This window comes from Bacillus cereus group sp. BfR-BA-01523 (assembly GCF_022662615.1).
Lineage (GTDB): Bacteria > Bacillota > Bacilli > Bacillales > Bacillaceae_G > Bacillus_A > Bacillus_A mycoides.
Window position 1 is genome coordinate 1 of the sequence record NZ_JAKUDX010000010.1, and the last position, 57,671, is coordinate 57,671.

Sequence of the window (57,671 nt, forward strand, 5' to 3'; positions counted from 1 at the left end):
TAGTAAGATCCCTGAAAGATGATCAGGTTGATAGGTTCGAGGTGGAAGCATGGTGACATGTGGAGCTGACGAATACTAATAGATCGAGGACTTAACCATATAATATGAAGCAAATGTTATCTAGTTTTGAAGGAATATACCTTCATCAGTTTGGTGATGATGGCAGAGAGGTCACACCCGTTCCCATACCGAACACGGAAGTTAAGCTCTCTAGCGCCGATGGTAGTTGGGACCTTGTCCCTGTGAGAGTAGGACGTCGCCAAGCAAAAACCTAAGTCGTTTCGACTTAGGTTTTTTTGTGTTTATTTTTATTTACCGAAGGGTAAAATCCATAAATTTAATAACCCTAAAGACGAAAAAAGAATGAAATAGAGGCAGTTTAAAATAATGGTAATGATTTTTTGTGCTCCGGATTTTTCGAATGCTCCTAAAATAATCCCTAAGAATAGAAAAGATTATTTCTATCATAATAATGAGAGTAGAAAAAATGGGATGATAGAAATAAGCATTCAATAATTACAGCAATTACTGCGATAGAGAAAAATAAATAGGATAATAGCACAGTTATTTTTTTTCACGGTTATTCCTCCTTTGAAATTAAATCGTTATAATATAGGTTCTATCGATGTATAGAACACAAGAGAGTATGTATATTGAGTAAAACATACTGAAGTATTATATAAATAGTTATACGTAAAATAGATCTCTAGAAATATATATTCTAATTCCCTTTCCTTCTTGCATATAGTTGCAATTCTTCTTTTGAATATAACTAAAACACGAACGTTATCGATGGCTAATAAAAAAACATTCGATTATTTATTGACATTGTTTATGAAATATTGTTAATATAGCCATAGAAACAATAATATATAAGACCTCATATAATCGCGGGGATATGGCCTGCAAGTCTCTACCTAACGACCGTTATTCGTTAGACTATGAGGGAAAGTCACTCGGTATTTTTCTATTCACAAGGGATACGTATGCCTGAGTAGAGCACTTTCTCTCATAGTAAAAGAGAAACTGTTCTATTTCAGGCTTTTTTTATTTGAATCGGGGGGATTCTAATATGAAATCACTAGTTGGAGTCATAATGGGAAGCACGTCAGACTGGGAAACAATGAAATATGCTTGTGACATTTTAGATGAATTAAATATACCGTATGAGAAAAAAGTTGTATCCGCTCATCGGACTCCGGATTATATGTTTGAATATGCAGAAACAGCTCGTGAACGTGGATTAAAAGTTATTATTGCTGGAGCCGGTGGAGCAGCGCATTTACCAGGAATGGTTGCAGCGAAGACAAATCTTCCTGTAATCGGTGTCCCAGTTCAATCAAAAGCGTTAAACGGCCTAGATTCATTATTATCCATTGTCCAAATGCCAGGAGGGGTTCCAGTTGCAACTGTTGCAATTGGTAAGGCTGGTTCAACGAATGCTGGATTGCTTGCTGCACAAATACTTGGATCATTTCATGATGACATACATGATGCATTAGAGTTGAGACGAGAAGCTATTGAGAAAACTGTGCGTGAAGGTAGTGAGCTAGTATGACGAGAATCATTTTACCTGGAAAAACAATCGGCATTATTGGAGGCGGCCAGCTTGGAAGAATGATGGCGTTGGCAGCTAAGGAAATGGGTTATAAAATTGCTGTTTTAGATCCTACAAAGCATTCACCATGTGCACAAGTTGCTGATGTTGAAGTCGTTGCACCATATGACGATTTAAAAGCAATTCAGCATTTAGCAGAGATAAGCGACGTTGTCACATATGAATTTGAGAATATTGATTATAGATGTTTACAATGGCTTGAAAAACATGCTTACTTACCACAAGGTAGTCAGTTGTTAAATAAAACGCAAAATCGTTTTACAGAAAAGAATGCAATTGAAAAAGCTGGGTTACCAGTAGCATCGTATAGATTGGTTCAAAATCAAGATCAACTTACAGAAGCAATTAAAGAGTTATCTTTCCCTTCTGTCTTAAAAACAACGACAGGTGGATACGATGGTAAAGGGCAAGTGGTTTTAAAGAGTGAAGCTGATGTTGTGAGAGCAAAAGAACTTACTAATAAAGCAGAGTGCATTCTAGAAAAATGGGTGCCTTTTGAAAAAGAAGTATCAGTTATTGTAATTCGTAGTGTAAGTGGTGAAACGAAAGTATTTCCGGTAGCGGAAAATATTCATGTAAATAACATTTTGCATGAATCTATCGTTCCAGCCCGCATTACAGAAGAACTTTCTCAAAAAGCAATTGCTTACGCAAAGGTACTTGCGGATGAACTAGAACTTGTGGGAACACTAGCGGTAGAGATGTTTGCTACAGCTGACGGTGAGATTTACATTAATGAATTAGCACCAAGACCTCACAATTCAGGACACTATACACAGGATGCATGTGAAACGAGTCAATTTGGTCAACATATTCGAGCAATCTGTAATTTACCTCTTGGAGAAACAAATTTGTTAAAACCAGTTGTCATGGTAAACATTTTAGGCGAACATATAGAAGGGGTCCTAGGACAAGTGAATAGACTAACCGGGTGCTATTTACACTTGTATGGAAAAGAAGAAGCAAAAGCGCAGCGAAAAATGGGGCATGTTAATATTTTAAATGATAATATTGAAGTCGCTCTAGAAAAAGCGAAGAGTTTGCATATTTGGGACCATCAAGAACAACTGTTGGAGGGAAAAAGATGATTAATCGTTATACACGCCCTGAAATGGGTGCAATTTGGACGGAAGAAAACAAATTTAAGGCATGGTTAGAAGTTGAGATTTTAGCGTGTGAAGCATGGGCTGAGCTTGGCGACATTCCAAAAGAAGATGTTAAAAAAATTCGTGAACATGCATCATTTGATATTGATCGTATTTATGAAATTGAAAAAGAAACACGTCATGACGTAGTTGCTTTCACTCGTGCTGTATCAGAAACACCAACATTAGGCGAGGAACGTAAATGGGTTCATTACGGTTTAACATCTACAGACGTAGTAGATACAGCGTTATCTTATATCTTAAAACAAGCAAATGAAATCTTGTTAAAAGACTTAGAAAACTTTGTTAGTATTTTAGCTAATAAAGCGAAAGAGCATAAATACACGATCATGATGGGAAGAACACACGGTGTACATGCAGAGCCAACAACATTTGGTTTAAAACTTGGTCTTTGGTATGAAGAAATGAAACGTAACGTAGAGCGTTTCAAACAAGCTGCTGATACAGTTCGCGTTGGTAAGTTATCTGGTGCGGTTGGTACATATGCAAATATTAATCCATTCGTAGAAAAGTATGTTTGTGAAAACTTAGGATTAGAAGCAGCACCAATTTCAACACAAACATTGCAACGTGATCGTCATGCACATTACATGTCAACACTTGCACTAATCGCAACATCTGTTGAAAAGATGGCAGTTGAGATTCGTGGTTTACAAAAGAGTGAAACACGTGAAGTTGAAGAGGCTTTCGCAAAAGGTCAAAAAGGTTCTTCTGCAATGCCGCATAAACGTAATCCAATTGGATCTGAAAATATGACTGGTTTAGCTCGTGTTATCCGCGGTTATATGATGACAGCTTACGAGAATGTTCCGTTATGGCATGAGCGTGATATCTCTCACTCTTCTGCAGAACGCGTAATTTTACCAGATGCTACAATCGCGTTAAATTACATGTTAAATCGCTTTGGTAATATCGTTAAAAACTTAACTGTATTCCCAGAGAATATGAAACGCAATATGACAAGAACATACGGCTTAATTTACTCTCAGCGCGTAATGCTTACACTAATTGACAAAGGTCTGGTACGTGAAGAAGCTTATGATATCGTACAGCCTAAAGCAATGGAAGCTTGGGAAACACAAGTACAATTTAAAGAGCTTGTAGAATCTGACGAGCGTATTACAAGTAAATTAACGCAAGAAGAAATTAACGAATGTTTCAATTATGAACATCATATGCAACACGTTGATACAATCTTTGAACGCCTTGGATTAAACGAAGCGTAAAATTTCATATGGCACAGAATAGAGTCATTCTGTGCCATTCTTTATAAAAATATTATTCACATTTTTCAAACTACAGGGGGCTTGCGAAATGCAAAAGCTAGAATTGCTGTATGAAGGTAAGGCAAAAAGAATTTATCGTACAGAAGCAGCAGATATGGTTTGGGTAGAGTACAAAGATAGTGCGACTGCTTTCAATGGGGAGAAAAAAGCGACAATTACAGGAAAAGGTCGTTTGAACAATGAGATTACAACTTTATTGTTCAGAAAGTTACAAGAAGTTGGAATTAAAACACACTTTGTGGAGAAGTTATCTGATACAGAACAACTTGTCAAAAAGGTGAGTATTATTCCATTAGAAGTTGTCACAAGAAACGTAATTGCAGGTAGTCTTTCAAAAAGACTAGGAATGGAAGAAGGAACTGCTCTTACAACACCAATCGTAGAATTTTACTACAAAGATGATGATTTAGGAGATCCACTTGTAACGGAAGATCATATTCGTTTGTTAAATGTTGCAACACCAGAGCAAGTAAGCGTATTACGAGATGCAGCTCTACAAATCAATCAAGTGATGATTGAGCATTTCGCAAGCTGTCGTGTAAGATTAGTAGATTTTAAATTAGAGTTTGGCGTAACAGAAGAAGGGGAAATCATATTAGCAGATGAAATTTCACCAGATACTTGCCGTTTATGGGATGAAACGAGCAATGAAAAATTTGATAAAGATGTATTCCGTCGTGATCTTGGGAATTTAACAGAAGCATATGAAGAAATTTTAAAACGTTTAGGGGGAGCTTCACATGTATAAAGTTAAGGTATATGTAACGTTAAGAGAAAGTGTATTAGATCCACAAGGAACTGCGGTAAAGGGAGCACTTCATAGTCTTTCATTTACAGAAGTACAAGACGTTCGAATCGGAAAATATATGGAATTAACAATTGATAAATCAGTATCTGATCTGGATAGCAAGGTGAAAGAAATGTGTAAAAAATTATTAGCAAACGTTGTAATGGAAGACTTCCGTTATGAAGTTGAGGAGGTTGTCGCACAGTGAAATTTGCAGTCATAGTATTCCCAGGTTCGAACTGTGATGTCGATATGTTCCATGCAATTAAAGATGAGCTTGGTGAAGAAGTAGATTACGTTTGGCACGATAGAGAGAATTTAGATGAATATGATGCAATTTTACTACCAGGTGGATTCTCTTACGGTGACTATTTACGTTGTGGTGCTATTTCTCGCTTTGCTAACGCAATGAAAGCAGTGCAAAAAGCTGCTGAGCAAGGAAAGCCAATTTTAGGAGTGTGTAATGGATTCCAGATTCTTGTTGAATCAGGATTACTACCAGGAGCATTAATGAGAAACGAAAACTTAAAGTTTATGTGCCGTACGGTTCAGTTACGTGTTGAAAATAATGAAACTATGTTTACATCACAATATGAAAAAAATGAAGTAATCAATATTCCAATTGCACATGGTGAGGGGAATTACTATTGTGATGAAGCAACTCTTAAACAATTAGAAGAGAATAATCAAATCGCATTCCGTTACGTAGAAAATCCGAATGGAAGCGTTTCAGACATTGCAGGTATTGTAAATGAAAAAGGAAATGTTCTTGGTATGATGCCACACCCAGAGCGTGCTGTAGATGAATTACTTGGCGGTGCTGAAGGGTTAAAAGTCTTTCAATCTATCTTAAAACAGTGGAGGGAAACATATGTCGTTAATGCTTGAGCCAAATCCAACACAAATTAAAGAAGAGCGTATATATGCGGAAATGGGGCTAACAGACGAAGAGTTTGCCATGGTTGAAAAGATTTTAGGCCGTTTGCCGAATTATACAGAAACGGGACTATTCTCTGTTATGTGGTCTGAACATTGTAGTTATAAAAATTCAAAGCCAGTTCTTCGTAAGTTTCCAACGACAGGTGAGCGTGTCTTACAAGGACCTGGAGAAGGCGCTGGAATTGTAGATATCGGTGATAATCAAGCGGTTGTATTTAAAATGGAAAGTCATAACCATCCTTCTGCAATTGAGCCATATCAAGGGGCAGCGACAGGTGTCGGTGGTATTATTCGCGATGTATTCTCTATGGGAGCACGTCCGGTAGCTCTATTAAACTCACTTCGCTTCGGTGAATTACAATCACCACGCGTGAAATATTTATTTGAAGAAGTAGTAGCAGGAATCGCAGGATACGGTAACTGCATTGGTATTCCTACTGTTGGCGGCGAAGTACAGTTTGATCCATGTTATGAAGGAAATCCACTTGTAAATGCAATGTGTGTAGGCCTAATTAATCATGAAGATATTAAAAAAGGGCAAGCACATGGTGCTGGTAATACAGTAATGTACGTAGGAGCATCAACTGGTCGTGATGGTATTCACGGTGCAACATTCGCATCTGAAGAGTTATCTGAAAGCTCAGAAGCGAAGCGTCCGGCAGTTCAAGTAGGGGATCCATTTATGGAGAAACTTCTTATTGAAGCATGTTTAGAACTTATTCAGTCTGATGCACTTGTTGGAATTCAAGATATGGGAGCTGCTGGTTTAACATCATCTTCTGCAGAAATGGCAAGTAAAGCAGGTATGGGTATTGAAATGTACTTAGATGATGTACCGCAGCGTGAAACTGGCATGACTCCATATGAAATGATGTTATCTGAATCACAAGAGCGTATGTTAATCGTTGTGAAAAAAGGTAGAGAGCAAGAAATAGTAGATTTATTTGAGAAGTATGGTCTTGCAGCAGTTACGATGGGGAAAGTAACTGAAGATAAAATGCTTCGCTTATTCCATAAAGATGAAATGGTAGCTGAAGTACCAGCGGATGCTCTTGCAGAAGAAGCACCAATTTATCATAAACCGTCAAAAGAAGCAGCATACTTTGCTGAGTTCCAGCAGATGAAAATGGAAACACCAAAAGTAGAAGATTATAAAGAAACGTTATTAGCTCTATTACAACAACCAACGATTGCAAGTAAAGAGTGGGTATATGATCAATATGATTATCAAGTGCGCACTAGCACAATCGTTACACCAGGTTCAGATGCAGCAGTTATACGCGTACGCGGCACAGAAAAAGGATTAGCAATGACGACAGATTGTAACTCTCGCTACATTTATTTAGATCCAGAAGTGGGCGGTAAAATTGCAGTAGCAGAGGCAGCACGTAATATCGTATGTTCTGGCGGGGAGCCACTTGCAATTACAGATTGCTTAAACTTCGGTAACCCAGAAAAACCAGAGATTTTCTGGCAAATTGAGAAATCAGTAGACGGTATGAGTGAAGCTTGCCGCAAGTTACAAACACCAGTTATCGGCGGGAATGTATCAATGTATAACGAGCGTAGTGGTGAAGCTGTATATCCAACACCAACTGTTGGGATGGTTGGACTTGTACACGATTTAAAACACGTAACAACACAAGAATTTAAACAAGCTGGCGATTTAGTTTATGTAATTGGAGAGACGAAAGCTGAGTTTGGTGGAAGTGAATTACAGAAAATGATTTACGGAAAAATTTTCGGTCAATCACCAAGCATCGATCTAGATGTAGAATTAAAACGCCAAAAGCAAGTACTAGCAGCAATTCAAGCTGGCCTTGTTCAATCTGCACATGATGTTGCAGAAGGTGGTTTAGCAGTTGCAATTACTGAAAGTGCAATTGGTGCTAACGGTTTAGGTGCTACTGTGAAATTAGATGGGGAAGCAACAGCAGTATTATTTGCAGAATCACAATCTCGCTTCGTTATAACTGTAAAACGTGAAAATAAAGAAGCATTTGAGAAAGCGGTTGAAGCAATTCAAGTTGGAGAAGTGACAAATACAAATGAAGTAACAATTCATAATGAAGAAAATGAAGTATTACTTACAGCAAATGTAGATGAAATGAGAAAGGCTTGGAAAGGGGCAATCCCATGCTTGCTGAAATAAAGGGGTTAAATGAAGAATGTGGCGTTTTTGGAATTTGGGGGCATGAAAATGCAGCACAAGTTTCGTACTACGGATTGCACAGTTTGCAGCACCGTGGGCAAGAGGGCGCAGGCATTGTTGTAAATAATGGGGAAAAAATCATCGGTCACAAGGGGTTAGGTTTAATATCAGAAGTGTTTTCAAGAGGTGAGCTAGAGGGATTAAACGGGAAATCAGCAATTGGACACGTACGATATGCAACAGCTGGTGGAAGTGAAGTTGCTAACGTTCAACCATTATTATTCCGTTTTTCCGATCATAGCATGGCGTTAGCTCATAACGGAAATTTAATTAATGCAAAAATGCTTCGTCGTGAATTAGAGGCAGAGGGAAGTATTTTTCAAACAAGTTCAGATACAGAAGTACTTTTACACCTCATTAAGCGTAGTACAAAAGATTCTTTAATTGATAGTGTAAAAGAGGCTCTAAATAAAGTGAAAGGTGCGTTTGCATATCTTTTACTAACTGGAAATGAAATGATCGTTGCGCTAGATCCAAATGGATTCCGTCCTCTTTCAATTGGAAAGATGGGGGATGCTTACGTTGTAGCATCGGAAACATGTGCTTTCGATGTAGTTGGTGCAACATACATTCGTGATGTAGAACCTGGTGAATTGCTTATTATCAATGATGAAGGAATTCACGTAGATCGTTTTACAAATGAAGTAGACCATGCGATTTGCAGTATGGAATACATTTACTTTGCACGTCCAGATTCTAATATCGCTGGTATTAATGTTCATGCAGCACGTAAAAACATGGGGAAACGTTTAGCGGCGGAAGCTCCTATTGAAGCTGATGTTGTTACTGGTGTACCAGACTCTAGTATTTCAGCAGCAATTGGTTATGCGGAGGCGACAGGAATTCCGTATGAGTTAGGGTTAATTAAAAATCGTTACGTTGGACGTACGTTTATTCAACCTTCTCAAGAACTGCGTGAGCAAGGGGTTAAGATGAAGCTTTCAGCAGTAAGAGGCGTAGTTGAAGGAAAACGAGTTGTTATGATTGACGATTCTATCGTAAGAGGAACGACAAGTAAACGAATTGTTCGTATGCTTCGCGAGGCTGGAGCGACAGAAGTCCATGTAAGAATTGCTTCACCACCTCTTAAGTATCCATGCTTCTATGGCATTGATATTCAAACGAGAAAAGAATTAATCGCAGCAAATAATTCAATAGAAGAAATCCGTCAAATCATCGGAGCAGATTCACTAACATTTTTAAGTGAAGATGGATTAGTAGATGCAATTGGACGCCCATATGAAGGGAAATACGGTGGTCTATGTATGGCTTACTTCAATGGAGACTATCCAACAGCTCTTTATGATTATGAGCAAGAGCTTTTAGAAAGTATGAAATAAGAAGAAAAAAGCTTCTACTTCTTTTGATGTAGAAGCTAGCTTCTTTCTTAAAACGGCCGCCCTGGATGGGGAGAAATTAAAAGACGAGGTGTAAATAACGATGGCGAATGCATATAAGCAAGCAGGAGTAGATATTGAAGCTGGATATGAAGCGGTATCTCGCATGAAAAAACACGTACAAACAACAATGAGAAAAGAAGTGCTAGGCGGTTTAGGCGGTTTTGGAGGTATGTTTGATCTATCAAAATTTGCATTAGAAGAACCTGTATTAGTATCTGGAACAGATGGCGTGGGAACGAAATTGATGCTCGCTTTTATGGCAGATAAACATGACACAATTGGTATTGATGCAGTAGCAATGTGTGTAAATGATATTGTTGTCCAAGGAGCAGAGCCGCTTTTCTTCCTTGATTATATTGCTTGTGGTAAAGCTGAACCTAGTAAAATTGAAAACATCGTCAAAGGTATATCAGAGGGCTGTCGCCAAGCTGGTTGTGCATTAATTGGTGGAGAAACAGCTGAAATGCCAGGAATGTATTCTACGGAAGAATACGATTTAGCTGGTTTTACAGTTGGAATTGTTGATAAAAAGAAAATTGTAACAGGTGAAAAAATTGAAGCTGGTCACGTATTAATTGGCTTAGCATCTAGCGGTATTCATAGTAACGGTTATTCTTTAGTAAGAAAAGTGCTACTAGAAGATGGAGAACTATCTTTAAATCGTATTTACGGACGCTTAGAACTACCTCTTGGTGAAGAATTATTAAAACCAACAAAAATTTATGTCAAACCTATTTTAGAACTATTGAAGAAACATGAAGTATACGGTATGGCACATATTACAGGTGGTGGATTCATTGAAAATATTCCACGTATGTTGCCAGAAGGAATCGGTGCGGAAATTGAATTAGGATCTTGGCAAGTTCAACCGATTTTTAGTTTACTTCAAGAGGTTGGAAAACTAGAAGAGAAAGAAATGTTCAATATTTTTAACATGGGTATTGGTATGGTAGTAGCAGTAAAGGAAGAAGAGGCAAAAGATATTGTTCGTCTTCTTGAGGAACAAGGCGAGAAGGCTCATATTATTGGACACACTGTACAAGGGTCTGGTGTTACCTTTATTGAGGGAACAGAAGTATGAGTAGATTAGCAGTTTTTGCTTCTGGGAGCGGCTCTAACTTTCAATCTCTCATTAATGCGGTAGAAGACAAAATATTGGATGCAGATATTAGTTTATTAGTATGTGATAAACCAGAGGCACGCGCTATTGGACGGGCACATTATCATCATATTCCATATTTTTCCTTTTCAGCGAAAGCATATGAGTCAAAAGAAGCATTTGAAAAAGAGATATTAAAAAAGCTAGAAGAGTATGAAATTGATTATGTTATTTTAGCTGGATATATGCGTTTAATTGGAACGACTTTACTAGAAGCGTACGGCGGGAAAATTATTAATATTCATCCATCACTACTACCGAGTTTTCCAGGGAAAGATGCTGTTGGTCAAGCGTTAGAAGCGGGTGTGAAAGTAACCGGAGTAACGATTCACTATGTAGATGCAGGTATGGATACAGGTCCAATTATTGCGCAAGAAGCAGTAGTTGTTTCTGAAGGGGATACGAGAGAAAGCTTACAAAAGAAAATTCAACAAGTTGAACATAAATTATACGTAAATACAGTGAATCAAATTGTTCAGTCTGTGAAAAAACCAACTGTTAACTAACATACAACCAGGGGTGAAGGATAAATGAAAAAGCGTGCATTAGTAAGTGTTTCAGATAAAACAGGAGTAGTAGAATTTGTTAAAGGTTTACTTGAACAAGGGATTGAAGTTATTTCAACAGGTGGTACGAAAAAATTATTAGAAGAAAACGGCTTGCAAGTAATTGGTATTTCTGAAGTAACTGGTTTCCCAGAAATTATGGATGGTCGTGTAAAAACATTACATCCAAATATTCATGGTGGTCTATTAGCAGTTCGTGATAATGAAATGCATGTAGCGCAAATGAATGAATTAGGTATGGAGCCAATTGACTTTGTTGTTGTTAACTTATACCCATTTAAAGAGACAATCGCTAAGCCTGATGTAACATTTGCTGATGCAATTGAAAATATTGATATCGGTGGCCCAACAATGATTCGCTCTGCTGCGAAAAATCATAAATTTGTATCGGTAGTTGTAGATCCAGTAGATTATGATGTTGTATTAGCAGAACTGAAAGAGAACGGTGAAGTAACAGAGGGAACGAAACGTAAATTAGCAGCGAAAGTATTCCGTCATACAGCGGCATATGATGCGTTAATTTCTAACTACTTAACAGAGCAAATGGGCGAAGAAAGCCCAGAAACATTAACAGTGACATTTGAGAAAAAACAAGATTTACGCTATGGCGAAAATCCACATCAAAAAGCAACGTTCTATAAAGCACCATTCGCAGCAACTTCTTCTGTTGCATATGCAGAACAATTACATGGTAAAGAATTATCTTATAACAATATCAACGATGCGGATGCAGCACTTAGCATCGTGAAAGAATTTACAGAACCAGCAGTAGTAGCGGTAAAACATATGAATCCATGTGGTGTTGGAGTAGGAACTGATATTCATGAAGCATATACTCGTGCTTATGAAGCGGATCCAGTATCAATCTTTGGCGGTATTATTGCAGCAAATCGTGAAATTGATAAAGCTACAGCAGAAAAGTTACACGAAATTTTCTTAGAAATTGTTATCGCTCCTTCGTTCTCGCAAGAAGCTTTAGAAGTGTTGCAAAGTAAGAAGAACTTACGCTTACTAACTGTAAATATTGAAAAAGCGACAAGTGCAAGCAAAAAACTAACTTCTGTACAAGGTGGTCTTCTTGTTCAAGAAGAAGATACGTTATCATTAGATGAGGACGCAATTTCAATTCCAACGAAACGTGAACCATCAGAGCAAGAATGGAAAGATTTAAAACTAGCTTGGAAAGTTGTAAAACATGTGAAATCAAATGCAATTGTTTTAGCGAATGATAACATGACAGTTGGTGTAGGCGCGGGACAGATGAACCGTGTAGGTTCTGCAAAAATCGCAATTACACAAGCTGGCGAAAAAGCACAAGGTAGCGCACTTGCATCTGATGCTTTCTTCCCAATGCCAGATACAGTAGAAGAAGCAGCAAAAGCTGGAATTACAGCAATCATCCAACCAGGCGGATCGATTCGTGATGAAGATTCTATTAAAATGGCAGATGCGTATGGGATTACTATGGTGTTCACTGGCGTACGTCATTTCAAACACTAATAGAGGATGTTAAAAAAGTCCGGTCAAGATAACTGTCGCATGTCGTCGTTGCATAGCCAGTGCGGTACTCATGTAGGAAAGCTACACTCCGTGTCCTCCTGGCAAATGCGCCTTGACCTGCTCGGTTCTCTTGATCCTCCTTTTTAAACTTTTATTGATATGAAAACAAACTAGGAGCATAGCTTCTAGTTTGTACTTATTTAATTATTGGGGGATGAAATATGAATGTTTTAGTAATTGGCCGTGGTGGACGTGAGCATGCTTTAGCTTGGAAGTTTGCACAATCTGAAAAGGTAGAAAAAATATATGTAGCGCCAGGTAATGAAGGTATGCGAGACGTTGCAACACCAGTTGATATTGATGAGAATGATTTTGATGCATTAGTCTTATTCGCAAAAGAAAACAATGTAGGCTTAACTTTCGTTGGACCAGAAATTCCACTTATGAATGGAATCGTTGATTGCTTTAAGGAAGAGGGACTTCGTGTATTTGGACCTAATAAAGCGGCTGCTGTTATTGAAGGTAGTAAAGCTTTTACGAAAGAATTGATGAAAAAGTATGATATTCCAACTGCGGCATATGAAACTTTTACAGACTATGAAGAAGCAGTAAAGTATATTCAAAAAGTTGGTGCACCGATCGTAATTAAGGCAGATGGTTTAGCTGCTGGTAAAGGTGTAACAGTAGCAATGACGCTTGAAGATGCATTACAAGCTGTGAAAGAAATGCTGCAAGATGTGAAATTCGGTGAAGCAAGCAAGAAGGTCGTTATTGAGGAGTTTCTAGATGGACAAGAATTTTCATTAATGGCATTCGTAAATGGAACAACCGTACATCCGATGGTAATTGCTCAAGATCATAAACGCGCTTTTGATGCTGATAAAGGTCCGAATACAGGCGGAATGGGTGCATATTCTCCAGTACCACAAATTCCAGAATCAGCAGTTCAAGAAGCGATTCAAACAGTATTACACCCAACTGCCAAGGCGATGATTGCAGAAAACCGTTCGTTTACAGGTATTTTATACGCAGGTCTTATTTTAACAAATGATGGTCCAAAGGTAATTGAGTTCAATGCACGCTTTGGCGATCCTGAAACGGAAGTTGTATTACCACGCTTAGAAAATGATTTAGTTGATGTATGTAACGCTGTATTAGATGAAAGTGAATTAACGTTACAATGGTCAAAGGAAGCAGTTATTGGTGTCGTACTTGCTTCGAAAGGATATCCAGAAGCATATAAAAAAGGTGAAATTATTAACGGATTAGATGCACTGCAAGATGTAATAGTTTTCCATGCGGGTACAGCGATGAAACATGGTGACTTTGTAACAAACGGTGGCCGTGTATTATTTGTTGCTTGTAAGGCGAATAATTTACAAGAAGCGAAAGATAAGGTCTATAAAGAAATCGGTAAAATTGAGAGTGATGGTTTATTTTACCGAAGTGATATAGGATATCGTGCAATTGGGCATGAGATGACGAGAAGCTAATATATAAAAAATCCCGCTGATTTCTCAGCGGGATTTTTTATGCATCTTTATCTTTTTTTAATTTCCCTTTTTGCTTTGCCATTTCTCGAAGTAAATACTCGATGTGTGCATTGACGCTACGAAACTCATCATTCGCCCATTTTTCGATGACTGCGTGTAATTCAGGATCAATACGTAATGGAAAGCTTTTCTTTTTGGCCATAATCACTTACAACCTTTAGTATAGGCTTCCTGTATTAATAACTGGTTGCGCACCTTTATCTGAAACGATGGCAACTAATAAATTGTTCACCATATTTGCTTTACGCTCGTCATCGAGTTCCAGTACGCCTTCTTCATCTAACATATGGATTGAATCTTTCGCCATCTTCACAGCACCTTCAACAATCTCTTTTCTAGCAGCTAATACTGCTTTTGCTTGTTGACGCTGGAGCATTGCATGGGCAATTTCTGTTGCGTAAGCTAAATGTGTTAAACGAGTTTCTAATACTTCTACGCCAGCGATTTCAAGTCGTGCTTCTAACTCACGCTTTAATTCTTCAGAGATCTCTTCAGTATTTCCTCGTAACGTGATGCAAGTTTCATCTTGGAAATTATCATAAGGATATTTTGTAGCAACGTGGCGGATTGCTGTTTCACTTTGAATTTCTACGAATCGATCGTAATGCTCAACACCAAACATTGCTTTTGCGGAATCAACAACTTTATATACGATAACGGCTGCAATTTCAATTGGATTGCCCTCAACATCGTTTACTTTTAATTTCTTACTGTTAAAGTTTTCAACACGTAAAGATACAGTTTGACGAAAAGCGAATGGAATTGTTAAAAATAAACCATTTTGACGAATTGTTCCTAAATAACTACCGAAGAACGTAATAACTTTCGCTTGATTCGGTTGAACGATACCGATACCTGTAGCTAAAACAGATGCTAATATGAGAGCTAAAATAGCTATTACAAACATTTCTTGTACAAGGCAAAATACACCGATAGCGGCTAAAACTAAAATTCCAATAACGCCGAGAAATCCATTAACATAAAATACTTGTTTTTCTTTCATATGATCGCCTCCTTGATATAAAAATGATATCACTTTTATATCATTACATGCAAGAGGGTTACACCTAATTTTCTGAATTTTATTGTTTGATATCTTTTATGTACGTTTTAAGGGTAAAAACAAGAATGTACGTTCTGTTTCGTGGTAAAATAAAGAAGACTTAGCTGCCCACTGCAGCAGCTAAGTCCCTTTGAGAGCATCTTGCATCGTGACAAATGATTCAAAGCGGTTTTGCCAGGATTAATTCTTCAATCGCTGACTCAATCTCTTTGTCAGAAGTGTCATAACTTCCATCTGACTTTGCCTTTGGCTTGTCATGACTGGAAGCTGAATTAACTTCTTCTTTATTATGTCCTTTTTCAGTGAAATTCATGCTAGGCATTTTAAATGCGCTCATATTCATATATTTTCCAAACTTACAGGCTTCAACAATAGGGCAGAAACGAACGATCCCCTCCGCAATTTTCATGGCACCAATCCATAGCAAAACTTTAGACCAAGTGCACCAAGGTTTACGTACGAGTTTAGCTGTACTACAACCGAAGAGGATGAGTCCGAGTGTAATTCGAATTAGAGCACTAATTGTGCCGATGTTTTGCTTCATTAGAAAAACACTCCTTTTTAATTAACTTCGAAATAGAAAATACTATTTCATTTGTTAGTATTCCGTATAAGTTTTTTGATATGTAATCCAACATTTGACGTTGAAAAAGATGTTGGATTGGGCGTGTGTGTAGGTAGTTTTTTTTGTTATAATGAAAGAATGCGTAAAAGGAAGTTCAAAAAGTCCGGTAAAGATAGCTGTCGCATTTCATCGTTGCATACGCCAGTCCGGTACTCATGTAGGGAAAACTACATTCCGTTCCTCCTGGCGAATGCGCCTCGGCCTGCTCGGCTCTCTATATCCTCCTTTTTGAACAAATATAGTAAGGAAGTTCAAAAAGTCCGGTAAAGATATAGCAAGGAATGTAAAAAATCTTGATAAAAATTAACTGTTATTTTGAACAGAAATTATATAACTAGAGAAAAGAAAGGGTGTTTTCATGTACGATATTTCCAAATGGAAACATGTATTTAAGCTTGATCCAAATAAGGAGTTAAGTGACGAACATTTAGAAATGATTTGTGAATCTGGAACGGATGCTGTTATTGTAGGCGGAAGTGACGGTATAACAATTGATAACGTATTACACATGCTAGTTAGCATTCGTAGATATGCAGTGCCTTGTGTGTTAGAGGTTTCTGATGTGGAGGCAATTACACCAGGATTTGATTTTTATTACATCCCAAGTGTTTTAAATAGCCGAAAAGTAGAATGGGTAATAGGTGTTCATCATGAGGCATTGAAAGAATTTGGGGATATTATGGACTGGGACGAAATTTACATGGAAGGGTATTGTGTTTTAAACCCAGAAGCGAAAGTAGCCCAGCTTACAGATGCAAAATGTGATTTAACAGAAGATGATGTTATTGCATATGCGCGTTTAGCAGACAAGCTATTACATTTACCTATATTCTATTTAGAATATAGCGGGACGTATGGAGACATTGAGCTAGTTAAAAATGTAAAAGCAGAATTGAAACAAGCTAAGCTATATTATGGCGGTGGTATTTCTAATGCAGAACAAGCGAAAGAAATGGCGCAGTATGCTGATACAGTAGTTGTTGGAAATATTATTTATGATGATATAAAATCGGCATTAAAAACAGTTAAAGCAGTAAAAGGAGAGTAGGTGCAGGCACATATGAGTACGACAGATAAGTTATTAAATGGTTTAAATCCGCAGCAACAAAAAGCAGTACAAACAACAAATGGAGCACTTCTATTAATGGCAGGCGCAGGTAGTGGGAAAACACGTGTGTTAACACACCGTATTGCATATTTACTTGGTGAAAAAGGTGTGGCGCCATGGAATGTACTAGCAATTACCTTTACAAATAAAGCTGCTCGTGAAATGCGTGAGCGTATTGATAAACTTGTTGGACCAGAAGCAGAAGATATTTGGATTTCTACGTTCCACTCTATGTGCGTACGTATTTTACGACGTGATATTGACCGCATTGGTATTAATCGTAACTTTACAATCTTAGATTCAGGTGATCAGTTAACTGTAGTAAAAAAAATTATGAAGGAGCGCAATATTGACCCGAAGAAGTTTGAGCCGCGCTCTATTTTAGCGGGTATTAGCAATGCGAAAAATGAACTGTTATCTGCAGATAAATATGCAAAAAAAATTACAACCGCTGATCCATATGAAAAATTAACGAGCGATGTATATACAGAATATCAAAAACGTCTTTTGAAAAATAACTCATTAGACTTTGATGATTTAATTATGACGACGATTCAGCTATTTGAACGTGTTCCAGAAGTACTAGAGTTTTATCAGCGTAAATTCCAATATATTCACGTTGATGAGTATCAAGATACGAACAAAGCTCAGTACCTTCTTGTTAAACATTTGGCATCACGTTTTAAAAACCTTTGTGTTGTTGGTGATTCGGATCAGTCTATTTACCGCTGGCGCGGGGCTGACATTTCTAACATTTTGTCATTCGAAAAAGACTATGAGAATGCACAAGTTATTCTGTTAGAACAAAACTATCGTTCATCACAAAATATTTTAAATGCAGCTAATGCTGTAATTGAAAAAAATTCAAACCGTAAACCGAAGAAATTATGGACAGAAAATCAAATTGGAAGCAAAATCTCGTATTATCGTGCTGCAACCGAAAAAGACGAAGCGTATTTTGTTGCGAAAAAAATTCGTGACGATATTCAAATGGGGAACCGAAAATATACTGATTTTGCAGTGTTATATCGTACAAATGCCCAGTCTCGTATGATTGAGGAGATTTTCCTAAAATCTAATATCCCTTACAAAATTGTCGGAGGTACTAAGTTCTACGACCGTAAAGAGATTAAAGACATTTTGGCGTACTTACGTTTAATTGGGAATCCAGATGATGAGATTAGTTTTGGACGTATTATAAACATGCCAAAGCGCGGGATTGGTGCGACTTCTATCGATAAAATTATTAATTATGGTGTGCAAAACGGAATCTCATTAACTGCTGTATTTGATGAGATTGAGCATGTTGGTGTAAGTGCAAAAATAACAAAAGCAGTAAAAGAATTCGCAAGTTTATTACACAACTGGGTAAATATGCAAGAGTATTTATCTGTTACAGAATTAGTAGAAGAAGTTATTGAGAAGACAGGCTATCGCGATATGCTGAAAAATGAGCGATCTTTAGAAGCGGAAGGTCGTTTAGAAAACTTAGACGAGTTTTTATCTGTTACACAAACATTTGAATCCCAAAGCGAAGATAAGAGCCTTGTTGCATTCTTAACAGACTTAGCTCTTGTTGCTGATATTGATCGTGTAGATGAAGATCCAACTGCTGGTGAAGAAGTTATTTTAATGACGATGCACTCAGCAAAAGGATTAGAGTTCCCAGTTGTCTTTATTGTTGGCTTAGAGGAAGGGATATTCCCGCATACTCGTTCTCTTATGGAAGAGGATGAAATGCAAGAAGAGCGTCGTCTTGCCTATGTAGGTATTACTCGTGCAGAAGAAGAGCTATACTTATCCAATGCTCAAATGCGTACTTTATTTGGTAGAACAAGTATGAATGCAGCATCTCGATTTATTACAGAAATTCCGGCAGAATTAGTAGAACCATTAAACGAAACAGCACCGAAGCGTGAAACTTCGTTTGGTGCAAAAGGAAGAACGACAAGCGCAACTACAACACGTTCTCGTTCAGCTTTCGCGCGTCCGGCTGTTAAGACGACAGGTGGCGAGCAAATTGGCTGGGGAATAGGCGATAAAGCAGCTCACCAGAAGTGGGGAGTCGGTACAGTTGTAAGTGTAAAGGGTGAAGGTGATTCAAAAGAATTAGATATTGCATTCCCAAGCCCAATTGGTATTAAACGTTTATTAGCAAAATTTGCACCTGTGACGAAACAATAGGAAAGGACTGAGGATATGTCAAAAGAGATAGCCAAAAAACGTATAGAAGAATTGCGTGATTTGTTAAATACATTTAACTATCAATATCACGTATTAGACAATCCTTCTGTTTCTGATGCGGAATATGACCGTGATATGCAGGAGCTTATAAAATTAGAAGCAGAGAACCCAGAGTTTATGAGTGAAGACTCGCCCTCCATTCGCGTTGGGGGGACTGTTCTTGATATATTTGAAAAGGTAACGCATAAATCACCAATGTTAAGTTTAGGAAACGCGTTTAATGAAGGAGATTTGCGTGATTTTGATCGAAGAGTACATCAGGGAATTGATGATGCGAATGTAAGATATATATGCGAATTAAAAATTGACGGACTTGCTGTTTCACTTCATTATGAAAAAGGACGCTTCATTCAAGGAGCAACACGTGGTGATGGTATAACGGGTGAAGATATTACCCAAAACTTAAAAACGATTAAAGCTATCCCGCTGCGTTTAAATGAAGAAGTAACGTTAGAAGCACGAGGCGAGGCTTATATGCCGAAGCGTTCATTCGTTAAATTGAATGAAGAGAAAGAACAAAATGGTGAAGATGTATTTGCGAATCCGCGTAATGCGGCAGCAGGATCGATACGCCAACTTGATCCGAAAATTGCAGCGAAGCGTAACTTATCTATGTTTGTGTATGGTCTTGCTAATGTAGAAGAAAAAACAATTCCATCCCACAGTGAATCACTGGATTTCTTAGGTGAGCTTGGATTTAAGACGAATCCAAATCGTCGTACATGTGAAACAATTGAAGACGTAATAGCCTATGTAGAAGAGTGGCAAGAAAAACGCCCGCATCTTGATTATGAGATTGACGGAATCGTTATAAAAGTAGACGATGTTGCTATTCAAGAAAGCTTAGGAACTACAGCAAAGAGTCCAAGATGGGCAATAGCTTATAAATTCCCAGCTGAAGAAGTTGTGACGAGATTAACAGGGATTGAATTAAGTGTCGGCCGCACAGGAGTTGTAACACCAACTGCAGAGCTGGAGCCAGTGCGAGTAGCCGGAACTATTGTCCGTCGTGCTTCTTTACATAACGAAGATTTAATTCGTGAAAAGGATATTCGAATTGGTGACTACGTTGTTGTGAAAAAGGCTGGAGATATCATTCCTGAAGTTGTGAACGTTATTTTTGATAAGCGTACTGGTGAGGAAGAAGAATATCATATGCCAACGCATTGTCCAGCATGTGAGAGTGAACTTGTTCGTTTAGAAGAAGAAGTAGCACTTCGATGTATAAATCCGACTTGCCCAGCTCAAATTCGTGAAGGATTAATCCATTTCGTTTCAAGAAATGCAATGAATATTGATGGACTTGGAGAACGTGTAATTACACAACTCTTTGATGCGGATTATATTCGTACGTTTGCTGATTTATATTCATTGACGAAAGAGCAATTATTAGAACTAGAACGTTTCGGTGAAAAATCAGCAACAAATTTAGTCCAAGCAATTGAGAATTCTAAGGAAAACTCATTAGAGCGATTATTATTCGGTCTTGGTATTCGTCATGTCGGTGCGAAAGCGGCACGTACATTTGCTGAGCATTTCGAAACTATGGATGAGCTTGTGAAAGCGACGGAAGAAGAATTAAAAACAATTAATGAGATTGGTGAAAAAATGGCTCAATCCGCTGTAACGTATTTCGATAATGAAGACGTATTAGAGCTATTACAACAATTTAAAGAGTATGGCGTGAACATGGCATACAAAGGTATAAAAATTGCTGATTTACAAAATGTTGAATCGTACTTCGCAGGAAAAACTGTCGTCTTAACAGGGAAATTAGAAGTTATGGGCCGCAGTGAAGCGAAGAAGAAAATTGAGGCATTAGGTGGAAAAGTAACAGGAAGTGTTAGTAAAAGTACGGATTTACTTGTTGCTGGTGAAGCTGCAGGCTCGAAATTAGCGCAAGCAGAGAAGCACAATGTTGAAGTTTGGAATGAAGAGAGGTTCTTACAAGAGCTGAATAAGTAAGAGGTGCAAACTTACGATGAAAAAAATAGCGTTAGCGGTATTAAGTCTTAGCCTACTTGTAAGTGGGTGTAGCATTGGTTCTAATAAAGATGAAAAAACAGTTGAGAAATCGGGGAAAGCGAAAGAACAAGCAGTTATCCCGAAATACTCCATTTCGGATGAATATTATAAGACAACGGTTCCATTTAATGCAGGATCTGCACGTGGTTTAGTTGTGCAAGGTTTAAATAGTCGTCTAGATGTAGATGAATTTGAAACAGGATTAATGCGTATTGCCAAAGAATCATTTAGCACGAAAGATTATTTCTTTAAAGGCGGAGACGTTTTAGATACTCAAAGTGTTCAAATGCTTGTAAAAAGAAAGCGTACAGGCGCTGAACAAAAAGAGCTAGAGGACAAGTTGAAAAAAGATGCAGTTAAATTTCCGAATGTAGGGTTGAATCCAGCCTTAAGTGAAGGATCAGAATCGCTAGAAGTAAAGAATAAAAAAAGTCCAATGTATATCTCAAATATTTTAGAGCATGATTATTATGTAAGAAAAGGTGAGAACGATGTTGAACGTGGTGGCATTGTAGTTGGATTAGCGATGAATTCTGTTCAATATTATGAGGAAGAGCATGGTTATCCGCGTGAGGCTGCAATTCCAGATGTGAAAATGTTAGCTGAAGGGAAAAGGATGGCCCAAGAAATCTTGAAAGTAATGCAGCAAAAAAAGCCTGAAATAAAAAATATTCCGGTTACATTTGCGATTTATCGTCAAGGTCCAAAGTCTTCGCTTGTACCAGGGAATTTTGTTTCTTATGCTAAGGTAGAAAAAGGTAGTGAAACGGTTGAGGATTGGAAACCAATCAATGAGAAATATTATTTATTCCCGTCAGAACAGGCAAAAGCGGATAATAAACGTGAAGACCTTGCAAGGGTGTCAAACTTTAAAGCGAAGTTAAGTGAGTATTTCCAAGGCGATTATACAGCTGTTATCGGTACTGGAATGTATAGAGATGATGAATTAAGAGAAATGAAGCTCGATATTCCTGTCCAATTCAATGGGAAAGCTGAAGTAATTGGTTTTACACAATATGTAGCTGGACTTGTTATGGAATACTTCCCGAATTATATGAAAGTACAAGTAACAATTAAATCTGTAGAACGTCCAGAAGCAATTATTATACGTGAAGCGAAGCAAGATGAACCATTTGTGAAAATTTTAGATTAAAGATGAGAGCTGTTCCATAAAGGAACAGCTTTTTTTCTTGAAAAATTTTGTTATAATTTTAAATGTTACAAATAAAGGGGTAAGGGGCAAATTCATGGAAGAACTAAGCTTTCAAGTCATTATTTTATTAATTGCATTCGGATTTTTAGCTGCTTTTATTGATTCGGTTGTTGGAGGGGGAGGGTTAATTTCGCTTCCTGCACTTATGTTTGTTGGTTTATCACCAGCTTCGGCAATCGCAACGAATAAATTAGCTGCAACGATGGGGACGCTTACGAGCACAATTTATTTTATTCGATCAGGTAAGGTGAATTTTCGGATTGTAGGAAAGTTAATCCCGTTAACTATTATTGGAGCAGTCGCAGGGGCTTTAGTAGTAAAGTTTATTCCGCCTGATATTTTGCGTCCACTAGTGCTCGTAATGTTGGTTTTTATTGCCATTTATATTATTGCGAAAAAAGATTGGGGAAGTGCATCTACCTATAAAAAGATGACAAAAGGAAAAACATTAATGTTTTTCTTTGTTATTTTAATGATAGGATTTTATGATGGATTTTTTGGACCAGGGACAGGATCCTTTTTAATTTTTGCATTTTTATTAATTGGTTTGGATTTTATTCAAGCGGCAGCATCTGGAAAACTTTTGAACTTCGTTAGTAATATCGTATCTTTAATTACTTTTTTATTTTTAGATGTGATTCATTTTGAATACGGTATAATTATGGGCTTATCAATGATTTTAGGTGCTTATTTTGGATCGAAGTTTGCGGTTCAAAAAGGTGTTGGATATGTAAGGACTTTATTTTTATTAGTTACTATTTTATTAATCGGGAAAAATGTTTTGGAATATACTCATATTTTGTAGATTCATACGTATGTATGAATCTCTTTTTTTTATTATATTTTAAAAATTAATAAATTTTTAAAATATAAGTCTAGGAATATTTGAATAAATCTAAATTATCGTGTAGAATAATGTTGTAAAATGTAAACGTTTTTCTAAGGGGAGGCTAAAAAGATGGTAGTAGCATACAAACATGAGCCATTTACAGATTTTTCAGTAGAGGCTAACAAATTAGCGTTTGAAGAGGGTTTAAAGAAAGTAGAATCTTATCTTGGACAAGACTATCCATTAATTATCGGGGGAGAAAAAATCACTACAGAAGACAAAATTGTTTCTGTAAACCCTGCAAATAAAGAGGAACTTGTTGGTCGTGTTTCAAAAGCAAGCCGTGAATTAGCTGAAAAAGCAATGCAAGTAGCGGATGCAACATTCCAAACTTGGAGAAAGTCAAAACCAGAAATGCGTGCAGATATTTTATTCCGTGCTGCAGCAATCGTTCGTCGTAGAAAACATGAGTTCTCTGCTATTCTTGTAAAAGAAGCAGGTAAACCATGGAATGAGGCAGATGCTGATACAGCAGAAGCAATCGACTTTATGGAATATTATGCTCGTCAAATGTTGAAATTAAAAGACGGTATTCCAGTAGAAAGCCGTCCAATTGAATATAATCGTTTCTCTTACATTCCATTAGGAGTAGGTGTTATCATTTCTCCTTGGAATTTCCCATTCGCAATTATGGCAGGTATGACAACAGCTGCTGTAGTTTCTGGTAACACAGTATTACTAAAACCAGCTAGTACAACTCCTGTAGTAGCAGCGAAATTTATGGAAGTATTAGAAGAAGCTGGTTTACCAGCTGGCGTAGTAAACTTCGTTCCAGGTAATGGTTCTGAAGTTGGTGACTATTTAGTAGATCACCCTCGTACACGTTTCGTTAGCTTCACTGGATCTCGCGATGTAGGTATTCGTATTTACGAACGTGCAGCAAAAGTAAACCCAGGACAAATTTGGTTAAAACGTGTTATCGCTGAAATGGGCGGTAAAGATACAATCGTTGTTGATAAAGAGGCAGACCTTGAATTAGCAGCTAAATCTATCGTTGCATCAGCATTCGGATTCTCAGGACAAAAATGTTCTGCATGTTCTCGTGCAGTAATCCATGAAGATGTATACGATCATGTATTAAATCGTGCTGTTGAATTAACAAAAGAATTAACAGTAGGTAACCCAGATGCAAAAGATATCAACATGGGACCTGTTAATGACCAAGCTGCATTCGATAAAGTAATGAGCTATGTTGCAATTGGTAAAGAAGAAGGTAAAATCGTATCAGGTGGCGAAGGAGACGATTCTAAAGGCTGGTTCATCCAACCAACAATCGTTGCTGACGTTGCAGAAGATGCTCGTTTAATGAAAGAAGAAATCTTTGGACCAGTAGTAGCATTCTGTAAAGCAAAAGACTTTGATCATGCACTTGCAATTGCAAATAATACAGAATACGGTTTAACAGGAGCAGTTCTTTCTAACAACCGTGACCATATTGAAAAAGCACGCGAAGACTTCCACGTTGGTAACTTATACTTCAACCGTGGATGTACTGGTGCAATCGTAGGTTACCAACCATTCGGTGGCTTTAACATGTCTGGTACAGACTCTAAAGCTGGTGGCCCTGACTACTTAGCACTTCACATGCAAGCAAAAACAACTTCTGAAACTTTATAAGAAATAGTAGAAAAGATCTTCACAGACTGTGAAGATCTTTTCTTTTTGAGAAACTCTCTATAATAGAAGCTAGTTAATTTCAATCAAGAAAAGGTTGCCAAATATTACTATTTGTTCTTTTGAATTAGTTAAACCCTATTAATATCGGGATAAACATGAAAATAGAAACAAAACAGCGAGAAAAATTGACTTATTAGTCATATTTTTTAGTATTCATTTTGAGGATTTCCTGTATAATACAATTTGAAAGAAAATCTATGGTTAGACAAGAGAACACTCCTTTCGGCTTTGCTAACTGAAAGGAGTGTTTTTTTAGGTCGCTAAAAACTCTTCTGTACTCATTATATTTGCGTATACTCCATTTAAACTCGCCAAAATTGTATTATGAATATAAACAGCTGGTATAGTAGCATTCTTAAATGAAAGATCTTTTGTAGCACAAGCATCGTGTATTACGGTACAGTGAAGGCCAAAATCAAAAGCAGCTCTTACTGTAGCATCAATACACATATGGGTCATCATCCCGCATATTACGACGTGCTCAACTCCTGAACGTTGTAATTGTTCTAGAAGATCAGTTTCTCGGAAGCTATTTGGATAATGTTTAAGGATAACGGTTTCCTCTCTAAGTGGACGGACATTTTCGTGAATATGGACACCTTCTGTATTGGGTAGGAAAAAAGTAGCGCTATCTTTTATAGCTACATGTTGGATATGAAAAATAGGTTCGTTTCTTATTCTAAAATGTTGTAGTAGCTGACTAGCATATTCACTTGCTTCTACTGGATTACGTAATTCCATCATTCCGCTTGGAAAATAATCATTTTGAATGTCGACGAGCAAAAGAGCTGTTTTCATATATCTATCTTCCTCCGATTTCATATTCAAATAATGTTATTCAATGAGTAGAGAAGATTCTCCTTTTTAAAAGTATGAGTGAGAAGGATTTTACATAACTTTAAAAATCACTATTGTATTGTTACTTCTTATTTTAAAATTCAAATAGAGAAATAATTAATATTTTTCCGAAAAATGTATTGACTCTCATTATTCTGAGTTCTATAATAAGACTTAATTAAACGACAATTAAATCGATACACTCTTATCCAGAGAGGTGGAGGGACTGGCCCTACGATACCTCAGCAACGGGTTTTTTAATACCGTGCTAACTCCAGCAAGCCTATAAAGGCTTGGAAGATGAGAAGATGTGAATGAGTACATATAAAAGTGCTCTCCTTCTTATCTTTTATTACTGATAAGAAGGAGAGCACTTTTTATTTTACCTCGAAAGCTCTACTTCAAGTTTTACAGCATATAGGAGGGAAGAAAATGATTTCTTTTAACAATGTAAGTAAAGTATATGAATCAGGTGGGCAGTCTGTTCATGCGGTTGAGGATGTAACGCTGTCAGTTGAAAAGGGCGAAATTTTTGGCATTATCGGATTTAGTGGTGCTGGAAAGAGTACGTTATTACGTTTAGTAAATATGTTAGAAAGACCAACTGCAGGAACAATTTCAATAGATGATAAAGATATTACATCATTATCGGCGAAAGAATTACGGAAACTAAGACAAAGAATTGGGATGATTTTCCAAAGTTTTAATCTATTTAATTCAAGAACGGTGTTTGGGAACATTGCTTATCCATTAAGGTTAGCGAAATTGCCGAAGAATGAGATAAAAGAAAGAGTGAATGAACTACTAAAATTTGTTGGTTTAGAAGATAAAGCGAACTATTATCCAGAACAGTTATCAGGTGGACAAAAGCAGCGTGTTGGGATTGCAAGAGCACTTGCGACATCACCGGATATTCTCATATGTGATGAGGCAACATCAGCTTTAGATCCGGAAACAACAACAGAAATTTTAAATTTATTAAAGAAAGTAAATAGAGAATACAATTTAACGATTCTACTTATTACACATGAAATGCACGTTGTGAAAGAAATTTGCCACCGTGTAGCTGTTATGGAAAAAGGAAAAGTAATTGAAGAAGGAAAACTGTTTGATGTTTTCACACAACCAAAAACAAAGACAACTCAAAATTTTGTACGCTCTGTTATTAATGATCACTTACCAGAAAGTGTTCTAGCGAAAATTCAAAACGGAGGTCAGATTTATCGCCTGACTTTTACTGGGGAAGAGACAGGGCAGCCTGTACTATCATATATTGCGAAAAACTATAACGTCGATGTAAATGTTCTTTACGGAAATATTATTGAACTCCAAAATGTGCTATTTGGAAATCTTCTTGTAGAACTACAAGGTGAACAGAAAGAAATTCAAAAAGCATTACAACATCTAAGACTGCAAGTGCAGCTGAAGGAGGTAGAAGCTCATGCGAGTTGATTGGAGTATATTTTGGCCTCGCATATTAGATGCGACGGGGGATACCCTCTTAATGGTAATTGTAACCCTTATATTCGCTACAATTCTTGGTATACCTCTAGGTTTACTATTGTATGTAACGAGAAAAGGGAATTTTTTAGAAAATAAATGGGTCTTTTCTATTCTTAATATCATAATTAATACAATTCGTCCGGTTCCATTCATTATCTTTTTAGTAGCTTTAAGCCCACTAACAAGAAGTGTTATTGGAACGACGATTGGAACGGCTGCAGCAATCTTCCCAATGACGTTAGTTGCATCAATTGGTATTGCTAGAATGGTTGAAACCAATCTTGTTTCTGTTCCGAAAGGAGTAATTGAAGCAGCACAAGCAATGGGCGCCTCACCACTTAGAATTGTTTTTGAAATCCTCGTACCAGAAGCTTTAGCACCATTGATCCTAGGTGTCACGTTTATGACGGTCGGTTTAATTGAATTTTCAGCAGTTGCTGGACTTGTCGGTGGTGGCGGTCTTGGTGACTTAGCAATGACATATGGTTATCAACGCTTTGATACGTCAGTTATGTTCGTAACGGTCGTTTTACTTATTATTCTTGTACAGGTAGCTCAAAATTTAGGAAACTACTTTGCGAAAGTCTTTTTACGCAGATCATAAAAAGGAAGAGGGAAAAAGAAAATGAAGAAAATTTTAGCATTTGCATTATCAGCGATCGTAGGGATTTCAGCGTTAAGCGGCTGCTCAGGTGGAGACACAGGTGCAGGCGCGAAAGAGAAAGTAGTTCGCGTAGGTGTAACTGGAACAGATGGAGACGTTTGGGAAATTTTAAAGAAAAAAGCTGAAAAAGAAGGGATTAAAGTTAAACTGGTTGAGTTCTCGGATTACACAACGCCCAACAAAGCGTTAGCTGATGGAGATATTGAACTAAACTCATTCCAGCACATTGCTTTCTTAGAGCAATTTAAAAAGGAGCATAAGTTAGATATTACAGCTGTTGGTACAACGCAAATTGCACCGATGGGCTTATACTCTGAAAAATATAAGAAAGCAAATGAAATCCCAGATGGTTCGGAAATTGCTATTCCAAATGATCCAACGAACCAAGCGCGTGCATTAAAACTTCTTGATGCAGCTGGATTATTAAAGCTTAAGAAAGATTTCGGTCTATTTGGAGATCCAAGCGGCATTGCTGAAAATCCGAAGAAGCTAAAGATTACACCGGTTATCGCACAGCAAACACCTCGTGTATTAAAAGATGTAGCAGCTTCAGTTATTAATAACGGTGTTGCTGGTCAAGCTGGATTAGACCCAGCGAAAGATCCAATTTTCTTAGAAGATCCAAATAATGAAAATGCAAAGGCCTATATTAATATTTTCGCAGCTCGTACGAAAGATAAAAATGATCCAACACTGAAAAAAGTAATTGAGTTATACCATTCAAAAGAAGTAACAGATGCAATTAAGAAAGAAACAAATGATGGTTCAATTTCAGTAGATCTTTCACTTGATGAGCTTGAAAAAATCGTAAAATAATTATTGAGTTTAACGACTAACAGTAGGAACCCCTCCGCTGTTAGCTCGTTCAACATATAATCTACTTAACAAACAAAACCCTAATTCTGTACCTTCTAATTTTGTATAACATAGAATCCAATGTTTGTTAAGTAGAGTGATGGACCAGGAGTTTTCCTGGTCTTTTTTTAATTAAAGCAGCTGGCTAATAATAAGGAAATCCAAATTATGATTGGGTAAGAGATTAAACTAAAAATGAGTGTACTTGCTAATTTCTTTTTAGGGATTAATAGTTTCTTTGATGAAAATAAGAAAAGAGAAAATAGGATAATGATAGATGCCGAGATTACTCCTGGATTATAAGAACGATAAATGAAATACAAGATAATATGCTGAACGGCGTTAAAGAAGAGACAGCCCTGTATAAAAATGATCAAATAAATAGAAGATATGATGCTTAATTGATATAGAATGACTATGAGTAAGACGAAGGTTGTTAATATGGAAATTGCAATGAAAAATTGTTTGTTAGTTATAAAATGGATCGAAAATCGATTAGCGATATATTGTGGCATTTGGAAAGCTTCTTCAAGGTTATGAAAAAAGAATAGAAGGAGGATTAGCCAGATTGTATTAGTGGTGAAATGTCTTGTTGAAGATGTTTTTATCAACTTATATCAGCTCCAATAAAGGGATAGAAAGCCTATAAGAAAAGGCTTTCTACAAGGGTATAGTTATTCAATTATGATGCTTTTTAAATTACTCTCAGGTTGCGGTTGTTCTTCAGTATAGGAGGAGAGCTCCTCTTGCAAAATATTTAGTGCGTGCTTAGCTGATTGCTGAATCGGATTCGGTAGCTCTTCTAATATACGCATACCGATTTTTATTTTTGTACGAATTACCTTTCTTAGTAATTCATCATGCATGTACTACACCTCCAAACCGAATGTTTAGTACATCATCTTCAAACTTAGCTCCTTGAATAGAAAGGTGTGTTAATGTTTTTGGTAAGGTGATATTTCGCTTCATAGAGCCGGCTCGAATAATAAGTTCATCACCTTTTTGATTTAATGAAAGTTCACTTTTGTTTGAGAAGGGAATGGACAGAACGAAAATATACTCATCGCCATCTTTTTTTACATATTGTGTGCGGCCATTAAATTTCACTTCAGTAGGAGAAGGGTCTGATTTAAATAAAGCATTTCCTACACGCTCTAACATAGCTAAACCAACAACTTCTTGTTCAAACATGGGAGCTTCGTAAATAGGAAGTGGCTGAAAACTATCTTTAATTAACGCCTTATATTTCTTTTGTGTATCTTTCCATGCCTGAAAGTAAGGGTCGGTAACAGTGTTAGGGATGACGCGGTTAATCATAATGGCATCTACGTTATAATCGTATAAGTTTAAATAAGTAAAACTGCGCTGAGCTTCTTTAATGACCATTTTTTCAGGATTTACAACAACGCGAATACTCGTTACTTCTCGGTTTGATAAAATATCTCTCATTTCTCCAAGTTGCTCAAGCGTATTCGTTAATTCGTCCATAATATCATCAGTTGGAAGGGGGACACCAAGAAGTGGTTGAGCTACAGGACGAACAACTTTTAAAATCTTCCTTTTAATAGGAAAGAGTTTTTCCATCCACCAGCCGAGCATGTCTGGAAAGCTAAGCATTGCTAAAGTTTCTCCAGTCGGTGCGCAATCAATAATGATGACGTCGTAAGTGTTGTGTTTATAGTAATCGAGTACTCGAAGTAAGCTAATTAAATCTTCCATACCAGGGAACATCGTTAATTCTTCTGTTGTAATATCATCAGCTGCTTTTGAAGTGAAGAGTAGTGTAATATATTTCTGCAATTTCCCCCAGCCTTTTTCCATTTCATAAATAGTGTTAATTTCTTGTGCCCACAAGTTTTCGCGAATTTCTAGTGGCTCAGAAGATAGTTTTATGCCAAATGAATCCCCTAAACTATGAGCAGGATCTGTACTCATTACTAATGTTTTTAATCCTTGTTTTGCACTTTGGATTGCTGTTGCTGCTGAAATGCTAGTTTTTCCTACGCCGCCTTTACCTGTATACAGAATAATTCTCATCATTAATATCCCCTTTGCTTCGAATGTCGAATATTACGAGTGTCGAAATATTTAATTGAATAAAAACCCAACTAGGGTCTTATCCCGCATTAACGGGCAGTAAGACTCCCGCCCAAAAATTCGACTGGAACAAACAAATTAGGTGGGAGGTCAACTGTCCGTAAATGCCCGATTGGTTCAACTAATAATCAGTGAGGGATGAGAAAAACCCCCACTGATTAAAGTTTCACTTTATTCAATCGGAATGTTTTTCATTTTAGGTGTAGAAACCTTTTCTTCTGTTTTTTGCTGTGACGTAGCAATGTGATTCATGATCTTTTGGAATATTTGTAGTAAGAATGCTTTTTCTTCTTCTGACAATGCATCTGTCACTAGGCTAAAGTAATGGGCCGCATTTTGTTTTACTTCTTGAACGAGCATTACGCCGTTTTCTGTTAAACGAATTAATACAATGCGTCGATCGCTTTCATTCCGGTAGCGTTCAATATATCCCTTTTTTACAAGGCGATTTACAACGCCCGTTGTTGTACTCATCGGTATATCAAGAAGATCAGCAATTTTTGTCATTGTAATATCCGTATTTCGCTCCATCCAAAGTAAACAAAATACTTCTGTCTTGGAAAGTGTTAAATCAAGGCTTACCCATTCTTCAGGATAGAAAAGTTTCTTGGCGTTATCTAGCAGTAAGTCTAAAAAATGTTCATATTGTAACAATTATTTCCACTCCCGTATATTTCGAGGTTCGTAATATTTGTTTTTATTTTATGTGGAATTGAAATAAATGTCAATGTTTTTAACTATTTTTTCAGATTTGAAAGAAAATTATCTTCAAAATAGAAATTTTTTGTGATAGATTAATAAATAGAAAAATGATTTTACATAAAAACCCATTGTGATAAATATATTTATCTATAATAGGTGTACAGCTAACGAGGGGGAGAACGATGAGAAGACGAAATACGCAAGCGTTCACGTTTTTAGCATGGACTTCATTTGTTTGTGCGCTTTCAGGAATGCTAATTGGGATTTATACGCTAGATGAAACGCTTAGTGTAAAAGGATACTATTTAATTGGAACATTATTTTTAACGATGTCTTGTTTTGTATTACAAAAAACAATTCGTGATAATGAAGAAGATAACGAGAGATTTCCGAAAAATAAATCGTTAGATAAAGAGTAAATTGTAAAGAAAGGCATTTGCCTTTCTTTTTTTATGTAAAAATACCGTAAGTGCCGTGTGTTGACTTGCTTGAAGTACTGGAAATTTGGTATCATCAATAGTATTGTAGATTGAACGATATATTATGGAGGTGGCCTAGCCGTGTCAAGAATTTCCGTTGAGAATGTAAAGCACGTAGCACATTTAGCACGTCTTGCAATTACTGATCAAGAAGCAGAAAAATTTCAAAAACAACTAGATGCAATTGTTACATTTGCAGAACAGTTAAATGAATTAGATACAACTGATGTAAAACCAACAACTCATGTATTAACTATGAAAAATGTTATGCGTGAAGATGTGCCAGAAAAAGGTTTACCAGTAGAAGAAGTATTAAAAAATGCACCGGATCACAAAGATAATCAAATCCGTGTTCCAGCAGTATTAGAATAGAGGAGGGAATTTCGATGTCATTATTTGATCATTCTGTATCAGAGTTACATAAGAAGTTAAACAACAAAGAAATTTCCGTTACGGATTTAGTAGAAGAATCTTACAAACGTATTTCGGATGTTGAAGATAACGTAAAAGCTTTTCTTACATTAGATGAAGAAAATGCACGCGCGAAAGCGAAAGAATTAGATGCAAAGATTGGTGCTGAGGATAATGGTTTATTATTCGGTATGCCAATTGGTGTAAAAGATAACATTGTAACTAACGGTCTTCGTACAACTTGTGCGAGCAAAATATTAGCAAACTTCGATCCAATTTACGATGCGACAGTTGTACAAAAGCTAAAAGCTGCTGACACAGTTACAATCGGTAAATTAAATATGGACGAGTTCGCAATGGGTTCTTCAAATGAAAACTCAGGCTTCTACGCTACAAAAAATCCATGGAACTTAGATTACGTTCCAGGCGGATCTAGTGGTGGTTCTGCAGCAGCAGTAGCAGCAGGAGAAGTATTATTCTCTCTAGGTTCTGATACGGGTGGTTCTATCCGTCAGCCAGCTGCATATTGCGGCGTTGTAGGTTTAAAACCAACTTACGGACGCGTATCTCGTTACGGATTAGTAGCATTCGCATCTTCACTTGACCAAATCGGACCGATTACACGTACAGTAGAAGACAATGCATACTTATTACAAGCTATTTCAGGTATTGACCGTATGGATGCAACTTCTGCAAACGTTGAAGTAGGAAACTACTTAGCTGGTTTAACAGGCGATGTTAAAGGTTTACGTATTGCTGTACCGAAAGAATACTTAGGCGAAGGTGTTGGCGAAGAAGCTCGTGAGTCAGTACTAGCTGCTTTAAAAGTGTTAGAAGGTATGGGCGCAACTTGGGAGGAAGTATCTCTTCCGCACTCTAAATACGCTCTAGCAACGTATTACTTATTATCTTCTTCTGAAGCATCTGCGAACCTTTCACGCTTTGATGGCGTACGTTACGGTGTTCGTTCTGATAATGTAAATAACTTATTAGATCTTTACAAAAATACACGTAGCGAAGGTTTCGGTGATGAAGTAAAACGTCGTATTATGCTTGGTACATTTGCTCTTAGCTCTGGTTACTATGATGCATATTACAAAAAAGCACAACAAGTACGTACATTAATTAAAAATGACTTTGAAAATGTATTTGCTAACTACGATGTTATTATTGGACCAACAACGCCAACTCCAGCATTTAAAGTGGGCGAAAAAGTGGACGATCCAATGACAATGTATGCAAATGACATTTTAACAATTCCAGTAAACTTAGCGGGTGTTCCAGCGATTTCTGTTCCATGTGGATTCGGTGCTAACAACATGCCACTTGGTCTACAAATCATTGGTAAACACTTCGATGAAACGACGATTTACCGCGTTGCACATGCGTTTGAGCAAGCAACAGACTATCATACAAAAAAAGCAAGTCTGTAAGGAGGCGAGCATAGATGAATTTAGAAACAATTATTGGTTTAGAGGTTCACGTTGAGTTAAAAACAAATTCGAAAATTTTCTCTGCGAGTCCAACAGAATTCGGAGCGGAGCCAAATACACAAACAAGTGTAATTGACTTAGGATACCCAGGGGTACTTCCTACTTTAAATAAGGAAGCAGTTAACTTTGCAATGAAAGCCGCAATGGCATTAAACTGTGAAATCGCAACGGAAACGAAGTTCGACCGTAAAAACTATTTCTACCCAGATAATCCGAAAGCTTACCAAATCTCTCAATTTGATAAGCCAATTGGTGAAAATGGTTGGATTGAAATCGAAGTAGACGGTAAAAAGAAACGTATCGGTATTACACGTCTTCATTTAGAAGAAGATGCTGGTAAATCAACGCATGCAGCTGACGGTTCATTAGTAGACTACAACCGTCAAGGTATGCCTTTAATCGAGATCGTATCTGAGCCAGATATGCGTACTCCAGAAGAAGCATATGCGTACTTAGAGAAGTTAAAATCAATCATTCAATATACAGGTGTATCTGATTGTAAGATGGAAGAAGGTTCTCTTCGTTGTGATGCGAATATTTCACTTCGTCCAGTTGGACAAGAGAAGTTCGGTACAAAAGCAGAACTGAAAAACTTAAACTCTTTCACTTACGTGCAAAAAGGTCTTGAGCATGAGCAAGTGCGCCAAGAAAAAGAATTATTATCTGGTGGTATCATCCAACAAGAAACACGTCGTTATGATGAAGCAACGAAGAAAACAATCTTAATGCGTATAAAAGAAGGATCTGACGATTACCGTTACTTCCCAGAGCCAGACTTAGTTGAACTTTACATCGACGATGAGTGGAAAGAAGAAATTCGTGCTTCTATTCCAGAACTTCCAGATGCACGTAAAGCTCGCTATGTTGAAGAAGTTGGCTTACCAGCTTATGATGCGCATGTATTGACATTAACGAAAGAGATGTCTGATTTCTTTGAAGCAACAGTTGCAGACGGTGCTGATGCGAAATTAACATCAAACTGGTTAATGGGTGAAGTACTTGCATACTTAAACAAACAACAAAAAGAATTAAAAGACGTTGCATTAACGCCAGCTGGCTTAGCTAAAATGGTTCAATTAATTGAAAAAGGTACAATTTCTTCTAAAATCGCGAAGAAAGTATTTAATGAATTAATTGAAAAAGGTGGAGACCCAGAAGAAATCGTTAAAGCGAAAGGTCTGGTTCAAATTTCTGACGAAGGAACACTTCGTAAGGTTGTAACAGAAATTCTTGATAATAATGAGCAATCTATTGAAGACTTTAAAAACGGTAAAGACCGTGCAATTGGCTTCTTAGTTGGTCAAATTATGAAAGCTACAAAAGGACAAGCAAATCCACCGCTTGTTAATAAAATCTTACTTGAAGAGATTAATAAGCGCTAAAAAAAGAGAAGAATTCTTATTTTTGAACGCTAAAATAGTATAGGTTCTTAAAGATTAAACAGAAAAAACACCCGTATTTGGGTGTTTTTTCTGAGTTAATCAAACGTTTGTTTAAATGATGAAAAATAATTTAAACAAACGTTTGATTAACTGTCAAAAGTGAAAAAATGTTTGTATAGCAACTATGGTATGATAGTTGCAAAAAGGTGGGAATAATGATAAATCTAGACATAGAGAGTTTTTTCATCTCATGAAATAATAGATAATTATTATTCATTATATGTAAATTGATGTGAGAGAATGGATAGACATAAAGTGAAACTTTAATCAGTGGGAGTTTTACTGCCTGCAAATAGCGGGATAAATTTCTTGGTTAAATAAAGCAAAACTATCAGGAGTGAATAGTTACTTTTGATGGGCTACACGAATCGGGTTCTTACTGCCTGTTTGAGCGGAATTAAAGAAGGATAGGAAGATGAGAGGAGGTAAGCATAGGGATACTGAATAAGGGTTCGGTGTATTCGTTTTTCAATGAATAAGGAATTTCCTGTGCTAATAAATGATGAAGCGAGCAAGAATTATTTATAATCCTACTTCTGGGCGCGAGCTATTTAAGAAGAGCTTACCAGAAGTATTACAAAAATTAGAACAAGCTGGATATGAAGCGTCTTGTCATGCGACAACTGGTCCTGGAGATGCGACTGTGGCAGCGAGGCAAGCTGCGGATCGTAAGTTTGATGTTGTTATCGCAGCTGGTGGTGATGGTACGTTAAATGAAGTAGTGAACGGTTTAGTAGGACATGAGCATCGTCCAAAGTTTGGAATTATTCCAGTTGGAACGACAAATGATTTTGCGCGTGCGATCGGTGTACCTCGTGTTATTGAAGAGGCTGCGGATATTATTTGTGAAGGAACAACGGTACCGTTAGATCTTGGTAGAGCAAATGATACATATTTCATTAATATCGCTGGTGGCGGCCGTATTACAGAATTAACATATGAAGTACCAAGCAAGCTAAAAACGGTATTAGGCCAACTTGCTTACTATTTAAAAGGAATCGAAATGTTACCATCGTTACATCCAACATATGTTGAAATTGAGTATGATGGGAAGTTGCTACAAGAAGAAATTACGATGTTTTTAATTACGAATACTCGTTCAGTTGGTGGATTCGAAAAAGTAGCACCATATGCATCTATTAACGATGGATTATTTGATTTATTAGTACTGAAAAAAGGTTCTATCGCTGATTTAATTAAAGCAGCAACACAAGCGCAGCGTGGGGAACATATTAACAATCCGAAAGTACTATATACACAAGCGAATCGTATTAAAGTGCATTCACCTGATAAATTAATGATCAACTTAGATGGTGAATATGGCGGAGATGCACCAATGGAATTTGAAAATATATATCATTGTCTGGAACTATTTGTTCCTGAACATCAAGAGGATGCCCTGTAAAGGCATCTTTTTTTTGCTTTCACCTCACTATTTACGAGTAATAAGATTCCCCCACTGATTAAAGTTTCTCTATGTGCAGATGAATTGTAAATTGTAAGTTAGTTTGATTTTTATGGTATTTTTACAATCCGTTTATTTTATATCCATATTTTATTGATACACTGGAAGAGATAAGAAATGAGAGGTAGGATGCTATGGAGAAGGTAAAAGCAATACTATTTGATAAAGATGGGACATTAATGGATTTTCATTCAATTTGGATAAAAGTAGCTGAAGAGCTTGTTGCAGAATGTATAAATTTATATCAATTACCAGAATCAATGCAGCAGGCTTTATTAAAAGAAATCGGTGTGGATGGAGCATTTGTTCATCCTCGTAGTGCAATAGCTGCTGGAACGAGTCTTGATGTGGCCAAGGGGCTTTGTAAGTATATTACATCATCTAGAGAAGAAGAGATGCATCAATGGGTGAGTGAAAAGTTGTTTGCTCTTATGTACGAGCATCGTTCACATATGAGAATGACGGCAGATTTACCGAAAGTTTTACAAGCGTTAAAGGATAGAGGGTTTATTCTAGGTGTCGTTACAGCTGATGATTTCGCGCCGACAGAATTATTTTTAAAGCAATATCAATTGGAAGCTTTTTTTGATTGTGTTATAGCTTCAGATACATTTCCAGCACAGAAGCCAGATAAAAAAATTGTAGAATCGTTTTGTGAGAGATTTAATTTAGAGACATGTGAAGTAGCAGTCATCGGGGATACACCGACGGATTTACATTTAGCGAAAAATGGTGGCGACTGTTATGCGATTGGCGTACTATCTGGTACGGGTGATCGTCAAACGCTAGAACCACTTGCAGATTTAGTATTACAATCTGTTGAAGATTTAATTTCTCATTCAGGTGAGTTTATTTGGGAACAAGGAAAGTCTAATGTATAAATGAATAAGTCTATAAGGACTCTATATGAGTCTTTATAGACTTATTTTTTATGCCGAGATAGTAAGAGAATGGGATGAATACTAGAAAGAGGAAGTTGGCATACATCTTGCAATATAAAGAGAAAACATTGTATAGAAAAGGATGGGGTACACAGTGAACACAAAAAAAATTGCTAAAGTAAATGAACAAATTCCAGGACCGAAAGCAGCGTCTTTATTAGAACGCCGCCAAAATATAGTACCAAAAGGAGTAAGTAATGGTATTCCAACATTTGTACAGTCTGCAAATGGTGCACTCGTAACAGATGTGGATGGAAATCAGTACATTGATTTCGCAGGAGCAATTGGGACAATTAATGTAGGACACTGTCATCCAGCCGTTAAAGAAGCGCTTCATAAACAAGTAGATCAATATATTCATACTGGATTTAATGTGATGATGTATGAGCCATATATTGAATTGGCAGAAAAGCTGGCTGCATTAGCGCCAGGTAATTTCGATAAACAAGTGCTGTTTTTAAATAGTGGGGCAGAAGCGGTTGAAAATGCAGTGAAGATTGCTCGTAAATATACGAAGAGACCTGGAATTATCGCATTTTCTAAAGGATTTCATGGGCGTACATTAATGACAATGACGATGACAAGTAAAGTAAAACCATATAAATTTGGATTTGGCCCATTTGCTCCAGAAGTATATAAAGCGCCATTCCCATATGAATACCGTCGCCCAGAAGGTTTAACAGAAGAGCAGTATGATGACTTTATCATTGAAGAGTTTAAGAACTTCTTCATATCAGAAGTAGCACCAGAAACAATTGCAGCAGTTGTAATGGAACCTGTTCAAGGGGAAGGCGGATTTATCGTTCCAAGTAAGAAATTCGTTCAAGAAGTACGTAGCATTTGTTCAGAGCACGGTATTTTATTTGTAGCTGATGAAATTCAAACAGGCTTTAGTCGTACCGGAAAATACTTTGCAATTGATCATTATGATGTCGTTCCAGACTTAATTACGGTATCTAAATCATTAGGTGCTGGTGTACCGATAAGTGGCGTGATTGGGCGTAAAGAAATTATGAATGAGTCTGCACCGGGAGAACTGGGCGGAACGTATGCAGGAAGCCCACTAGGATGTGCGGCTGCATTAGCTGTGCTTGATGTAATAGAAAAAGAGAAATTAAATGATAGAGCGATAGAAGTAGGGAAAGTCGTAATGAACCGATTCCAAGAGATGAAAAACAAATATAATTGCATCGGTGATGTGCGCGGCTTAGGGGCAATGTGTGCATTCGAGCTCGTTCAAGATCGCAAGACGAAAGCGCCTGATAAAACATTAGCGTCTAATTTATGTGCAGAGGCAAATAAGCATGGATTACTTCTACTATCAGCAGGAACATATGGAAATGTTATTCGTGTTTTAATGCCATTAGTGATTACAGATGAGCAACTTGAGGAAGGTTTAACAATAATTGAAGAATCATTGCAAGCTTGTTATGAGCAAGCAAATATCGCTCGTGTTTAAAGAATTGGGATAACTTAAAAAAGGGCATAAAGCTTTTCTTTTTAGGCGAAAGAGAGCATCTGGCCATGCATAGAATCGGTCAGCCCCTTTTCCTGCCCCATGCCAAGCTAAAACAAAGTGAGGGTGTGGTTGCGATGGCATTCTGTATTTTTCAAGGCAGCGAATTATGTGTTGAAAAATATAAATAGATTTGTATAAATAACAAATTGAAAACATTCTAGCTTACTCTATATAAAATGCAGAAAATTCACTTTATAATAAAGGTAGTGAAGTGAATCGATGGATTTAAAGTAAGGGGTGGCTAGGATGGTTGCAGAAAAGGAACGAGTGTTGATGGATTTACAAGATGTATTTGAATATGCATTTGACGAAATTTTTGTTACGGATGATAAAGGAATCGTTGTACGTGTAAATAGCATGTGTGAAAGACATTACCAGCTCTCTGCTAAGGAATTAGTAGGAAAGCATGTAAAAGAACTACAAAAAGAAGGGATTTTTTATCCGTCTGCAACGTTAGAAGTAATTGAAAAGAAAAGGCCAGTTGAACTTGTTCAAACAACGAAATCAGGAGAGTATTTGCATGTTCGTACAAGGCCTGTTTTTGATGATGAGGGAAATTTAAGAAGAGTGATTAGTTATTCTCGTGATCTTACAGAACTCTATCAATTACGTCAAAAGGTAGAGGAAATGGATAATCAGTTAAAAACATATAAAAAAGAATTAAGAGAAACATATGAACACGAAGGACTTATTTTTAAAAGTATCGCTATGCAAAAAATAATCGAAACAATAAAAAAAGTATCAGTAGTAGATAGTACTGTTCTCGTATTAGGTGAGACTGGAGTGGGGAAAAGCCGATTAGTACGCCATTTGCATGAAGTGAGTCACCGGAAGAATGAAAGTTTCTATGAAATTAATTGTGCGGCATTGCCGACGAATTTAATCGAATCTGAGCTTTTTGGATATTCAGGTGGGTCTTTTACAGGTGCAAATCGTGAAGGAAAAAAGGGGCTATTAGAATCAGCGCATAAAGGAACTCTTTTCTTAGATGAAATTGGTGAAATGCCGCTTGAAATTCAAGCGAAGCTTTTGCAAGTATTGCAAGAAAAAACGTTTCGTCCTATAGGCGGAAGAGAATTAAAAAAGGTGGACGTTAGAATTGTAGCGGCAACAAATAGAGATTTAAGTACGATGGTGAAACAAGGAACATTCCGGAAAGATTTATACTATCGTCTGAATGTCATTCCAATTTCAATTCCGCCACTTCGGGAGAGAACAGAAGACATTTTGCCGCTCATCTATCATTATTTACAGCATTTTAATAAAAAGTACGGACGTGATGTGAAGTTAGCACCTAGTACGTTACAAATGTTTGTAGGGTACCCTTGGGAAGGGAATAATAGAGAGATTGAAAATGTAATTGAACGAATTGTTATCACTGCAGATGATTTTGTAACGGTAGAAGATTTGCCACTATCTATGCAAGAGGCCACAGTTGAACAATCCGGACAAAGTCTTTATAGAATGCTGGAAGAGGTAGAGAGAAATATTATTCTTAAAGCGTATAAAACGTATGGATCAAGTTATAAAGTGGCTGAGTTTTTGCGAATAAGTCAATCTGCTGCTACTAGGAAAATTAAGAAGTTTATAGAGGAGGAAGAAAACATTGGATAAAAAAGCGACGTTCGTAAACTTAGAGAAAAAAGCGATGTATATAAATGGTGAGTGGATTACACTGCAAGAACAAATCGAAGTGAATAATCCAGCGACAAAGGAAGTATTTGCAACTGTACCAAAGGGCGGGATTACAGAGGCAAAGCAAGCAGTTGATGCTGCACATGAGGCTTTTAAATTATGGTCAAAATTAACGGCAGCTGATCGCGCAGTAAAGTTAAAAAAATGGTTCACGCTTATTGATGAAAATAAAGAAGAAATTGCAGCAATCATGACGAGAGAGCAAGGGAAGCCGTTTGCAGAAGCACTTGGTGAAGTGAATTATGCAAATAGTTTTGTTGAATGGTACGCAGAAGAAGGAAAGAGAATATACGGTGAAATGATTCCTGCTTCTCATCCGAATAAGCGTATTTTAGTTATGAAGCAACCAGTTGGGGTTATGGCAGCTATTACGCCTTGGAATTTCCCGGCTGCTATGATTACGAGAAAGGTAGCTCCAGCACTTGCAGCAGGCTGTACGGCAGTTGTGAAACCAGCGAGTCAAACGCCATTAACTGCATTGAAGTTAGTTGAATTAGCACATGAAGCAGATATTCCAAAAGGTGTAATAAATATTGTAACAGGTAGTGCAAAAGCAATTGCTGATACGTGGATGGAAGATGAGCGTGTTCGAAAAGTTTCCTTTACAGGATCAACTGAAATTGGAAAAGAATTAATGGCTAGCGCTGCGCAAACGATGAAAAAGGTTTCGCTTGAATTAGGTGGTCACGCTCCATTTATTGTTATGAATGATGCTGATTTAGATAAGGCGGTAGAAGCGGTAATTGGTTCGAAATTCCGTAACGCAGGACAAACGTGTATATGTACAAACCGCATCTTTGTTCAAGAAGAAGTGTATGAAGAATTTGCAGGGAAGTTCACAACAGCTGTAGAGCAGCTGAAAGTCGGAGATGGATTCGGCGAAGGAACAACTGTAGGTCCACTTATTGATGCGAATGCAGTTTCGAAAGTACAAGAACATATTGAAGATGCAATTCAAAAGGGCGGAGAAGTTTTATATGGAGGCCATAAATTTGCAGAGTTAGATGGTTATTTCATTCAGCCAACGGTAATTGGATTGGCAAATGACACGATGCTTTGTATGAATGAAGAAACATTTGGACCGGTTGCACCAGTTGCGAAATTTAAAACAGTTGAAGAAGTAATCGAACGAGCAAATAATACACCATATGGCTTGGCTGCTTATATTTTCACAAAAGATATTAGCCAAGCATTCCAAATTAGTGAAGCGCTAGAGTACGGAATTATCGGCTTAAACGATGGCCTTCCATCAGTTGCACAAGCACCATTTGGAGGCTTTAAAGAAAGTGGTATCGGCCGTGAAGGAGGCCATTTCGGTATCGAGGAATATTTAGAAATTAAATATATTTCGTTAGGACTATAAGTAGTATACTAGAATCTCTATAAGGTAACAGAGAAGGAGATTCTAGTATGGTATATTGGCTATTATTACTCGTAACAATTATTTTTGAAGTAGCTGGAACGATTGCGATGAAGTTATCGAACGGTTTAACAAAGCTTGTTCCAAGTGTACTTATTTTCGTATTCTATGGAATTTGTTTCAGTGTGTTTGCTATCGTTGTTAAAAAGATTAATTTAAGCATTGCTTATGCAATTTGGTCTGGTGTGGGAACGCTACTTATTACAATCATTAGTGTGTACTTTTTTAAAGAGCATATTAATTTATTCCAAGCATTTTGTATTCTCTTTATTGTTTTAGGAGTAATTGGACTGAAAGTGTCATCGGCATCATAAAAGGCTATCTTCCGGCGTGGAAGATAGCCTTTTATTTTTATTAAAACGCCCAGTTACCTTTACGGAAGATCGGCTCATGTCTTCCATCAGCTGTAATGCCGTCGATATCAAGCTCAGCTGATCCAATCATGAAGTCTTCGTGTGTAATACTAGCGTTTGCGCCATTTTCAGCAAGTTCTTCTTTAGACATTGTTTTTCCGCCAACTAAGTTAAATGCATAAGCATTTCCGATTGCAAGGTGGCAAGATGCATTTTCATCAAATAGCGTATTGTAGAATAAAATATTTGTGTTTGAAATTGGTGAATCATGAGGTACTAAAGCTACTTCGCCTAAGAAGTGAGAACCTTCATCTGTTTCTACTAAATGTTTTAAAGCCTCTTCACCAGATTCAGCTTTATAGTCTACGATACGTCCGTTTTCGAATGTTAATGTAAAGTTATCGATAATATTACCTGCAAATGCTAACGGTTTTGTGCTAGATACTTGGCCGTTCACACCTGTTTTAAGAGGCATTGTAAATACCTCTTCAGTTGGAATGTTAGCCATAAATGCTACGTTCTTTTCATTTAAGCTACCAGCACCAGCCCATACATGTTTCTCTGGAAGTTCGATTGTTAAGTCTGTTCCAGGGCCTGTATAGTGAAGAGCTTTATAATGTTTTTCGTTTAAGTAATCTACTTTTGTATGTAGTGTTTCATCATGTTCTTTCCATGCTTCCACAGGATTTTCTAAATCAGCACGAGTAGCTTTGAAGATAGCATCCCATAGTTTTGTTTCTTGTTCTTCTGGCGCTACGTCAGGGAATACTTTTGCAGCCCATTCTTTCGTAGGAACAGAAATTACGCACCAGCTTACTTTATCTGCTTGTACATAATCACGGTATACTTTCATCGCTTCTCCAGCTACTTTATGAGCTGTTGCAATTTTCTTTGGTTCTACACCTTTTAATAGATCAGGATTCTCTGCATAGATGGACATAAATGCAGCGCCTTCTTTTGCTAATTCTTCACGAGCATGTGCTTTCCAAGAAGGGAATTCAGAGAAAGCTTCTTCAGGAGCTAGATCGAACTTTAAGCGTGTTAACGTCTCATCATTCCAATCAACATATACGTGTTTTGCACCAGATTTATATGCTTTTTCTGTAACGAGGCGTACAAACTGTACAGCCTCAAGAGGTGCACTGATTGATAAAGTTTGTCCGGGTTGAATATTAACACCAACATTGACTGCAAGGGCAGCATATTTCTCTAACGTTTGTTCAAATGACATATGTATAATCTCCTTTATTTTGAAAGATTTCTTACTATATATAATACAAGAAAATTCTAAAAATATATATAAATATAAAGTAAAAAGAGAGCTCAAAATGTATTGAGCTCTCATATTTACTTAATTGAAGAGGCAAACTGTTCAACTGTAGTTGTATGGTGTATACGAACGCGTTTCATCTTTAACAATTCATCCGGTTCACCTTTCGTAATGAACTGTCCAGGCTTTGTTGTCGTTGCAAATTGATAGTGTTTCTTTGTTTCTGCGACAACTTTATCATCTACATGACCGAATGGATAAGCAATTGCGATAACAGGCTTACCTGTTATTTTCTCTAGCTTTTCTTTTGATCCTTTTAACTCTTCATCATAGTTTGTAATTTTCGGCAAGTCTGCGTGTGTTGCTGTGTGAGATTGTACAGAAAAAATACCTGAATCAACCATTTCTTTTATTTCAGATGTAGAAAGAGCTCCTTCTACATCAACGTTAGCAACAATCATATATTCTGTTGCCGCTGGTTTAAATGTATCGTCTTTTAGTTTTTGTAAAACATGAAATGCATTCATATTATTTTTCATACCGTCATCAAATGTAACGAAAATCGGCTTGTTTACTTTATTTATATCGCCCCAGCGTTCAAACGTTAACAAAGTATAACCATTTTCTTTTAAATACTTCATTTGTGCTTCAAAGTTAGCAGGTGATACGAATAAATCTTTAATACCTTGTCCATGATAATCATCAATTGCGTGGTACATAAGAACAGGAACTTTTTGCTCGAAAGTAATAGTAGATTTCGTAAGTGGAATAGTTTTTCCGCCCTCTGTTGTTCCTGTAGCTTCAATTTGATATTCACCGCGTTTTCCTTCAAATTCTTTTATATCAAAGGGAAGTGTAAATTGTTGATCTTTCTCTTTAGAAGAAAAAGATTTAGCACTTTCCTTTCCATCAGCAGTACGCCAAATTTTATATTGTACTTCGGTTAAAGAATCTTTTATGTCTGTAATATGAATATTTGCGTTTGTAGATTCGTGCGTAATTGGATTATAAGAAATTTTACCTTGTTCCCGCACCGTCTCTTCTTGTTTCTTAACCTCTTGAACCTTTTTTTCTTTTTTAGGCTCTACATTGCTAGTATTACATCCTGCTAGAATGGCAGACGTACATAAAGCAATCGCTGCGTATTTTCTCATAAAATCACCTTCTATTGTGTATTATGTTGCATACTTACATTAAAATCCCCACCGCTATAAGAGAGGTGGGGATATACCCTTGTTCATCATATCATTTTTAGGTGAATGGTAGGTTAGTGACTTTGAATAGAGGTATTCTTGCGTTTCTTATTTGATTTGATAATGATATAACCTACTACAAAAATAAGAGGGATAATGAATACATAGATTGGCATTCCCCATACATAATAGCTTTTCATGCTTAAAACTAGTAAGTGTAAGAAGTCGAAAAGGGCGTGAGCTTTCATAATATCCTCCAATATATTTTTTACAAATTATAACATTGTTCATTTGTAATTTGTATATTTTGGTAAATGATTTAAGTTAATTTTAAAGTAAGAGAAAGGTTTATTAATATGCAATTTTGCATATTTAGAGTAGTTTCTATTAAAATATCAGGATCTTGGACTATAATAAGAACCGCTATAAATGTAAGTAAGAATGATGTACGGAGTGGAGAACAGAAATGAAATATAAAAAACTAGTATATATCCTTTTCATATCGCTATTCATAGTCGGTTGTCAAAGTAAAGTGAGTAAAGCGAATAGTGTGGAGGAGTATATTCCATCACGCCTTATGAATGCGGAAGTTACGGCGGATATTATGACGCTAGAATTTCCTTATGGGATAAAAGAGAAGTTGGAGAAAATCGGAAATAAGATGAGCGCTAGCATTACAAATAATTTAGATTGGTATTTGAAGTATGCAGAAGAAGAAATTATCCCGAAAAAAACTTTTCCTTATCATCAAAACTTGGGTATTACAAAAGAAGAATATGATTTTATGATAGATGAAATGAATAATGCAGAATATATAAATACAAAAGACGGAAAACTCTTTTTTAAAAAGAAAGACCATGAAATTCAAATTCTCTCTGATGAGAATTTGAAACTAATTAAAAATATTCGAATTGATACAGAGAAGAATACAATTAAAACTCCTTTTGGAGAGTGTGAATATGAAGGTGAAATAAAGGCATCGGATGAACAAAAAGCTACTGGGCCATGGAGTGGGAAGATGTGGACCTTAAAAAACGATGGATTACTTTATCATTTTTCATTAGGAAAGTTAAAAAACATAAACAAATCTATCATTTATATTTCAATAAAAGGTATATATAAAGATAGGATTATCAATACAGAAGAAGCGATCGAATTTCACTCGGTTTCATAAAGAATCAAAAAATCACCTTACTTAAACAAGTAAGGTGATTTTTTATTAAATAAACAATCCAGCGATTGTTGCAGATAAAATAGAAGCAAGTGTTGATGCAAATAGCATTTTCCAACCGAATTTTGATACGATGCTTCCTTGCTTTTCAGAAAGGGCACGGATTGTACCAACGATTGCACCAATTTGGCTAATACTTGCAAAGCTAATTAAGAATACAGTAACGATTCCAACTGTACGTGGATCTAATGTTGCAGCAGCGCCTTTTAAATCAAGGATTGCTACAAACTCGTTTAATACAATCTTCGTACCCATAATACCACCAGCTGGGATAATATCATGAGTTGGGATACCCATTAAGAATGCGAATGGAGCAAGTATATAACCGAAGATTTGTTGTAAAGTAACAGCATATCCCATTGCACCTGAAGCAGCGCTAATTACGTAGTTTACAACTTCCATAACACCGATAAAGGCGATCATTAATGCGGCAACGATACCAGCTACTTTTAAACCATCAAGTGCACCGTTAATCATTGCGCCGATAAAGCTGTCTCCGAATAGAGTTCTATCAAATTTTTGAATCACTTCATCTTCCTTTTTCGTATCAACTGGTGTTAATAACGAACAAACGATTAAGCTTGAGAATAAGTTTAGTGGAAGAGCTGCTAGCACATATTTCGCATCTAACATCATTACGTATGATGCTGTAACAGAAGCAGAAACTGAGCTCATCGCAGAACAACAAATGATAAACATACGGTTTTTATTAAAATGCTGTAAATCGTTTTTAATAACGATTAACGCTTCACTTGAACCGAAGAATACAGAGTTTACTGCGTGGAATGATTCAACGCGTGGTAAACCAGTAATTTTTGAAATTGCACCGCCGACAATACGAACGATGAATGGTAAAACACCTAAATAACTAAAGATAGAAAGTAGTGCTGAGAAAAATACGATAATTAATAATACATTTAAGAAAAAGACAAAATCTCTTTGAATTCCATTAAAGAGAAAATCGACACCTGTCGTACCAAGTTTAATTAGTTTGTTGAAAACTTTACTAATGAAGATGATAATTTGCTGTCCGATCTTTGTGCCAAACATAAACCAACCGATTAAAATTTGGAAACCAATCATAATAGCAATTGCACGGAAGTTGATTTTACTTTTGTTGTTTGACAAAGCAAAGCATAAACCTAAAACGACAAGAATACCGATAATGCTCATTACATATTGCATGTAGTTGCCCCTTTCAGAAGTTCGTATAAAGTTTTTACATAAAACGCTCGTTATATTACTAAAAATAAAGTAATGGAAGTTTCATGTCATACGTAAGATGTCTGACCTTTTTGAAAAATAAAAAAAAGACCCTATGGATTCACTTTCATCTATGAGAGAAAGCTAATCAATAGGAGTCTTTTTTATACATAGGCTAATATTCATTAGTTTTCCCCATAGTCCAGCAATTTAAGGTTGCCGGGTAGAAACTCTCGATCCATATTATCGACTATATATGAGGTAACATCGTCCGTATTAAATTAGTAGTAGCGTAACATTACTAGAGAACTATCGTCAATAGCTTTTTTTCTTCCAATAGAAATAGACCATATAAGTATGATAAAATGTAACGCAGTGTTATGAAAAAGAGAGGTCGGAAAATGAGTATAAAAATGACGCCACCAGTTGAAAAAAACGAGTTTATAGACGTAGTGTTTGAAGATTTAACACATGATGGTGCCGGTGTTGCGAAAGTGAAGGGATATCCTATTTTCGTAAAAAACGGATTACCAGGTGAAGAAGCGCAAATTAAAATTATTAAGGTGAAGAAAAACTTCGCGTTCGGTCGTTTAATGAAGCTTCATCAAGAAAGTCCATATCGTAAAGATGCAGAATGCCCCGTGTACAACGAGTGCGGAGGTTGTCAACTTCAGCACTTAACATATGAAGGACAATTAAAAGCGAAAGAAAAACAAGTACGTGACGTTATGCAGCGCATCGGTGGATTAAGTGATGTTCCTGTTCATCCTGTACTTGGCATGAAAAACCCGTGGGTATACCGCAATAAAGCACAAGTGCCAATTGGAGAACGTGAAGGTGGACTTGTAGCTGGTTTCTATCGTCAAGGAACGCATGACATCATTAATATGGAATCATGCTTAATTCAGGCGGAAGAAAACGATACATTAATTCAAGAAGTAAAACGTATTTGTGAAAAGCACGGTATTTCGGCTTACAATGAAGAGCGTAACAAAGGAACCCTTCGCCACGTAATGGCTCGCTACGGACAAGTAACAGGGGAAATTATGCTTGTCTTCATTACACGTACAGCTGAATTGCCAAATAAAGAAGCAATCATTGAAGAAATCGCAGCGAAATTCCCAGAAGTAAAATCAATCGTTCAAAACGTAAACACGAAACGTACAAACGTAATCTTCGGAGACAAAACGACAGTACTGTACGGATCAGAATATATTTATGACTTTATCGGTGACATTAAATTTGCCATTTCAGCACGTTCATTCTATCAAGTAAACCCAGAACAAACGAAAGTACTATACGATAAAACGTTAGAATACGCAAAATTAAATGGTAACGAAACAGTAATTGATGCCTATTGCGGAATTGGATCAATCTCCTTATTCCTAGCACAAAAAGCGAAAAAAGTGTACGGCGTTGAAATCGTCCCAGAAGCAATCGAAGACGCAAACCGAAACGCAGCACTAAACAACATGACAAACGCTGAATTTGGCGTAGGAGAAGCAGAAGTAGTCATTCCAAAATGGTACAAAGAAGGCGTAATCGCCGACACAATGGTCGTAGACCCACCGCGTAAAGGCTGTGACGAAGCACTACTAAACACAATCATCGACATGAAGCCAAAGCGCGTCGTATACGTATCATGTAACCCAGCAACATTAGCACGTGACTTAAAAGTACTAGAAGAAGGTGGATATAAAACACAGGAAGTACAGCCTGTTGATATGTTCCCGCATACGACTCATGTGGAGTGTGTGGCTTGGCTTAAGTTGGTATAATAAAAAAGCAGTTGATATAGAAAAATCTATACCATCTGCTTTTTGGTTTATAAAAATACCATTCAGCAACGATTTTAGTTAAAATGAGTATTGCTGATTTTCACAAAATATAAATGTCCAAATGTACTTTTGCTATTTGGCTTTATATTTTTAAATTGAGAGTTTGAAATTGTATTCATATTGAGAGGATTTGAATTTGAAATGACAGATAATTTTTGGAATGATTTACCACGACCGTTTTTTGTACTTGCACCCATGGAAGATGTGACAGACGTTGTTTTCCGTCACGTAGTAAGTGAAGCTGGTAGCCCAGATGTATTTTTCACAGAGTTTACAAACTCGGATAGCTATTGTCATCCAGAAGGTATGAAAAGTGTACGTGGCCGTTTAATTTTTACAGAAGATGAACAGCCGATAGTCGCACATATTTGGGGAGATACTCCTGAATATTTCCGCCAAATGAGTATTGGTATGGCAGAGCTAGGATTTAAAGGTATCGATATTAATATGGGCTGCCCTGTACCGAACGTAGCATCAAGAGGAAAAGGTAGTGGTCTTATTCTACGTCCAGACGTTGCCGCAGAACTTATTCAAGCAGCAAAAGCGGGTGGACTACCTGTCAGTGTAAAAACACGACTTGGCTTTAAAGAGTTAAGTGAGTGGGAGGATTGGCTAACGCACATTTTCAAACAAGATATTGCGAACCTTTCTATTCACTTACGTACAAGAGAAGAAATGAGTCAAGTAGATGCGCACTGGGAACTAATTCCGGAAATTAAAAAATTACGTGACCGTATCGCACCAAATACGCTAATAACAATCAATGGAGACATTCCTGATCGTCAAACTGGAATGGAACTTGCTGAAAAATACGGTATTGATGGCGTTATGATTGGACGAGGTATCTTTAAAAATCCATTTGCTTTTGAAAAAGAGCCAAGAGAACATAGCAGTAAAGAACACCTTGATCTTCTAAGACTACAGCTTGATCTTCAAGATCAATATGCAGAAGTACTACCACGCTCAATCACAGGGCTTCATCGCTTCTTCAAAATTTATGTGAAAGGATTCCCTGGAGCTGCTGAACTAAGAAATCAATTGATGAACACGAAATCGACTGATGAAGTGCGTGCTTTGTTGGATAAGTTTGAGGCTAGTGTTGATAAGGATGGAGATAGTGAAACAGTGTAACTTGTGAAAGTTAGAGGGGATGGGGTGTAGCGATTTTATGAGTGTTTGTTTCATTTTAATTAAGGTGAACCATATCATAAGTAAGTGAGATATTCTATGTAAAACAAGGGTAAGAAAAGAATACAGGAGAAAATTAAAAATGGCAGGTTGGTCTTGATTTTCACTGATATTATCATGTTTATTTTATTATGCCTATAACTTGGAGGCTATGTGAATGTTAAGTGATCAGACGAGATATTCTAGGCTCGCGAATATAACAAAAATAATAAATACAAAATTAGAACTACATGAAGTATTGCAGCGTGTAACAATGGCGATATCAGAGGAGATTGTTAGGTGCAACGCTGTTGGAATTTATTTACCCCAGGAAGATGGAACATTTAGAGGGTTTGCAGGGAAACCAGAGACCATAAATGGCGTAACGCTCGATACTCAGGTAATTGATCCTGAAATAGACTTACTGGCAAAAGAAGTTATTGAAACAAAAAAAACCATCTATATCCCTGATACCTCAAAGGATCATCGGCCGGATCCAAGACCAGTTGATGCGTTCAAAATTAAGTCCTTATTAGCCCTGCCTATCTCATTTGGGCAAGAGTTATTTGGTCTGGTTTTTTTATTTGATTATGGAGTTCCAATGAACTTAACAGATTCAGAGATTCAAAGTGTTGAAGCTTATGTAAATATGGCTGCGGTCGCAATTCAAAACGCAAATAATTTAACACAAAAGGAAAACCTTATTGCCGAGAAGCAGCTGTTACTAGATGTTACCCGTGATTTATCAATGTGTTCCTCGATACAGGAGAGTTTTGATAAATGTTTTTTTTACTTAGGACAGATTTTAGAGAGTAAAAACATGGCTGCCCACCTTTTAGACCCGCTAGACAAAACAACGATTAAAACAACGAAGTTAAGCAAGGACTGTGATTGGGCAGAAGCGGATTGGATGGAGAAAAGCTATGAAGCCAAGATCCAAGAGGTTATTCAAACAAAAAATATAGATAGTAAGGGTCTACTGATGATTCCATTGGTTTCAATGGGAGAAGTATTAGGGGTAATCGTCGTTGGCAAAGAGGGAAAAGCTCACAATTACGATAATTCCCAAATTCAACTGGCAAAATCTATCGTTGATGCCACAGCTCCTACGTTTTCAAACTTGTTATATATGGATCAACTTGAAAGCATGGTGGAAGAGCGAACGAGAGAACTAGCTGCTGCTAATGAAAAAGTTACAAGTGTGATTGAAATTATTACGGATGGATTCTTTACTTTGAATAATAAATGGGAATTCACGTACGTAAATAAGCATCAATATTTTCCACAAAGAAAAACAGCAAAAGATGTATTAGGTAAGAATATATGGGAGGTTTTCCCGAGTAGCGTCGACGCAGTTATGTATAAGGAATTTCATCGTGCAATGTCAGAGCGAATTACAGTTCATTTCGAATTTTTTTCTATCTCTGATGAATATTGGCACGAAGTTATTGCATACCCGTATGATGATGGTATTTGTTGTATTTTTAAAAACATAACGGAAAAAAAGCAATATGAGCAGGAATTGAAAAGGTTATCCAACATAGATTTAATAGGACAAATGGCAGCAGGTATCAGCCATGAGATTAGAAATCCAATGACAACAGTAAGAGGATTTTTGCAGTTATTAAAAGAAGAGCACACCTATGAGAAACATAATAAGTACTTTAATTTAATGATTGAAGAACTTGACCGTGCCAATTCTATTATTACTGAATTTCTCTCAATCGGTAATACAAGGAAATCGGATTTGCAGATGTTAGATTTAAATTCAATTATCCACGATATTATTCCTTTAATAAAGATTGATACGTATAATCAAAATAAATATATTCAAGTCGATACAAATGACATTCCGGAATTACTTTTAAATCGTAATGAGATACGGCAATTATTAATAAACCTATACCGTAATGGCTTAGAAGCGATGAGCACAGGGGAAATTCTAACCATTAGCACCTACAAGGAATGTCAAAATTGTGTGGTGCTTGCAGTGCGGGATCAAGGAAAAGGTATCAGGCCTGAAGTATTAGAGAAACTGGGTACTCCATTTTACACGACCAAAGATAATGGAACTGGATTGGGATTAGGCGTATGTTATGCTATTGCTGCCCGGCATAATGCGAAAATAGAAATTCAAACAGGCTCGGAAGGCACTACCTTTTTTGTTAAATTTAATTATGAAAATAATGGACAATAACCTCATTTAGATTAGTTACGGTGAACCGTACCACAAATAAAAAGGAAAACCTAAGTAAACACAATCAATATATTTCACCTGAATTTTGCGTAACATTCATGTTAGAGTTGCATAAAAAGAAATGGACTAACCTATATCAGGTTAGTCCATTTTTAAGTGTGTTAATTAATAGTAAATCCCCATCCGTAATTTTGCGCGATTATCCCATCCTTTTTGCTGTTTTAAAATCATCCCCAAAACCATTAATCCACCTAAGACTACAAAACCTACCTCTAAAATGTTAAAGTAGTAACTTAACGATATTAATTTATACATGCTAAAAGCATTACTATAATCAACATTTCAGGAGGAAATACAATGGCAATGAGCAACAACGATATATTAAAAAGAGTAAGATACGCTTTAGATATAAGAGATATAGATATGGTAGAAATCTTTGAACTTGGCGGGATGGAAGTAACGAAAGAGGACGTACTTGATATGCTTACAAAAGTAAAGAGAAGTCCACAACATGAAGCGGAAGATGATGATGTAATCGAAGATGAGTACGTATTAACATGCAACATGATGATGCTAGAGGCATTTTTAAATGGATTTATTACTTTAAAAAGAGGGAAGCAAGATCCGAAACCAGGGCAACCGGCACCTGTACGGAGCAAGGAGAGTGCCAATAACCTTCTTTTAAAGAAAATGAAAATAGCACTATCTTTAACGAGTGAAGATGTGCTTGATATATTAGACAGCGTGGGCGTCATCGTAACAAAAGGAGAGTTAGGCGCTTTATTAAGAAAGAAAGGCCATAAGCATTACAAAGAGTGCGGCGATAGATACGCAAGGAATTTCATTAAGGGATTAGGTGTAAAGTACAGAGGATAATAAGTTCGGTGAAACAGTAAATGATATAATAGATAGAGTAGGGCGTTTGTGTCCTATTCTTTTTTATTTGTAAAATAATACACTAGGTGATGAAATGGTACATACATATTTAGGTGAGACAATTAATTTTCATATAACTTATAAGAAGAAAAAGTCGGTGCGTCTTTTTGTAGATTCGTACGGAAATGTGGAAGTGCAAGCTCCAAAAGGAACGCCTGTTGAATACTTAGTCCAATTGTTAGAGGAGAAATGGGATTGGATTCAGAAAACACGTAAGGAAATGCAGGAGCGAGCGCTTGGACCACAGGAAAAGGGTTATGATCAAGGAGAGGGTTTTCTCTATTTAGGGAATACGTATCCGATACAGATTTCTCAAGATGCAAGTATTACGCAAGATAATGCAGTTTTTGAAGGGGATAAGCTACACATTTATGTGAATGAGCTTAAGGATGAGAAAATACAACAAGCGTTAAAACGATTTTACTATAAGCAGTGTAAGTCATTAGTAGAGAAGAGTATTAAAGTGCATCAAAGTAACTTCAAAACAAAGCCGCGTTCTATTCGTATTACAGATAGTAGCCGCACATGGGGAACTTGTGATTCAAATTTACAGCTAACATTCAATTGGAAGTTAGCGATGGCACCACAGCGAGTAATTGATTATGTAGTCGTTCATGAAATGTGTCATATGGTTCATTTAAATCATGATCGCTCTTTTTGGCGTCTTGTCGGGAAGATAATGCCTGATTATAAGGAAATGGAAAACTGGTTAGCGTTATCTAGTTGGAAGATGACGGTTTAGTTATTACTTTAGATTGTGGAATGAAATAAAGTAGAACCCTAATGAATTAGGGTTCTCTTTGTACATAGATTATCGTCCAAACTTCACAGTGAAAGTATCGTCTATTCTCTCCATCGCATACCCACGATACCCTTCCGAAAGTAAAGCCTGCTGTCCACCAGCATCACTCATCGGAACGCTCTTAACATAGGACCAATCTCTTTCCTTATCCCCACGCAACTCCTTCACAAAAACATACCGCATACTCCCGCCGTACTTCTCCTTCAGCGCAGCAATTTCCATCCCTTGCGCAAACTTATCTTTTAAACTAGGGATGTTGAAAGGTGCAACGGTGCAGCAAACATAGTCGTACTGGCTGTCTTCTTTTTGTAATTCATCCATGATGACTGTGGCTAATATTTTTTGCATGCCATTTCCTCGGCAGTTCGGATGAACGTTTGAGATTTCTTGATAGATGACGCGGTGTAGCTGACTTTCTGGTAGACCAATATCAAGCCCTAAATGTTCATCGTCGATAGGAGGGACTAGTAGGGCACGAAATGCGATGAGCTCGTTTTGTATAAACGCCCCAATCATCATGCCGTTTCCTTCTAGAATGTATTGAAATTCTTCTAGCGAGAGTGGTTGTAAACGACCTTTATCTTCTAGCGCTTCAACTATAACGTTTTGTAATGATAAAATTTGTTCCATATGTTCTAAAGATAGTAACGTAACGTGAAATGAATCGTTGTTTTGTTTTAATTTTCCTTCGTAAAGAATCGTCATGCGTTAGTCCTCCTTTAGCGTACAACGTCTTGAAAGACGGTTAGTTCTTGTAATATATTTTCGTTTATTTCAATGCCAAGTCCCGGCTTTTCGTTTAAGCGAATAAATGGTACGTCGTAATGTAAGTTTCCGATGTCTTTCGTGAATTTTAATGGTCCTGTTAGCTCGACGCTAGTAATGATTTTTTTTGAGAAAGCGACGTGGAATCCTGCGGAAGAGGCAACAGATGATTCGACCATGGATCCAACTTGGCATTCAATGCCTGCCATTTCAGCTTGATGAGCGAGTTTTACAGCTGGATATATGCCGCCGCATTTCATTAGTTTTATATTCACTTTATCAGCTGCGTCTAATTTAATAATTTGGCGCATTTCACGAGAGCCTTTTAGTCCTTCATCAATCATAAGCGGAAGATCTGTTTTCGAACGAATATGAGCCATTGCATCAATATCATCCGCTACAACAGGTTGTTCAATCCAGTCGATGTTTAAATGACCTAATGAACGAAGTGCTGTTAATGTGTTTGCACTATTTTTCCACCCTTGGTTTACATCAACGCGAATCGCGATATCATTTCCTACACGTTCACGTACAGCTTCAATTCGTTTTACATCTTCTTTTACATTTGTACCGACTTTCATTTTGAAAGATTGGTAACCTTTTTGAATCATAGAGGCAGCTTCTTCAGCCATGTCTTCTGGATCTGCAATACTTAAGACGTGAGTGACAGGAAACTCTTCATGATAGCGTCCGCCAATTAATTGATATACAGGCTGATTTAATTTTTTGCCCATTATATCAAAACAAGCGATATCAATCGCAGCTTTCGCTGTAGGAACACTGTAAATCGTATTGTCCATCATATCGTGTATTTTTTCGATATTCATTGGATTTTTCCCAATTAGAGCAGGAGCTAGTGTATGTTTTAAAACATGGAAAGTACTTTCCCATGATTCACCTGTAACGTGATCATCAGCAACGCCTTCACCGTAACCGATAATGCCTTCATCTGTTTCCATTTTGACGATAATAGAAGGCATATCAGAATAAGAACCATAACTAATAACAAACGGATCGCGAAGTGGTAAACGAATTGCGTAAAGATGAATAGCTGTAATTTTCATTGAATAAAGACCCCTTCCTGTTTACAATGGTTTTGTACATTTGATATAGTTGACGTTAAATAGTCGTTAATTAATGATAAGGAGTTAGAGAAAATGATGATAAAAATTGCAGTTGTCGGTTCAAAAGAGTTTATGGAGAATCTTTTACCTATTGCTCATAAACTAGAAGAAATAGAGATTGATCCATATATTTACCTTCATCCAGCAGAATCTTCTGAACTATTAAAGCGTTTAAAACCTTGTGATGCTATCTTTTTCTCGGGTGCCCTACCTTATTATATGGCAAAAGAAATAAGAGAACAATTACCAATTCCAAGTGTATATTTGCAGCAAGACGAGACAACTGTCGCATCTTCACTCCTTTCTATAATATACCATCAAAGTATTCAACCTCATAAAATTTCAATTGATTTAGTAGATCGTTCGTTTATTACAAATGTGTTCCATGACATCGGTCTAAAAGAAACGCCGCAAGTGATGGATTATGAAAATATGTTATGGAGTAATGATGAAATTAAGAGAATCATTGATTTTCATTTAGCTAAATATCAATCTGGAGAGGTTGATTTAGCTTTAACTAGTATTCACGCTGTCTACGATGAACTTCAAAAAATAGGGATTCCTTCAGAGCGTATGATAGATCCAACGCAATCAATTATACATGGGTTAAAAGATGCAAAAATAAAAGCTGAGTTAGCAAAAAGCCATTCAGCTACTGTTGGTGCTTGTATTATATCCTTTATAGAGTTACAAGAAAGCTCGCTTGAACAATTAAATGTAATTTCAAAAGAATTACGTGGTTCATTTAAACAAGTTGATGAAATGACTTTTATTTTGTATACAACTCGTGGTGATATTGAATTGAGTATAAAAACAAATACGATAGATCGTTTATTTATGAATATAGAAGGCGCAGTATCTATTGGATTTGGTTACGGAAAAACAGTAAATGAAGCGGAACAAAATGCAAAAATCGCTCGAGGTTTCGCAAAGAATAATCCGATAGAAAGCTGCTTTTATATACTAACAAGTGATAAAGAATTATTTGGTCCGTTCCCGAAAGAACAGAGAGTACAAAGTTTAAAAAACGATAATCCTG

51 protein-coding genes, 2 rRNA genes, 1 pseudogene and 3 riboswitches (1 of these 57 running past the window's edge) are annotated in these 57,671 nt (G+C 36.9%); of the genes and pseudogenes, 40 read left to right on the forward strand and 14 right to left on the reverse strand.

All coding sequences use genetic code 11. The annotated features are described in order from the left end of the window. A 23S ribosomal RNA gene (locus MR066_RS20990) occupies positions 1 to 99 on the forward strand; the annotation flags it as partial. Between the two features lie 50 nt (positions 100 to 149). Continuing rightward, positions 150 to 265 (forward strand): 5S ribosomal RNA (gene rrf / locus MR066_RS20995). A 43-nt stretch (positions 266 to 308) separates the two neighbouring features. Here rrf and MR066_RS27435 read toward each other — a convergent pair. Then, positions 309 to 562: pseudogene (locus MR066_RS27435) on the reverse strand (hypothetical protein). Positions 563 to 860: 298 nt separating this feature from the next. Beyond that, positions 861 to 962, forward strand: a riboswitch (purine riboswitch). 110 nt (positions 963 to 1,072) lie between these two features. Here MR066_RS27435 and purE point away from each other — a divergent pair. The 12 genes from purE (at position 1,073) to purD (ending at position 14,126) form a co-directional block, all read left to right on the forward strand. Further along, positions 1,073 to 1,558 (forward strand): 5-(carboxyamino)imidazole ribonucleotide mutase, encoded by a 486-nt coding sequence (gene purE, locus MR066_RS21000; protein ID WP_002010008.1) that lies wholly within the window; start codon positions 1,073 to 1,075, stop codon positions 1,556 to 1,558. Next, positions 1,555 to 2,706 carry a 5-(carboxyamino)imidazole ribonucleotide synthase gene (purK, locus tag MR066_RS21005; protein WP_002140188.1) on the forward strand — a complete coding sequence of 384 codons (1,152 nt, stop codon included), beginning with the start codon at positions 1,555 to 1,557 and terminating at the stop codon, positions 2,704 to 2,706. The genes purE and purK overlap by 4 nt, the downstream gene beginning before the upstream one ends. Beyond that, positions 2,703 to 4,010, forward strand: coding sequence for an adenylosuccinate lyase (gene purB / locus MR066_RS21010; protein WP_242248412.1), 1,308 nt, complete (start codon positions 2,703 to 2,705; stop codon positions 4,008 to 4,010). Before purK ends, purB begins: the two co-directional genes overlap by 4 nt. 88 nt (positions 4,011 to 4,098) lie before the next feature. Continuing rightward, positions 4,099 to 4,818 (forward strand): phosphoribosylaminoimidazolesuccinocarboxamide synthase, encoded by a 720-nt coding sequence (gene purC / locus MR066_RS21015; protein ID WP_002029482.1) that lies wholly within the window; start codon positions 4,099 to 4,101, stop codon positions 4,816 to 4,818. Further along, positions 4,811 to 5,065 carry a phosphoribosylformylglycinamidine synthase subunit PurS gene (gene purS / locus MR066_RS21020; RefSeq protein ID WP_242248414.1) on the forward strand — a complete coding sequence of 85 codons (255 nt, stop codon included), beginning with the start codon at positions 4,811 to 4,813 and terminating at the stop codon, positions 5,063 to 5,065. Before purC ends, purS begins: the two co-directional genes overlap by 8 nt. Beyond that, positions 5,062 to 5,745, forward strand: coding sequence for a phosphoribosylformylglycinamidine synthase subunit PurQ (purQ, locus tag MR066_RS21025; protein ID WP_002140189.1), 684 nt, complete (start codon positions 5,062 to 5,064; stop codon positions 5,743 to 5,745). Before purS ends, purQ begins: the two co-directional genes overlap by 4 nt. Then, positions 5,729 to 7,948 carry a phosphoribosylformylglycinamidine synthase II gene (purL, locus tag MR066_RS21030; RefSeq protein WP_002167057.1) on the forward strand — a complete coding sequence of 740 codons (2,220 nt, stop codon included), beginning with the start codon at positions 5,729 to 5,731 and terminating at the stop codon, positions 7,946 to 7,948. Before purQ ends, purL begins: the two co-directional genes overlap by 17 nt. Further along, positions 7,933 to 9,348, forward strand: coding sequence for an amidophosphoribosyltransferase (gene purF, locus MR066_RS21035; RefSeq protein ID WP_002124870.1), 1,416 nt, complete (start codon positions 7,933 to 7,935; stop codon positions 9,346 to 9,348). Before purL ends, purF begins: the two co-directional genes overlap by 16 nt. Positions 9,349 to 9,448: 100 nt before the next feature. After that, the gene (gene purM, locus MR066_RS21040) at positions 9,449 to 10,489 is read left to right on the forward strand and encodes a phosphoribosylformylglycinamidine cyclo-ligase (protein ID WP_002167056.1); all 1,041 of its coding nucleotides are present in this window, start codon (positions 9,449 to 9,451) and stop codon (positions 10,487 to 10,489) included. Further along, the gene (purN, locus tag MR066_RS21045) at positions 10,486 to 11,073 is read left to right on the forward strand and encodes a phosphoribosylglycinamide formyltransferase (RefSeq protein WP_242248415.1); all 588 of its coding nucleotides are present in this window, start codon (positions 10,486 to 10,488) and stop codon (positions 11,071 to 11,073) included. Before purM ends, purN begins: the two co-directional genes overlap by 4 nt. Before the next feature lie 24 nt (positions 11,074 to 11,097). Next, the gene (purH, locus tag MR066_RS21050) at positions 11,098 to 12,633 is read left to right on the forward strand and encodes a bifunctional phosphoribosylaminoimidazolecarboxamide formyltransferase/IMP cyclohydrolase (RefSeq protein ID WP_242248416.1); all 1,536 of its coding nucleotides are present in this window, start codon (positions 11,098 to 11,100) and stop codon (positions 12,631 to 12,633) included. A gap of 221 nt (positions 12,634 to 12,854) precedes the next feature. Beyond that, entirely contained in the window at positions 12,855 to 14,126 is a 1,272-nt protein-coding gene (gene purD, locus MR066_RS21055; protein WP_242248417.1) for a phosphoribosylamine--glycine ligase, read from the forward strand. 37 nt (positions 14,127 to 14,163) lie between these two features. On the opposite strand, the gene MR066_RS21060 is transcribed toward purD, so the two are convergent. From MR066_RS21060 to MR066_RS21070, 3 genes are all read right to left on the reverse strand, one after another. Next, positions 14,164 to 14,328 carry a type II toxin-antitoxin system antitoxin gene (locus tag MR066_RS21060; protein WP_001085171.1) on the reverse strand — a complete coding sequence of 55 codons (165 nt, stop codon included), beginning with the start codon at positions 14,326 to 14,328 and terminating at the stop codon, positions 14,164 to 14,166. Between the two features lie 15 nt (positions 14,329 to 14,343). Then, positions 14,344 to 15,189, reverse strand: coding sequence for an SPFH domain-containing protein (locus MR066_RS21065; protein WP_002063557.1), 846 nt, complete (start codon positions 15,187 to 15,189; stop codon positions 14,344 to 14,346). A 220-nt stretch (positions 15,190 to 15,409) separates the two neighbouring features. Further along, positions 15,410 to 15,793 carry a YgaP family membrane protein gene (locus MR066_RS21070; RefSeq protein ID WP_002167052.1) on the reverse strand — a complete coding sequence of 128 codons (384 nt, stop codon included), beginning with the start codon at positions 15,791 to 15,793 and terminating at the stop codon, positions 15,410 to 15,412. Positions 15,794 to 16,232: 439 nt separating this feature from the next. Between MR066_RS21070 and pcrB the strand changes: the two genes are divergently transcribed. The 6 genes from pcrB (at position 16,233) to pruA (ending at position 24,970) form a co-directional block, all read left to right on the forward strand. Beyond that, entirely contained in the window at positions 16,233 to 16,922 is a 690-nt protein-coding gene (gene pcrB / locus MR066_RS21075; protein WP_242248418.1) for a heptaprenylglyceryl phosphate synthase, read from the forward strand. A gap of 12 nt (positions 16,923 to 16,934) precedes the next feature. Then, positions 16,935 to 19,166, forward strand: coding sequence for a DNA helicase PcrA (gene pcrA / locus MR066_RS21080; RefSeq protein ID WP_002010031.1), 2,232 nt, complete (start codon positions 16,935 to 16,937; stop codon positions 19,164 to 19,166). A 15-nt stretch (positions 19,167 to 19,181) separates the two neighbouring features. After that, positions 19,182 to 21,191, forward strand: a complete 2,010-nt coding sequence (gene ligA / locus MR066_RS21085; protein ID WP_242248419.1) for an NAD-dependent DNA ligase LigA — start codon at positions 19,182 to 19,184, stop codon at positions 21,189 to 21,191. Between the two features lie 16 nt (positions 21,192 to 21,207). After that, on the forward strand, positions 21,208 to 22,404 hold the full coding sequence (locus MR066_RS21090) for a CamS family sex pheromone protein (protein WP_242248420.1): 1,197 nt from the start codon (positions 21,208 to 21,210) through the stop codon (positions 22,402 to 22,404). A 94-nt stretch (positions 22,405 to 22,498) separates the two neighbouring features. Beyond that, positions 22,499 to 23,269: a TSUP family transporter gene (locus MR066_RS21095; protein WP_002029466.1), complete on the forward strand. Its 771-nt coding sequence runs from the start codon at positions 22,499 to 22,501 to the stop codon at positions 23,267 to 23,269. Positions 23,270 to 23,422: 153 nt separating this feature from the next. After that, positions 23,423 to 24,970, forward strand: coding sequence for an L-glutamate gamma-semialdehyde dehydrogenase (gene pruA / locus MR066_RS21100; protein ID WP_002029484.1), 1,548 nt, complete (start codon positions 23,423 to 23,425; stop codon positions 24,968 to 24,970). Between the two features lie 312 nt (positions 24,971 to 25,282). Here pruA and MR066_RS21105 read toward each other — a convergent pair whose 3' ends face one another. Next, positions 25,283 to 25,828, reverse strand: a complete 546-nt coding sequence (locus tag MR066_RS21105; RefSeq protein WP_061676182.1) for a cysteine hydrolase family protein — start codon at positions 25,826 to 25,828, stop codon at positions 25,283 to 25,285. Between the two features lie 241 nt (positions 25,829 to 26,069). Next, positions 26,070 to 26,174: riboswitch (SAM riboswitch) on the forward strand. 125 nt (positions 26,175 to 26,299) lie between these two features. Between MR066_RS21105 and MR066_RS21110 the strand changes: the two genes are divergently transcribed. Genes MR066_RS21110 through MR066_RS21120 form a run of 3 tightly spaced genes read left to right on the forward strand, consistent with a single transcriptional unit; the run spans position 26,300 to position 28,850 of the window. Continuing rightward, positions 26,300 to 27,319 carry a methionine ABC transporter ATP-binding protein gene (locus tag MR066_RS21110; RefSeq protein ID WP_002029486.1) on the forward strand — a complete coding sequence of 340 codons (1,020 nt, stop codon included), beginning with the start codon at positions 26,300 to 26,302 and terminating at the stop codon, positions 27,317 to 27,319. Next, positions 27,309 to 27,974 (forward strand): methionine ABC transporter permease, encoded by a 666-nt coding sequence (locus MR066_RS21115; protein ID WP_002091343.1) that lies wholly within the window; start codon positions 27,309 to 27,311, stop codon positions 27,972 to 27,974. Before MR066_RS21110 ends, MR066_RS21115 begins: the two co-directional genes overlap by 11 nt. Before the next feature lie 21 nt (positions 27,975 to 27,995). Continuing rightward, positions 27,996 to 28,850: a MetQ/NlpA family ABC transporter substrate-binding protein gene (locus MR066_RS21120; RefSeq protein WP_215587178.1), complete on the forward strand. Its 855-nt coding sequence runs from the start codon at positions 27,996 to 27,998 to the stop codon at positions 28,848 to 28,850. 167 nt (positions 28,851 to 29,017) lie between these two features. On the opposite strand, the gene MR066_RS21125 is transcribed toward MR066_RS21120, so the two are convergent. The 4 genes from MR066_RS21125 to MR066_RS21140 all read right to left on the reverse strand — a co-directional run bounded on the left by MR066_RS21125 (position 29,018) and on the right by MR066_RS21140 (position 31,640). Then, positions 29,018 to 29,500: an HXXEE domain-containing protein gene (locus MR066_RS21125; RefSeq protein ID WP_242248422.1), complete on the reverse strand. Its 483-nt coding sequence runs from the start codon at positions 29,498 to 29,500 to the stop codon at positions 29,018 to 29,020. Positions 29,501 to 29,563: 63 nt separating this feature from the next. After that, entirely contained in the window at positions 29,564 to 29,755 is a 192-nt protein-coding gene (locus MR066_RS21130; protein WP_242248424.1) for a DUF3926 domain-containing protein, read from the reverse strand. Further along, positions 29,748 to 30,929, reverse strand: coding sequence for an ArsA family ATPase (locus MR066_RS21135; RefSeq protein ID WP_087955989.1), 1,182 nt, complete (start codon positions 30,927 to 30,929; stop codon positions 29,748 to 29,750). Before MR066_RS21135 ends, MR066_RS21130 begins: the two co-directional genes overlap by 8 nt. Positions 30,930 to 31,157: 228 nt before the next feature. After that, positions 31,158 to 31,640, reverse strand: a complete 483-nt coding sequence (locus MR066_RS21140) for a MarR family winged helix-turn-helix transcriptional regulator (RefSeq protein ID WP_000942491.1) — start codon at positions 31,638 to 31,640, stop codon at positions 31,158 to 31,160. Positions 31,641 to 31,870: 230 nt separating this feature from the next. On the opposite strand from MR066_RS21140, the gene MR066_RS21145 reads away from it, so the two are divergent. From MR066_RS21145 to MR066_RS21190, 10 genes are all read left to right on the forward strand, one after another. After that, positions 31,871 to 32,107: a YiaA/YiaB family inner membrane protein gene (locus MR066_RS21145; RefSeq protein WP_002029490.1), complete on the forward strand. Its 237-nt coding sequence runs from the start codon at positions 31,871 to 31,873 to the stop codon at positions 32,105 to 32,107. A 141-nt stretch (positions 32,108 to 32,248) separates the two neighbouring features. Further along, a complete protein-coding gene (gene gatC / locus MR066_RS21150; protein WP_000086999.1) occupies positions 32,249 to 32,539 on the forward strand; it encodes an Asp-tRNA(Asn)/Glu-tRNA(Gln) amidotransferase subunit GatC in 291 nt (96 codons plus the stop codon). Positions 32,540 to 32,553: 14 nt separating this feature from the next. Next, positions 32,554 to 34,011 (forward strand): Asp-tRNA(Asn)/Glu-tRNA(Gln) amidotransferase subunit GatA, encoded by a 1,458-nt coding sequence (gatA, locus tag MR066_RS21155; protein ID WP_002010048.1) that lies wholly within the window; start codon positions 32,554 to 32,556, stop codon positions 34,009 to 34,011. 14 nt (positions 34,012 to 34,025) lie between these two features. Next, the gene (gene gatB, locus MR066_RS21160) at positions 34,026 to 35,453 is read left to right on the forward strand and encodes an Asp-tRNA(Asn)/Glu-tRNA(Gln) amidotransferase subunit GatB (protein ID WP_002010050.1); all 1,428 of its coding nucleotides are present in this window, start codon (positions 34,026 to 34,028) and stop codon (positions 35,451 to 35,453) included. A gap of 559 nt (positions 35,454 to 36,012) precedes the next feature. Continuing rightward, positions 36,013 to 36,918, forward strand: coding sequence for a diacylglycerol kinase (locus tag MR066_RS21165; RefSeq protein ID WP_002010051.1), 906 nt, complete (start codon positions 36,013 to 36,015; stop codon positions 36,916 to 36,918). Between the two features lie 194 nt (positions 36,919 to 37,112). Beyond that, the gene (locus MR066_RS21170; RefSeq protein ID WP_242248425.1) at positions 37,113 to 37,859 is read left to right on the forward strand and encodes an HAD family hydrolase; all 747 of its coding nucleotides are present in this window, start codon (positions 37,113 to 37,115) and stop codon (positions 37,857 to 37,859) included. Between the two features lie 154 nt (positions 37,860 to 38,013). Further along, a complete protein-coding gene (gabT, locus tag MR066_RS21175) occupies positions 38,014 to 39,378 on the forward strand; it encodes a 4-aminobutyrate--2-oxoglutarate transaminase (RefSeq protein WP_242248426.1) in 1,365 nt (454 codons plus the stop codon). Between the two features lie 306 nt (positions 39,379 to 39,684). Then, a complete protein-coding gene (locus tag MR066_RS21180; RefSeq protein ID WP_242248427.1) occupies positions 39,685 to 41,052 on the forward strand; it encodes a sigma-54 interaction domain-containing protein in 1,368 nt (455 codons plus the stop codon). Next, complete coding sequence (gabD, locus tag MR066_RS21185) at positions 41,045 to 42,496, forward strand: NADP-dependent succinate-semialdehyde dehydrogenase (protein WP_002091321.1); 1,452 nt, start codon at positions 41,045 to 41,047, stop codon at positions 42,494 to 42,496. The genes MR066_RS21180 and gabD overlap by 8 nt, the downstream gene beginning before the upstream one ends. A gap of 47 nt (positions 42,497 to 42,543) precedes the next feature. Then, positions 42,544 to 42,867, forward strand: a complete 324-nt coding sequence (locus tag MR066_RS21190) for a DMT family transporter (protein ID WP_002029495.1) — start codon at positions 42,544 to 42,546, stop codon at positions 42,865 to 42,867. A 40-nt stretch (positions 42,868 to 42,907) separates the two neighbouring features. Here MR066_RS21190 and MR066_RS21195 read toward each other — a convergent pair whose 3' ends face one another. Together MR066_RS21195 and MR066_RS21200 are read right to left on the reverse strand one after the other, a co-directional pair. Continuing rightward, positions 42,908 to 44,137, reverse strand: coding sequence for an aminopeptidase (locus MR066_RS21195; protein WP_002010058.1), 1,230 nt, complete (start codon positions 44,135 to 44,137; stop codon positions 42,908 to 42,910). 116 nt (positions 44,138 to 44,253) lie between these two features. Next, a complete protein-coding gene (locus MR066_RS21200) occupies positions 44,254 to 45,330 on the reverse strand; it encodes a polysaccharide deacetylase family protein (RefSeq protein WP_061676133.1) in 1,077 nt (358 codons plus the stop codon). Between the two features lie 505 nt (positions 45,331 to 45,835). On the opposite strand from MR066_RS21200, the gene MR066_RS21205 reads away from it, so the two are divergent. Then, positions 45,836 to 46,543 (forward strand): hypothetical protein, encoded by a 708-nt coding sequence (locus tag MR066_RS21205; protein ID WP_242248428.1) that lies wholly within the window; start codon positions 45,836 to 45,838, stop codon positions 46,541 to 46,543. Positions 46,544 to 46,588: 45 nt separating this feature from the next. On the opposite strand, the gene MR066_RS21210 is transcribed toward MR066_RS21205, so the two are convergent. Beyond that, entirely contained in the window at positions 46,589 to 47,785 is a 1,197-nt protein-coding gene (locus MR066_RS21210; RefSeq protein WP_061676135.1) for a NupC/NupG family nucleoside CNT transporter, read from the reverse strand. A 196-nt stretch (positions 47,786 to 47,981) separates the two neighbouring features. Then, positions 47,982 to 48,083: riboswitch (purine riboswitch) on the reverse strand. Positions 48,084 to 48,204: 121 nt separating this feature from the next. Here MR066_RS21210 and rlmD point away from each other — a divergent pair. The 5 genes from rlmD (at position 48,205) to MR066_RS21235 (ending at position 54,683) form a co-directional block, all read left to right on the forward strand. Further along, a complete protein-coding gene (rlmD, locus tag MR066_RS21215; RefSeq protein ID WP_002140209.1) occupies positions 48,205 to 49,581 on the forward strand; it encodes a 23S rRNA (uracil(1939)-C(5))-methyltransferase RlmD in 1,377 nt (458 codons plus the stop codon). 201 nt (positions 49,582 to 49,782) lie between these two features. Next, entirely contained in the window at positions 49,783 to 50,772 is a 990-nt protein-coding gene (locus MR066_RS21220; RefSeq protein WP_242248429.1) for a tRNA dihydrouridine synthase, read from the forward strand. Between the two features lie 214 nt (positions 50,773 to 50,986). Further along, entirely contained in the window at positions 50,987 to 53,005 is a 2,019-nt protein-coding gene (locus MR066_RS21225) for a GAF domain-containing sensor histidine kinase (protein WP_242248430.1), read from the forward strand. Positions 53,006 to 53,362: 357 nt separating this feature from the next. Further along, positions 53,363 to 53,881 carry a YehS family protein gene (locus MR066_RS21230; protein WP_193652530.1) on the forward strand — a complete coding sequence of 173 codons (519 nt, stop codon included), beginning with the start codon at positions 53,363 to 53,365 and terminating at the stop codon, positions 53,879 to 53,881. A gap of 94 nt (positions 53,882 to 53,975) precedes the next feature. Further along, on the forward strand, positions 53,976 to 54,683 hold the full coding sequence (locus MR066_RS21235) for a M48 family metallopeptidase (RefSeq protein ID WP_215600870.1): 708 nt from the start codon (positions 53,976 to 53,978) through the stop codon (positions 54,681 to 54,683). A 69-nt stretch (positions 54,684 to 54,752) separates the two neighbouring features. Here the strand turns inward: MR066_RS21235 and MR066_RS21240 are convergent, their stop codons facing one another. Both MR066_RS21240 and MR066_RS21245 read right to left on the reverse strand, forming a co-directional pair. Further along, on the reverse strand, positions 54,753 to 55,448 hold the full coding sequence (locus tag MR066_RS21240) for a GNAT family N-acetyltransferase (protein WP_242248431.1): 696 nt from the start codon (positions 55,446 to 55,448) through the stop codon (positions 54,753 to 54,755). Between the two features lie 14 nt (positions 55,449 to 55,462). Then, a complete protein-coding gene (locus MR066_RS21245; RefSeq protein WP_242248432.1) occupies positions 55,463 to 56,572 on the reverse strand; it encodes a mandelate racemase/muconate lactonizing enzyme family protein in 1,110 nt (369 codons plus the stop codon). 93 nt (positions 56,573 to 56,665) lie between these two features. Between MR066_RS21245 and MR066_RS21250 the strand changes: the two genes are divergently transcribed. Continuing rightward, positions 56,666 to 57,671, forward strand: partial view of a hypothetical protein gene (locus tag MR066_RS21250; RefSeq protein ID WP_016126495.1) — the 5' portion only. 272 nt of this gene lie beyond the right edge of the window; the window shows 1,006 of its 1,278 coding nt (coding positions 1-1,006); its start codon is at positions 56,666 to 56,668; the stop codon falls past the right edge of the window.

Bases quoted from the DNA above. Each gene is read 5' to 3' on its own strand.
- purE (WP_002010008.1), top strand. From the start codon at position 1,073: ATGAAATCACTAGTTGGAGTCATAATGGGAAGCACGTCAGACTGGGAA.
- purK (WP_002140188.1), top strand. From the start codon at position 1,555: ATGACGAGAATCATTTTACCTGGAAAAACAATCGGCATTATTGGAGGC.
- purB (WP_242248412.1), top strand. From the start codon at position 2,703: ATGATTAATCGTTATACACGCCCTGAAATGGGTGCAATTTGGACGGAA.
- purC (WP_002029482.1), top strand. From the start codon at position 4,099: ATGCAAAAGCTAGAATTGCTGTATGAAGGTAAGGCAAAAAGAATTTAT.
- purS (WP_242248414.1), top strand. From the start codon at position 4,811: ATGTATAAAGTTAAGGTATATGTAACGTTAAGAGAAAGTGTATTAGAT.
- purL (WP_002167057.1), top strand. From the start codon at position 5,729: ATGTCGTTAATGCTTGAGCCAAATCCAACACAAATTAAAGAAGAGCGT.
- purF (WP_002124870.1), top strand. From the start codon at position 7,933: ATGCTTGCTGAAATAAAGGGGTTAAATGAAGAATGTGGCGTTTTTGGA.
- purM (WP_002167056.1), top strand. From the start codon at position 9,449: ATGGCGAATGCATATAAGCAAGCAGGAGTAGATATTGAAGCTGGATAT.
- purN (WP_242248415.1), top strand. From the start codon at position 10,486: ATGAGTAGATTAGCAGTTTTTGCTTCTGGGAGCGGCTCTAACTTTCAA.
- purH (WP_242248416.1), top strand. From the start codon at position 11,098: ATGAAAAAGCGTGCATTAGTAAGTGTTTCAGATAAAACAGGAGTAGTA.
- purD (WP_242248417.1), top strand. From the start codon at position 12,855: ATGAATGTTTTAGTAATTGGCCGTGGTGGACGTGAGCATGCTTTAGCT.
- MR066_RS21060 (WP_001085171.1), bottom strand. From the start codon at position 14,328: ATGGCCAAAAAGAAAAGCTTTCCATTACGTATTGATCCTGAATTACAC.
- MR066_RS21065 (WP_002063557.1), bottom strand. From the start codon at position 15,189: ATGAAAGAAAAACAAGTATTTTATGTTAATGGATTTCTCGGCGTTATT.
- MR066_RS21070 (WP_002167052.1), bottom strand. From the start codon at position 15,793: ATGAAGCAAAACATCGGCACAATTAGTGCTCTAATTCGAATTACACTC.
- pcrB (WP_242248418.1), top strand. From the start codon at position 16,233: ATGTACGATATTTCCAAATGGAAACATGTATTTAAGCTTGATCCAAAT.
- pcrA (WP_002010031.1), top strand. From the start codon at position 16,935: ATGAGTACGACAGATAAGTTATTAAATGGTTTAAATCCGCAGCAACAA.
- ligA (WP_242248419.1), top strand. From the start codon at position 19,182: ATGTCAAAAGAGATAGCCAAAAAACGTATAGAAGAATTGCGTGATTTG.
- MR066_RS21090 (WP_242248420.1), top strand. From the start codon at position 21,208: ATGAAAAAAATAGCGTTAGCGGTATTAAGTCTTAGCCTACTTGTAAGT.
- MR066_RS21095 (WP_002029466.1), top strand. From the start codon at position 22,499: ATGGAAGAACTAAGCTTTCAAGTCATTATTTTATTAATTGCATTCGGA.
- pruA (WP_002029484.1), top strand. From the start codon at position 23,423: ATGGTAGTAGCATACAAACATGAGCCATTTACAGATTTTTCAGTAGAG.
- MR066_RS21105 (WP_061676182.1), bottom strand. From the start codon at position 25,828: ATGAAAACAGCTCTTTTGCTCGTCGACATTCAAAATGATTATTTTCCA.
- MR066_RS21110 (WP_002029486.1), top strand. From the start codon at position 26,300: ATGATTTCTTTTAACAATGTAAGTAAAGTATATGAATCAGGTGGGCAG.
- MR066_RS21115 (WP_002091343.1), top strand. From the start codon at position 27,309: ATGCGAGTTGATTGGAGTATATTTTGGCCTCGCATATTAGATGCGACG.
- MR066_RS21120 (WP_215587178.1), top strand. From the start codon at position 27,996: ATGAAGAAAATTTTAGCATTTGCATTATCAGCGATCGTAGGGATTTCA.
- MR066_RS21130 (WP_242248424.1), bottom strand. From the start codon at position 29,755: ATGCATGATGAATTACTAAGAAAGGTAATTCGTACAAAAATAAAAATC.
- MR066_RS21135 (WP_087955989.1), bottom strand. From the start codon at position 30,929: ATGATGAGAATTATTCTGTATACAGGTAAAGGCGGCGTAGGAAAAACT.
- MR066_RS21145 (WP_002029490.1), top strand. From the start codon at position 31,871: ATGAGAAGACGAAATACGCAAGCGTTCACGTTTTTAGCATGGACTTCA.
- gatA (WP_002010048.1), top strand. From the start codon at position 32,554: ATGTCATTATTTGATCATTCTGTATCAGAGTTACATAAGAAGTTAAAC.
- gatB (WP_002010050.1), top strand. From the start codon at position 34,026: ATGAATTTAGAAACAATTATTGGTTTAGAGGTTCACGTTGAGTTAAAA.
- MR066_RS21165 (WP_002010051.1), top strand. From the start codon at position 36,013: ATGATGAAGCGAGCAAGAATTATTTATAATCCTACTTCTGGGCGCGAG.
- MR066_RS21170 (WP_242248425.1), top strand. From the start codon at position 37,113: ATGGAGAAGGTAAAAGCAATACTATTTGATAAAGATGGGACATTAATG.
- MR066_RS21180 (WP_242248427.1), top strand. From the start codon at position 39,685: ATGGTTGCAGAAAAGGAACGAGTGTTGATGGATTTACAAGATGTATTT.
- MR066_RS21190 (WP_002029495.1), top strand. From the start codon at position 42,544: ATGGTATATTGGCTATTATTACTCGTAACAATTATTTTTGAAGTAGCT.
- MR066_RS21195 (WP_002010058.1), bottom strand. From the start codon at position 44,137: ATGTCATTTGAACAAACGTTAGAGAAATATGCTGCCCTTGCAGTCAAT.
- MR066_RS21200 (WP_061676133.1), bottom strand. From the start codon at position 45,330: ATGAGAAAATACGCAGCGATTGCTTTATGTACGTCTGCCATTCTAGCA.
- MR066_RS21205 (WP_242248428.1), top strand. From the start codon at position 45,836: ATGAAATATAAAAAACTAGTATATATCCTTTTCATATCGCTATTCATA.
- MR066_RS21210 (WP_061676135.1), bottom strand. From the start codon at position 47,785: ATGCAATATGTAATGAGCATTATCGGTATTCTTGTCGTTTTAGGTTTA.
- rlmD (WP_002140209.1), top strand. From the start codon at position 48,205: ATGAGTATAAAAATGACGCCACCAGTTGAAAAAAACGAGTTTATAGAC.
- MR066_RS21220 (WP_242248429.1), top strand. From the start codon at position 49,783: ATGACAGATAATTTTTGGAATGATTTACCACGACCGTTTTTTGTACTT.
- MR066_RS21225 (WP_242248430.1), top strand. From the start codon at position 50,987: ATGTTAAGTGATCAGACGAGATATTCTAGGCTCGCGAATATAACAAAA.
- MR066_RS21230 (WP_193652530.1), top strand. From the start codon at position 53,363: ATGGCAATGAGCAACAACGATATATTAAAAAGAGTAAGATACGCTTTA.
- MR066_RS21235 (WP_215600870.1), top strand. From the start codon at position 53,976: ATGGTACATACATATTTAGGTGAGACAATTAATTTTCATATAACTTAT.
- MR066_RS21240 (WP_242248431.1), bottom strand. From the start codon at position 55,448: ATGACGATTCTTTACGAAGGAAAATTAAAACAAAACAACGATTCATTT.
- MR066_RS21245 (WP_242248432.1), bottom strand. From the start codon at position 56,572: ATGAAAATTACAGCTATTCATCTTTACGCAATTCGTTTACCACTTCGC.